Origin of the sequence: Pseudarthrobacter sp. R1, assembly GCF_024494415.1 — a bacterium.
Classification (GTDB): domain Bacteria; phylum Actinomycetota; class Actinomycetes; order Actinomycetales; family Micrococcaceae; genus Arthrobacter.
In genome coordinates this window covers 86,788-144,105 of the sequence record NZ_JAMKFI010000001.1, presented here as the reverse complement: position 1 = coordinate 144,105, position 57,318 = coordinate 86,788, and the positions used below count along the sequence as shown (strand labels likewise).

General features: G+C 64.5%; 51 protein-coding genes (2 of these 51 cut by a window edge). 22 read left to right on the top strand and 29 right to left on the bottom strand.

All coding sequences use genetic code 11. The features are described 5' to 3' along the window. Positions 1 to 1,003 carry the 5' portion of an adenosine deaminase gene (locus M8J71_RS00665; RefSeq protein WP_256246087.1) on the bottom strand. Its footprint begins 59 nt before the window's first position, so 1,003 of the gene's 1,062 nt are visible here — the first part of the coding sequence; it begins with the start codon at positions 1,001 to 1,003; its stop codon lies off the left edge, out of view. 48 nt (positions 1,004 to 1,051) lie between these two features. Here M8J71_RS00665 and uvrA point away from each other — a divergent pair, with 48 nt between their 5' ends. Both uvrA and M8J71_RS00655 read left to right on the top strand, forming a co-directional pair. Further along, on the top strand, positions 1,052 to 3,628 hold the full coding sequence (gene uvrA / locus M8J71_RS00660) for an excinuclease ABC subunit UvrA (RefSeq protein ID WP_256246086.1): 2,577 nt from the start codon (positions 1,052 to 1,054) through the stop codon (positions 3,626 to 3,628). A 170-nt stretch (positions 3,629 to 3,798) separates the two neighbouring features. Continuing rightward, positions 3,799 to 4,485: a transglycosylase family protein gene (locus tag M8J71_RS00655; protein WP_256246085.1), complete on the top strand. Its 687-nt coding sequence runs from the start codon at positions 3,799 to 3,801 to the stop codon at positions 4,483 to 4,485. A gap of 147 nt (positions 4,486 to 4,632) precedes the next feature. On the opposite strand, the gene M8J71_RS00650 is transcribed toward M8J71_RS00655, so the two are convergent. Next, positions 4,633 to 5,223: a hypothetical protein gene (locus M8J71_RS00650; protein ID WP_256246084.1), complete on the bottom strand. Its 591-nt coding sequence runs from the start codon at positions 5,221 to 5,223 to the stop codon at positions 4,633 to 4,635. A gap of 156 nt (positions 5,224 to 5,379) precedes the next feature. Between M8J71_RS00650 and M8J71_RS00645 the strand changes: the two genes are divergently transcribed. From M8J71_RS00645 to M8J71_RS00615, 7 genes are all read left to right on the top strand, one after another. After that, positions 5,380 to 6,294 (top strand): MSMEG_6728 family protein, encoded by a 915-nt coding sequence (locus tag M8J71_RS00645; RefSeq protein ID WP_256246083.1) that lies wholly within the window; start codon positions 5,380 to 5,382, stop codon positions 6,292 to 6,294. A gap of 77 nt (positions 6,295 to 6,371) precedes the next feature. Then, entirely contained in the window at positions 6,372 to 7,274 is a 903-nt protein-coding gene (locus M8J71_RS00640; RefSeq protein WP_256246082.1) for a nuclease-related domain-containing protein, read from the top strand. A 51-nt stretch (positions 7,275 to 7,325) separates the two neighbouring features. Then, positions 7,326 to 8,186 (top strand): SDR family oxidoreductase, encoded by an 861-nt coding sequence (locus M8J71_RS00635; protein WP_256246081.1) that lies wholly within the window; start codon positions 7,326 to 7,328, stop codon positions 8,184 to 8,186. Between the two features lie 87 nt (positions 8,187 to 8,273). Then, entirely contained in the window at positions 8,274 to 8,666 is a 393-nt protein-coding gene (locus M8J71_RS00630; RefSeq protein ID WP_256246080.1) for a DUF1622 domain-containing protein, read from the top strand. A 406-nt stretch (positions 8,667 to 9,072) separates the two neighbouring features. Beyond that, a complete protein-coding gene (locus tag M8J71_RS00625) occupies positions 9,073 to 10,149 on the top strand; it encodes a DUF222 domain-containing protein (RefSeq protein ID WP_256246079.1) in 1,077 nt (358 codons plus the stop codon). 230 nt (positions 10,150 to 10,379) lie between these two features. Further along, positions 10,380 to 11,159, top strand: a complete 780-nt coding sequence (locus M8J71_RS00620; RefSeq protein ID WP_256246078.1) for an isocitrate lyase/PEP mutase family protein — start codon at positions 10,380 to 10,382, stop codon at positions 11,157 to 11,159. A 74-nt stretch (positions 11,160 to 11,233) separates the two neighbouring features. Next, positions 11,234 to 11,911: a YqjF family protein gene (locus M8J71_RS00615; RefSeq protein WP_256246335.1), complete on the top strand. Its 678-nt coding sequence runs from the start codon at positions 11,234 to 11,236 to the stop codon at positions 11,909 to 11,911. A gap of 21 nt (positions 11,912 to 11,932) precedes the next feature. Here the strand turns inward: M8J71_RS00615 and M8J71_RS00610 are convergent, their stop codons facing one another. Next, complete coding sequence (locus M8J71_RS00610; RefSeq protein WP_256246077.1) at positions 11,933 to 12,253, bottom strand: hypothetical protein; 321 nt, start codon at positions 12,251 to 12,253, stop codon at positions 11,933 to 11,935. A gap of 206 nt (positions 12,254 to 12,459) precedes the next feature. Continuing rightward, positions 12,460 to 14,961 (bottom strand): Tex family protein, encoded by a 2,502-nt coding sequence (locus M8J71_RS00605; RefSeq protein WP_308292935.1) that lies wholly within the window; start codon positions 14,959 to 14,961, stop codon positions 12,460 to 12,462. A gap of 142 nt (positions 14,962 to 15,103) precedes the next feature. On the opposite strand from M8J71_RS00605, the gene M8J71_RS00600 reads away from it, so the two are divergent. Next, positions 15,104 to 15,400, top strand: a complete 297-nt coding sequence (locus M8J71_RS00600; RefSeq protein ID WP_256246076.1) for a hypothetical protein — start codon at positions 15,104 to 15,106, stop codon at positions 15,398 to 15,400. A 232-nt stretch (positions 15,401 to 15,632) separates the two neighbouring features. On the opposite strand, the gene M8J71_RS00595 is transcribed toward M8J71_RS00600, so the two are convergent. The 3 genes from M8J71_RS00595 to M8J71_RS00585 all read right to left on the bottom strand — a co-directional run bounded on the left by M8J71_RS00595 (position 15,633) and on the right by M8J71_RS00585 (position 18,423). Then, positions 15,633 to 16,703, bottom strand: coding sequence for an alkene reductase (locus M8J71_RS00595; RefSeq protein ID WP_256246075.1), 1,071 nt, complete (start codon positions 16,701 to 16,703; stop codon positions 15,633 to 15,635). Between the two features lie 131 nt (positions 16,704 to 16,834). Next, on the bottom strand, positions 16,835 to 17,575 hold the full coding sequence (locus M8J71_RS00590; RefSeq protein ID WP_256246074.1) for a hypothetical protein: 741 nt from the start codon (positions 17,573 to 17,575) through the stop codon (positions 16,835 to 16,837). A 188-nt stretch (positions 17,576 to 17,763) separates the two neighbouring features. Then, positions 17,764 to 18,423 carry a DUF6318 family protein gene (locus M8J71_RS00585; RefSeq protein ID WP_256246073.1) on the bottom strand — a complete coding sequence of 220 codons (660 nt, stop codon included), beginning with the start codon at positions 18,421 to 18,423 and terminating at the stop codon, positions 17,764 to 17,766. Between the two features lie 259 nt (positions 18,424 to 18,682). Here M8J71_RS00585 and M8J71_RS00580 point away from each other — a divergent pair, with 259 nt between their 5' ends. Both M8J71_RS00580 and M8J71_RS00575 read left to right on the top strand, forming a co-directional pair. Continuing rightward, positions 18,683 to 19,117, top strand: coding sequence for a pyridoxamine 5'-phosphate oxidase family protein (locus M8J71_RS00580; protein ID WP_256246072.1), 435 nt, complete (start codon positions 18,683 to 18,685; stop codon positions 19,115 to 19,117). A 17-nt stretch (positions 19,118 to 19,134) separates the two neighbouring features. Next, positions 19,135 to 19,632 (top strand): very short patch repair endonuclease, encoded by a 498-nt coding sequence (locus M8J71_RS00575; RefSeq protein ID WP_256246071.1) that lies wholly within the window; start codon positions 19,135 to 19,137, stop codon positions 19,630 to 19,632. An 85-nt stretch (positions 19,633 to 19,717) separates the two neighbouring features. Here the strand turns inward: M8J71_RS00575 and M8J71_RS00570 are convergent, their stop codons facing one another. Continuing rightward, entirely contained in the window at positions 19,718 to 20,890 is a 1,173-nt protein-coding gene (locus M8J71_RS00570; protein ID WP_256246333.1) for a glycosyl hydrolase, read from the bottom strand. Positions 20,891 to 21,166: 276 nt separating this feature from the next. Between M8J71_RS00570 and M8J71_RS00565 the strand changes: the two genes are divergently transcribed. Continuing rightward, entirely contained in the window at positions 21,167 to 21,577 is a 411-nt protein-coding gene (locus M8J71_RS00565; RefSeq protein ID WP_256246332.1) for an Hpt domain-containing protein, read from the top strand. On the opposite strand, the gene M8J71_RS00560 is transcribed toward M8J71_RS00565, so the two are convergent. Next, positions 21,550 to 22,317 (bottom strand): response regulator transcription factor, encoded by a 768-nt coding sequence (locus tag M8J71_RS00560; protein WP_256246070.1) that lies wholly within the window; start codon positions 22,315 to 22,317, stop codon positions 21,550 to 21,552. The genes M8J71_RS00565 and M8J71_RS00560 overlap by 28 nt on opposite strands. A 94-nt stretch (positions 22,318 to 22,411) precedes the next feature. Here M8J71_RS00560 and M8J71_RS00555 point away from each other — a divergent pair, with 94 nt between their 5' ends. Next, entirely contained in the window at positions 22,412 to 24,067 is a 1,656-nt protein-coding gene (locus M8J71_RS00555) for a sensor histidine kinase (RefSeq protein WP_256246069.1), read from the top strand. Positions 24,068 to 24,167: 100 nt separating this feature from the next. On the opposite strand, the gene M8J71_RS00550 is transcribed toward M8J71_RS00555, so the two are convergent. The 11 genes from M8J71_RS00550 to M8J71_RS00500 all read right to left on the bottom strand — a co-directional run bounded on the left by M8J71_RS00550 (position 24,168) and on the right by M8J71_RS00500 (position 38,534). Continuing rightward, positions 24,168 to 25,406 (bottom strand): McrC family protein, encoded by a 1,239-nt coding sequence (locus M8J71_RS00550; RefSeq protein WP_256246068.1) that lies wholly within the window; start codon positions 25,404 to 25,406, stop codon positions 24,168 to 24,170. Next, entirely contained in the window at positions 25,393 to 27,642 is a 2,250-nt protein-coding gene (locus M8J71_RS00545) for an McrB family protein (protein ID WP_256246067.1), read from the bottom strand. The genes M8J71_RS00550 and M8J71_RS00545 overlap by 14 nt, the downstream gene beginning before the upstream one ends. Positions 27,643 to 27,677: 35 nt before the next feature. Further along, positions 27,678 to 27,944 (bottom strand): PLDc N-terminal domain-containing protein, encoded by a 267-nt coding sequence (locus tag M8J71_RS00540; protein ID WP_256246066.1) that lies wholly within the window; start codon positions 27,942 to 27,944, stop codon positions 27,678 to 27,680. Positions 27,945 to 28,049: 105 nt separating this feature from the next. After that, complete coding sequence (locus M8J71_RS00535; protein ID WP_256246331.1) at positions 28,050 to 28,466, bottom strand: acyl-CoA thioesterase; 417 nt, start codon at positions 28,464 to 28,466, stop codon at positions 28,050 to 28,052. 185 nt (positions 28,467 to 28,651) lie between these two features. Further along, a complete protein-coding gene (locus M8J71_RS00530) occupies positions 28,652 to 30,730 on the bottom strand; it encodes an ABC transporter ATP-binding protein (RefSeq protein WP_305478031.1) in 2,079 nt (692 codons plus the stop codon). Continuing rightward, positions 30,727 to 32,460: an ABC transporter ATP-binding protein gene (locus M8J71_RS00525; protein ID WP_256246065.1), complete on the bottom strand. Its 1,734-nt coding sequence runs from the start codon at positions 32,458 to 32,460 to the stop codon at positions 30,727 to 30,729. Before M8J71_RS00525 ends, M8J71_RS00530 begins: the two co-directional genes overlap by 4 nt. A 150-nt stretch (positions 32,461 to 32,610) precedes the next feature. Then, entirely contained in the window at positions 32,611 to 34,173 is a 1,563-nt protein-coding gene (locus tag M8J71_RS00520) for an MFS transporter (RefSeq protein WP_256246330.1), read from the bottom strand. An 89-nt stretch (positions 34,174 to 34,262) separates the two neighbouring features. Next, complete coding sequence (locus M8J71_RS00515; RefSeq protein WP_256246064.1) at positions 34,263 to 34,739, bottom strand: MarR family winged helix-turn-helix transcriptional regulator; 477 nt, start codon at positions 34,737 to 34,739, stop codon at positions 34,263 to 34,265. Positions 34,740 to 35,028: 289 nt separating this feature from the next. Beyond that, positions 35,029 to 36,738, bottom strand: a complete 1,710-nt coding sequence (locus tag M8J71_RS00510; RefSeq protein ID WP_256246063.1) for a thiamine pyrophosphate-binding protein — start codon at positions 36,736 to 36,738, stop codon at positions 35,029 to 35,031. Between the two features lie 4 nt (positions 36,739 to 36,742). Continuing rightward, positions 36,743 to 37,807: an agmatinase gene (speB, locus tag M8J71_RS00505; protein WP_256246062.1), complete on the bottom strand. Its 1,065-nt coding sequence runs from the start codon at positions 37,805 to 37,807 to the stop codon at positions 36,743 to 36,745. Between the two features lie 151 nt (positions 37,808 to 37,958). Then, positions 37,959 to 38,534: a helix-turn-helix domain-containing protein gene (locus M8J71_RS00500; RefSeq protein WP_256246061.1), complete on the bottom strand. Its 576-nt coding sequence runs from the start codon at positions 38,532 to 38,534 to the stop codon at positions 37,959 to 37,961. Positions 38,535 to 38,807: 273 nt separating this feature from the next. On the opposite strand from M8J71_RS00500, the gene M8J71_RS00495 reads away from it, so the two are divergent. Further along, positions 38,808 to 40,328 carry a sodium:solute symporter gene (locus M8J71_RS00495; protein WP_256246060.1) on the top strand — a complete coding sequence of 507 codons (1,521 nt, stop codon included), beginning with the start codon at positions 38,808 to 38,810 and terminating at the stop codon, positions 40,326 to 40,328. 79 nt (positions 40,329 to 40,407) lie between these two features. On the opposite strand, the gene M8J71_RS00490 is transcribed toward M8J71_RS00495, so the two are convergent. Next, positions 40,408 to 40,644: a hypothetical protein gene (locus M8J71_RS00490; protein WP_256246059.1), complete on the bottom strand. Its 237-nt coding sequence runs from the start codon at positions 40,642 to 40,644 to the stop codon at positions 40,408 to 40,410. Positions 40,645 to 40,894: 250 nt separating this feature from the next. Between M8J71_RS00490 and M8J71_RS00485 the strand changes: the two genes are divergently transcribed. After that, positions 40,895 to 42,094 (top strand): VIT1/CCC1 transporter family protein, encoded by a 1,200-nt coding sequence (locus tag M8J71_RS00485; RefSeq protein WP_256246058.1) that lies wholly within the window; start codon positions 40,895 to 40,897, stop codon positions 42,092 to 42,094. Between the two features lie 59 nt (positions 42,095 to 42,153). Further along, a complete protein-coding gene (locus M8J71_RS00480; protein WP_374114787.1) occupies positions 42,154 to 43,092 on the top strand; it encodes a matrixin family metalloprotease in 939 nt (312 codons plus the stop codon). 24 nt (positions 43,093 to 43,116) lie between these two features. Here the strand turns inward: M8J71_RS00480 and M8J71_RS00475 are convergent, their stop codons facing one another. Further along, the gene (locus M8J71_RS00475) at positions 43,117 to 44,250 is read right to left on the bottom strand and encodes an LOG family protein (protein ID WP_256246056.1); all 1,134 of its coding nucleotides are present in this window, start codon (positions 44,248 to 44,250) and stop codon (positions 43,117 to 43,119) included. A gap of 138 nt (positions 44,251 to 44,388) precedes the next feature. Beyond that, positions 44,389 to 45,792 carry a sugar porter family MFS transporter gene (locus tag M8J71_RS00470; protein ID WP_256246055.1) on the bottom strand — a complete coding sequence of 468 codons (1,404 nt, stop codon included), beginning with the start codon at positions 45,790 to 45,792 and terminating at the stop codon, positions 44,389 to 44,391. A 289-nt stretch (positions 45,793 to 46,081) separates the two neighbouring features. Here M8J71_RS00470 and M8J71_RS00465 point away from each other — a divergent pair, with 289 nt between their 5' ends. From M8J71_RS00465 to M8J71_RS00450, 4 genes are all read left to right on the top strand, one after another. Continuing rightward, complete coding sequence (locus M8J71_RS00465; protein WP_163165602.1) at positions 46,082 to 46,822, top strand: GntR family transcriptional regulator; 741 nt, start codon at positions 46,082 to 46,084, stop codon at positions 46,820 to 46,822. A gap of 17 nt (positions 46,823 to 46,839) precedes the next feature. Continuing rightward, the gene (iolB, locus tag M8J71_RS00460) at positions 46,840 to 47,733 is read left to right on the top strand and encodes a 5-deoxy-glucuronate isomerase (protein WP_256246054.1); all 894 of its coding nucleotides are present in this window, start codon (positions 46,840 to 46,842) and stop codon (positions 47,731 to 47,733) included. 32 nt (positions 47,734 to 47,765) lie between these two features. Next, the gene (locus tag M8J71_RS00455) at positions 47,766 to 48,788 is read left to right on the top strand and encodes a LacI family DNA-binding transcriptional regulator (RefSeq protein ID WP_256246053.1); all 1,023 of its coding nucleotides are present in this window, start codon (positions 47,766 to 47,768) and stop codon (positions 48,786 to 48,788) included. A gap of 110 nt (positions 48,789 to 48,898) precedes the next feature. Continuing rightward, positions 48,899 to 49,879, top strand: coding sequence for a sugar phosphate isomerase/epimerase family protein (locus M8J71_RS00450; protein WP_256246329.1), 981 nt, complete (start codon positions 48,899 to 48,901; stop codon positions 49,877 to 49,879). On the opposite strand, the gene M8J71_RS00445 is transcribed toward M8J71_RS00450, so the two are convergent. Further along, entirely contained in the window at positions 49,876 to 51,114 is a 1,239-nt protein-coding gene (locus M8J71_RS00445) for an MFS transporter (RefSeq protein ID WP_256246052.1), read from the bottom strand. The genes M8J71_RS00450 and M8J71_RS00445 overlap by 4 nt on opposite strands. 156 nt (positions 51,115 to 51,270) lie before the next feature. Between M8J71_RS00445 and M8J71_RS00440 the strand changes: the two genes are divergently transcribed. Continuing rightward, positions 51,271 to 51,720, top strand: a complete 450-nt coding sequence (locus tag M8J71_RS00440) for a MarR family winged helix-turn-helix transcriptional regulator (RefSeq protein ID WP_256246051.1) — start codon at positions 51,271 to 51,273, stop codon at positions 51,718 to 51,720. Between the two features lie 70 nt (positions 51,721 to 51,790). Here the strand turns inward: M8J71_RS00440 and M8J71_RS00435 are convergent, their stop codons facing one another. The 5 genes in view from M8J71_RS00435 to M8J71_RS00415 are tightly spaced (at most 48 nt apart) and all read right to left on the bottom strand, a layout consistent with a single transcriptional unit that may run on beyond the window. Continuing rightward, positions 51,791 to 53,227: a sugar porter family MFS transporter gene (locus M8J71_RS00435; protein ID WP_256246050.1), complete on the bottom strand. Its 1,437-nt coding sequence runs from the start codon at positions 53,225 to 53,227 to the stop codon at positions 51,791 to 51,793. Beyond that, positions 53,224 to 54,099 carry a sugar phosphate isomerase/epimerase family protein gene (locus tag M8J71_RS00430; RefSeq protein WP_256246049.1) on the bottom strand — a complete coding sequence of 292 codons (876 nt, stop codon included), beginning with the start codon at positions 54,097 to 54,099 and terminating at the stop codon, positions 53,224 to 53,226. Before M8J71_RS00430 ends, M8J71_RS00435 begins: the two co-directional genes overlap by 4 nt. Before the next feature lie 48 nt (positions 54,100 to 54,147). Then, positions 54,148 to 55,161, bottom strand: coding sequence for a Gfo/Idh/MocA family protein (locus tag M8J71_RS00425; protein ID WP_256246048.1), 1,014 nt, complete (start codon positions 55,159 to 55,161; stop codon positions 54,148 to 54,150). A gap of 33 nt (positions 55,162 to 55,194) precedes the next feature. After that, complete coding sequence (locus tag M8J71_RS00420) at positions 55,195 to 56,106, bottom strand: sugar phosphate isomerase/epimerase family protein (RefSeq protein ID WP_256246047.1); 912 nt, start codon at positions 56,104 to 56,106, stop codon at positions 55,195 to 55,197. A gap of 30 nt (positions 56,107 to 56,136) precedes the next feature. Beyond that, positions 56,137 to 57,318, bottom strand: partial view of a CoA-acylating methylmalonate-semialdehyde dehydrogenase gene (locus M8J71_RS00415; RefSeq protein WP_256246046.1) — the 3' portion only. Its footprint extends 348 nt past the window's final position; the window shows 1,182 of its 1,530 coding nt (coding positions 349-1,530); the start codon falls outside the window, past its right edge — the gene reads right to left on this strand; its stop codon occupies positions 56,137 to 56,139.

The following is a 57,318-nucleotide window of genomic DNA, read 5'->3' as shown; positions in this document are numbered from 1 at the left end:
AAGCGAAGGACGAATGGATAGAGTTTGCGGCCAGCCGGGCCTTGTCGAAATCAGAGAGCTCAAACACTGTTTCCAGCTGGGCGAAGTTGTCGTCCACGTAGCCGCCGAAGTAGGCGGGATCGTCGGAGTTCACCGAAACATTGAGCCCCGCCGCGAGCATTGCGGGCAGCGGGTGGTCGGCAAGGGTGTCCACGGCGCGCAGCCGTACGTTGGAGAGCGGGCACACGGTCAGCGGGATCCGGGCGTCCACGAGGCGCTCCACGAGGTCCGGATCGTCCATGCAGCGGATGCCGTGGTCAATCCGCTCCACTCCGAGGATGTCCAGGGCTTCAATGATGTACGACGCCGGTCCCTCCTCGCCCGCGTGGGCGGTCAGCCGCAGGCCCGCTTCGCGCGCCTTGTCGTAGAGCCGCTCAAATTTCGACGGCGGATTGCCCACCTCCGCGGAGTCCAAACCGATCGCACCAATGGGGGCATTCATGGCCAGCAGTTCGCCCAGGACTTCCAGCGCTGACTCCTCCGGGAGATCCCGCAGGAACGCCGCGATCAGCATGGTGGAAATTCCGAAGTCCTCCTCGGAAGTCGCCAGCACCGATGCGACACCGTTGACGCAGGTTTTTAGCGGGACACCGCGGGAGAGGTGGGCCTGGGGGTCCATCATGATTTCGGCATGCCGCACACCGGCAGCGGCGGCCCGCTCAAGGTAGGCGTACGTCATGTCCGCGAAGTCTTCCTCCGTCTGCAAAACGGCCATATTGGCGTAGTACAGGTCAAGGAACGACTGCAGGTCCGTGAACTCGTACTTTTCGCGAAGTTCGTCCAGGCCGCTGTACGGCAACGCGATGCCATTCCGCTCCGCCAGCGCAAAGATCAACTCCGGCTGGAGTGTCCCCTCAATGTGGAGGTGCAGTTCCGCCACCGGCAGGAGCCTGCCAGGGACCTCGGGCTCAACTGCAACGGGTTCGGTTTCAGGCGCGGCAGCACCGGCCGCAAAGTTATCCATCCGGTCAGGATAATGCCCACCGCCGGAATCACCACTAGAGTCGAACCAATGCAGAACACCAAGCAAGCTGATGACCTGCAGTATTCATCTCCCACCCACGCAACCGTTGGTTTTGTCCGGGTGCGCGGAGCCCGCGAGAACAATCTCCGCAACGTGGACGTTGATGTTCCGCGCGACGCAATCGTGGCGTTCACCGGAGTATCCGGCTCCGGGAAGTCATCACTTGCTTTCGGCACGATCTACGCGGAGGCCCAGCGCCGCTACTTCGAATCCGTAGCCCCGTACGCCCGCCGCCTCATCCAGCAGGGGCACAATCCCAAGGTGGAGCTGATCAGCGGCCTGCCGCCCGCCGTCGCGCTTCAACAGCGGCGCGGCGCACCCAGCAGCCGGTCCACGGTGGGTACGGTCACCACGCTCTCCAATTCCCTGCGGATGCTCTTTTCCCGCGCGGGCAGGTACCCGGCCGGCAGCAGGCAACTGGACTCGGACGCTTTCTCTCCCAATACAGCCGCCGGGGCGTGCCGGGAATGCCACGGCCTGGGGATAGCCCACACCGTCACTGAATCTTCGCTGGTCCCGGACCCGTCATTGAGCATCCGTGATGGCGCCATCGCTGCCTGGCCTGGCGCGTGGCAGGGAAAGAACCTGCGGGACATCCTTGCCCACCTGGGCTACGACGTCGACGTCCCGTGGCGCAAGCTGCCGAAGAAACACCGCGACTGGATCCTCTTCACCGAGGAACAGCCCGTGGTGGAGGTGACTCCCCAGCGCGACCGCGTGGCCAAACCGTACAAGGGGCGGTTCTGGAGTGCCAGGAGCTACGTGCTCCATACGCTGGCCGATTCGCAGAGCGCCGCCATGCGGGAGCGGGTGCTGGCGTTTATGGAGTCCGGGCCGTGCCCGCTCTGTTCAGGTACGGGGCTGACACCGGAGGCCTTGGCTGTGACATTTGCCGGCAGGACAATCGCGGAACTCAACCGCCTCCCCATGGCGGACCTTGCGGAAATCGTCCGCCCCACGTCGGAGTTGCACGACGCCGGCACGGCCTCACGCACGCACGTTTCCGGCGAGTCGAACGAGGTGGCGGTAGCGATTACCAGGGACCTGCTCCAACGCATAACTGTCCTGCTGGACCTGGGTCTCGGCTACCTGGCCCTGGGCCGGGCCACCCCCACCCTGTCACCGGGAGAGATGCAGCGGCTGCGCATCGCCACTCAATTGCGCTCCGGCCTCTTCGGCGTGATCTACGTGCTGGACGAACCGTCAGCCGGACTCCATCCGGCCGACGCCGAACCCCTCCTGGACGTCCTGGAGCAACTGAAGACATCCGGCAACTCGGTGTTCGTGGTGGAGCACAACATGGACGTGGTCCGCCGGGCCGACTGGCTGGTGGACGTGGGCCCGCGGGCCGGTGAAGGCGGCGGCGAGGTGCTCTACAGCGGGCCCGTGGACGGGTTGGCCGGCATCGAGGCGTCCGTCACCAGGCCATTCCTGTTCGGCGACGCAATGCCACAAGTGCCCGGTGCTGTTACCAAGGGCCACACACGGGAGCCGGCGGGATGGCTGGAGCTGACGGACGTCAGCCGGCACAACCTGCGCGGGCTGGATGCCCGTTTTCCCCTTGGCGTCCTCACTGCTGTGACCGGTGTTTCGGGTTCGGGAAAGTCCACCCTCGTCAGCCGGGTGCTTGGCGAGGTGGTTGGTGCCGGACTCAGGTCGCCTGTTGAGCCCGAGGAGTCCGCGGAGCCCCTGGCGCTGGGATACGTCACGGGAAGCGACCACATCGACCGCCTGGTGACCGTGGACCAGAAACCCATCGGGCGGACGCCGCGCTCCAACCTGGCTACCTACACAGGACTTTTTGACGCTGTCCGCAAGGATTTTGCGGCCACCGAACAAGCCAAGCTCCGGGGCTTCGGTGCGGGCAGGTTTTCGTTCAATGTGGCAGGCGGGCGTTGTGAGACCTGCCAGGGTGAGGGCTTTGTGGCAGTGGAACTGCTCTTCCTGCCCGGCAGTTACGGGCCCTGCCCGGAATGCGCCGGGTCCCGCTACAACCCTGACACGCTCGAAGTGGAGTACCGGGGCAAGAACGTGGCGGACGTGCTGGCCATGACGGTGGACCTCGCCGCGGAGTTCCTGGCCCACGTCCCTGCGGCCGCCCGGAGTTTGAAGAGCTTGCGGGACGTGGGGCTTGGCTACCTCCGGCTCGGGCAGCCGGCCACGGAGCTCTCCGGCGGAGAGGCGCAGCGCATCAAACTGGCCACTGAGCTTCAGCGGGCGCAGCGGGGGCACACCCTGTACCTCCTGGATGAGCCCACCACCGGCCTGCACCCCGCCGACGTGGAATTGCTGATGGCTCAGCTCCACGGACTGGTGGACGCCGGAAACTCGGTGGTGGTAGTTGAGCACGAAATGGCAGTGGTGGCCGGTGCGGACTGGGTAATCGATCTTGGACCGTCAGGCGGGGACAAAGGTGGGCAGGTCATGGCAACCGGGACACCCGTCGTCGTCGCGCAATCTCAAAAAAGCCGCACAGCCCCGTATCTGGCTGCGGCCCTCGGTCAGGAAAGCACCAGCCAACGTCCAGAAAAATCTCGATTTGATAACGGCCGGTTGATGTCCTAGCGTGAAGTGCAAGCCCGCGAACGTGGGCGCATGAATGCCCGGTGCTGCCTCCACCAGAACTGCCCAGCTGGCAGCCACCGAACTTGACCTCTATTTGTCAGGGGTGGGCAGTGGCGCGATGATCTCCGGGGACGGAACCAGCGCAGGTGGCCTTCAGGAGCATCACCATCATGAAAAACACCACTTTCCGTACTGCCGCGCGCCGCGGAGCAACCGTTGCCGCCATTTCGGCCGCCGGCATCGCGCTTTCCGCCACCGGGGCCAACGCCGCCACCAGCACGTCCACCTGGGATGCCCTCGCCCAGTGCGAGAGCGGCGGCAACTGGGCCATCAACACAGGCAACGGCTACAGCGGTGGCCTGCAGTTCAGCCCGAGTACCTGGGCAGCATACGGCGGCACGGGATCAGCCGCTGACGCCAGCCGCGAACAGCAGATCGCCGTGGCCGAGCAGGTTCAGGCGTCGCAGGGTTGGGGCGCCTGGCCATCCTGCGCTGCGCAGCTCGGCCTGAGCGGAGGCGCCACCGGCGTTGCACCGCAGAGCGTTCCGGTCCAGAGCGCGCCGGTCCAGGCTCCCGTCCAGAGCGCGCCGGCGCAGGCAGCTCCCGTCCAGGCCGCGCCCGTCACCTCGGCGCCGGCTGTCCAGGCGCCTGTTGTCCAGGCGCCCGCTGCCAAGCACGTCACGGCGGTTGCCCTGAGCGGCGAGACTTACACGCTGCAGGCCGGCGACACGTTGAGCATCGTGGCAGAGAAGCTGGGCATCCAGGGCGGCTGGCAGCACCTTGCCGACGCGAACCTGGACACCATCTCCGACCCGAACCTCGTCTTCGAGGGACAGGTCATCCAGCTTCCCGCGTAAGCGACGGCACCTTAGTTTGTGCCTGAGTCCCGCACGGGCTCCCTAATCGGTCGGCGATAGACAAATTCCGTTGACCACAGAACGACGCCGGCACGCCCCCAAAGGGGCGGGCCGGCGTCGTACTTTTATGTGGTGTAGCCGAAAGCCTTAGCTGGCCCCAGGCAGTTCGCGGACGATCCGGACCTTCCAGGCAGAGTCGTCGGTGGTGTCCAGGAGCGCAACGGTGCCGTGGGCCAGGTTGAGGGCGACGCGCTTGGCGGCCAGGAGCTCCAGGTAGAGGTGCTCATTCATGCGGCTGGGGGTATCGATCATGTACTTCACGGCGTCGCGGACTTTGCGGTAGTTTGCGCTGCGTTCGCGGTGCAGGTGCAGCTCCAGCGCCGACTGCTGCTTGAGCCGGGGCTCGTGGCGGTTCAGCCAGGTGACCGCGGCGTGAACGCCGACGACGAGGGTGAGCGAGACGGCATAAATCCACCATCCGCTGGAGAGCAGGAAGAGCGGCAGATTGGCGATGGCTACGATCGCGATGACAACGCGCGCGGCCGCGATGCGGCGCATGGTGGTGGCGACTGCGGCCATGCCGGCGCGGAAGCCGTGCTGCTCCTTGCGCGCGGCCTCAGGGTCAAGGGTAAATTCGTCAAGGACCAGGATGCCCTTTAGTTCCGGACTCAGCATCTGCCCGTAGCGGGGCACGAAGGAGTGGGCGTTTCCGGCGGTTTTTTCAACTGAAGATGTCATGAGAAGGCTTCCAAAAGGCTGGGGTGGTTGCGGTGATCTTAGTGGTTCCGCCCACCCGATGTATGCATAGGTCCACGATGTGAACACTTTAGGGTCGGGTCTGTGGCGCCGGGCACTGCAATTGGCACATTCGCCCGCTGCCGTCAGACTGAAGGGATGCAAACTTTCCTCCCGTACCCCGATTTCCGGCAGAGCGCCGCCGCCTTGGACACCGCCCGGCTCGGCAAGCAGCGCGTCGAGGCGCTGCAAACGCTCCGGTCCCTGGTGATTCCCGGATACGGCTGGCAGACCCACCCGGCGATCCGGATGTGGATGGGCTACGTGCCGGCACTGACCATGTATGGGCTGGCGATGGTGGACGAGTGGACCAAGCGCGGGCACCCCGACAAGACCCGCGAAAACATTACCGAGTTCGCCCCGCAGGCCGCCCACCCGGACTACGCCTCGAAGATTCCGATGCCGCCGTGGCTTGGGGATCCGGACTTCCACCTCAGCCACCGCTCCAAGCTGGTGCGCAAGGAACCCAAGTTTTACAGCTCCGTCTTCACCGATGCGGTACCGGACATGGATTACCTCTGGCCTGAACCCAAGCACGAGTTCCTGCCGCATGAACCCGAGGGTGACATTCTCTGGATCCTCCGTTCGCCGCATGCCGACGTCGATCCCCAGACGCTGGACACCGTGGCCCTGCCGCCCGTGCACGGGTTTACCGCTGCCGCGGCTGCTGATTCAGACGACGACTACACCCCGGTGTACATCGAGGACGGATCCCGCCGCCCCTCGAAGCAGCCCCGGAAAGCCCCGCCGAAGCAGCTGGTGAAGAAGCCCACCCGCAAGCGCCTGGCGCAGGAGGAGGCCTTCTCCACGCTGCCCGGAAAGACGCCCGTGGCTGTCCCCTTCGAACACGGTGCCAAGTTTGCCGTAGGACAGGTGGTGGGCCGGCCCATCACGCTCGATGACGGCAGGTTCGGGCGGAACTTCACTGTCACTGAGATCATTGACCGGTCCGCCTTTGCCTACCCGGCACTCCTGCAGGACCCGCGCGTGTTCTTCCCGGTAGAGGCACCGTAAAGGACCCTTCCTGCAGCAGCTGATCGCATACAGTAGTGCCCAAGTGCGTGTAACCGCACCAGCATTGGGGGCAAAATATGGGTGCAGGCGGCGGGGCTGCTGAGCAGGCGAGAATAGCGGCTGAACGCGCAGCTAAGCTTCGGCGGCAGCTGGAATATGCGGAACGGTCCGAGCGGGCTTGGGCGGCTGGTGCCGCTGGCGAAGCCAGGGTTGCCGTCATCCTTGAGACGCTTCAGTCACAAGGCTGGATGATCCTGCACGACGTGCACTGGCCCGGGCGGCCCAAAGCGAACCTGGACCATGTCCTGATCGGACCCGGCGGCGTCATTGTGGTCGATGCGAAGAATTGGTCGGGGAACGTGCAACTTCTCAACGGCGTCCTCCGCCAAAACGGCTACTCACGGGAGCGGGAAGTTGGCGGCGTGCTGCAGCAGGGAGCAGCAGTTGCCGCGCTCCTTGAGCCGCAACACCGCCGATATGTCCAGGCCTGGCTGTGCATGGTCGGGCAGCCGGTTCTTCAAGGGGCAACCGCCAGCGGTGCACGGATCCAGGGCATTGATACTTTGCATGACGCCGTAGCCGCACTCCCGCCAGTGCTAGATTCGAACACAATCGGCGCGATCCACCATTACCTCACCAACCTGCTCGCCGGCAGTAGTAGTCCCTCGCTGCTAACCACTGGAAACGTACCTACTGGGTCAGCCGATTTCGCCCACTCCTCCGGACCAGCAGCGTCCTTGGCGCAGTGGCGCACGGCTCGTGACCCCGCAGACGACCCGCGCACCGTTCGCCCTCCGGTTACAACCCGGAGCAGGACTGTAAGCAGGAAGAAATTGGGCTGCCTTGGGGTGTTCTTCCGGCTGGCACTGATCATCTTTGCCCTCGGAGTTCTACTTAATGTGCTCTCGCACCTTTCACCCCAGCCGCCGAGGACCCCGGTTCCGGCACCCGCGATAGTCTCGACCCTTCCAGCGCCCTGAGCTGACTCGGCGAATACGAGTCGAGGCTGTGGGAATGGCAGACTGTCAGCCATGACAATCCTCCTGGCCGGCTGTGGCGATCTCGGAACCGAAGCGGGACTGCGGTTCGCGGCCCAAGGACATCGTGTGGTTGGTTGGCGCCGCTCGCCCCAGAAGCTGCCGGCCGCGATCGAAGGTGTGGCGGCTGACCTGAGCGCAGCCGACCTGCCGCCGGTCCCGGGCGACACCACCGCCGTCGTGATAGCCGTAGCTGCCGACTCACCAACGGAGGAGGCCTACCGGTCCGCGTACGTGCAGGGCCTCGCCAATGTCCTTGACGCGTTGGAGCGCGACGGCGTGACGCCCTGGCGGGTGCTCTTCGTCTCCTCCACCGCTGTTTATGGCGACGCCGGCGGCGACTGGGTTGATGAGGGCACGGCGGCGGTTCCCGGCGGCTTCTCCGGGCGGGTCCTTCTGGAGAGCGAGGAACTCCTGCAGGCAAGGTTTGCTGGGACAGGAACCGAGGCCGTCGCGCTGCGTCTGGGCGGCATTTACGGCCCCGGCAGGACCCGGTTGATCGACCAGGTACGCAGCGGTTCAGCCATCATCCCGGAAGATCTCCGCTACACAAACCGCATCCATCGCGACGACGCTGCTGCTGCCATCGTCCATCTGGCCACTCTGCCTTCAGCGCCGGAACCCGTGTACATCGGCGTGGACGACGACCCCGCCGACCTCGGCTCCGTGCTCCGCTTCCTGGCGGCAGAGATGGGTTCGGTTGAGCCCGCTGTGGGAGATGCAGGCCCGGCCCGCGGGGGCAACAAGCGCTGCCGGAATGCTCTCCTGCACAGCACTGGTTTCGAGTTCGTTTTTCCGTCGTTCCGCGAGGGTTATCGGGACATTCTCGCCGGCAACGGGGTCCGCCACCCATAGCTCAAAGGACACTACCCGGCGTGCCGGCGCTTAGGCTGTCCCCTGGACGGCAGCGACTTTGACCCGACGCGCGTGAGGAAGGCAGCCTTGGATTTTCGGCACATCATTGAGACAGTCGGAGAGTTCGTCGACTTTGCCGGGGTGGCTGTTATGGTCATCGGTGCCCTGGTTTCCATTCCTCTGGCACTCCGCGGGCACCAGCCTCGTAACCTTCCCGCGGGGGCTGAAAGCCTCAGCGTTTACCGTCTCTACCGGCAGCTGCTGGGCAGGTCCATCCTGCTGGGCCTCGAACTCCTGGTCGCCGCCGACATCATTCGCACCGTGGCTGTCACTCCTACCTTCGAAAGCGTCGGGGTTCTGGCCATCATCGTGCTGATCCGGACCTTCCTCAGCTTCTCGTTGGAGCTGGAAATTACGGGCCGGTGGCCGTGGCAAAAGGAGCCACGCAGCCCGGATGCCGCGGAAGCCCCGGGGCGCTGATTCCTTCAACGCGGCCTCAATGTAGGTTTTCCACATAGCTGCTTTGGCCGGCCCTTTTGTCAGTGGTCTTTGGCAGAGTAGGGCTATGGAAGCCAGTGGGGAGCAGCTTGCGGAGTACGGCGGTTCTACCGCTGTGCTGACGCGGGCTGGCAGCGTTTCCTCCCGTGGTTCTAAGGCGTCCGACGGCGACGCCGGCCGAGGTTTTGCGGGCCGGCTCCGTGCCGTTCCCGGCTTGCCCCTGGCTGACGTGGCTGAGCCCCTTCCTGTGGCGCCCCTCCCGGCTGGCAAACCGTCCGGTCCGGATCGGCCGCCTGCTGCGGTGCCCCACCCGTCGGACAGCCCTTCCAGTTCAGATCAACCGCCTGCTACGGCGCCCCTCCCGACTGACAACCCGTACTGTCAGCAAGTGCCGCTTGGCCTGGGTGAGATCGGCAGACTCCTGGCTGCTGCCGCGGCTGCTGCCCCCAGGATTCTCGCGGCCGCTAACTATGTCGAGGCCGCCGATTATGCCGGGAAGGTCGAGGACCTCTCCCGGTCCGTGGAGTACCTGCAGGTCCTGGCCGCCGGGACGGTGGACCGCACCCGCACGCAGGCCATTTCCGCGGCGGACGCCGCCCGGGCAGGCCGCTCCCGGACGGGCAAGGGCTGGGTCACCGGCTGGGACAACGGCGTGGAAACCCTGAACGAAACCGATGCCGCCTGGCCCGGAGACTCAGGGGAAAGCGGTTCTGTGGCAAGCGTGTCAGCGGCCAACGGTCCACTGGCCAGCGAGTCAACGGCAAGAGGCGCGCGGGCGCAGATCGAGACGGACAGCCCCGCCCGGGTGATCACCTCGCCGGCTGATGACGGGTGCGCGAACACTGCAGAGTTCCTGCGGCTCCGGCTGCGGATCGGCAAGAGCGAGGCCCACCGCAGGCTCGCCCTCGCAGCGGACATCCTCCCCAGCAACACCATCACCGGCGACAGCATCCCGGCCACCCGCGGACACCTCGCCGCCGCCCTCGCACCCGCACCCGCAGCCGCCGGGAACGTCGAGGACGACGCGGACACCGAGGACGGGGGCGAAGACCCGGCCATCACCAGCCAGGCCACGACCAGCCCGGTGGTCTCCTCCCGGGCCGGGACCATCATCGCGCTGACCCTGAACCGGCTCGGCCACCTCGTTACACCGGAGCGGTTGGAGCTGATCGAGGAAAACCTCACCACCACAGCCGCCACCGCCGACCCGGACTTCCTCGCCCGCGTCGCCCGCCGCTGGGCCGACACCATCGACGCCGACGGCACCGAACCCAGCCCCACCAACACAGACAACGGCGCCCTCCTCTGCTCCGGCCACCACCACCTCATCCACAAAGAACAATGGACCATCACCACCATCAACAACACCCCCTGGTACACACCCCCAAAACACCTCGACCCACACCAAAAACCCCAACAAAACACCTACTTCAAACCACCACCCCCACCAACACCCCGGGAATGAAAGCGCGAAATGTGCGCTTACCCCCAAATCGTGAACAGTTGATAAGGCGGCTTGTGCCGGCTGAGTTTTATTGCTGATGAGGAATTGTTTTGGGGTTAACGCGAAATGGGGTTGACCCGAGAAAGGGCAGACACAGGAGAGGCGCGAGTGGCTAACACCCTGCGTCTAAAAAGCCGTCCTTCAGCGGAGTGGTCTGCTGCTTTCCGCAAGGCTCCGTTAGGCTTCACAGCATGACGGAAACCAACAATGCCAAGGCCGCTGAGCTTCTCCGACTTCACCAATCAGATGAGATCCTCCAGGTGATCAATGTCTGGGATGCCATCACAGCGAGAGTTATCACCGCAGTCCCTGGCACCGTGGCCCTGGCTACGGCAAGCCATTCCATTGCGGCTTCGCTGGGTTACCCTGATGGCGAGAACATCCCCGTGAACGAAATGATTGGCGCGGTGGGCCGCATCGCCGCGGCTACTCACTTGCCGGTGAGCGCCGACCTGGAATCCGGCTACGGGGACCCGGGCGAAACAACGCGCAAGGCTATCGGCGTTGGCATTGTCGGTGGGAACATCGAAGACCAGATGCGCCCGCTGAAAGATGCTGTGGAACAGATGTCAGCGGTAATTAAGGCTGGAGCATCCGAAGGAATCGACTTCGTGCTGAACGCCCGGACGGATGCCTTCCTCAAAGGCAAAGACCGCGATCCCGCCCACGTTCTGGTCGACGCCATCGAACGCGGCAGGGCATTCCTGGATGTTGGTGCCACCACCGTCTTTGTACCCGGCCTGCTCGATGAAGCCTCGGTGGTTGCGCTGGTGGACGGTATCGGCTGGAACAAGGTTTCCGTCATCAATGTCCCGGGCTCCCTGCCTCCGGCCAGACTGCAGGAACTGGGAGTCGCACGAATCTCTTATGGCCCCTGGACGCAACGGGTTGCGCTGACAGCACTGGCGGACGCCGCGGCCACCCTTCTAGGCGGCGGAGAGCTTCCCGCCGGTACCCGCGCCCTGAATTAGCAGAAGCGGTGAATCAGCACCAGGACAGGTCGGCACGATGGCCGCTGCCAGAGGAACTGCCTGTGCCTGTCATCATGGATCAGCGCTGGATGGACGCCGTTTTCCTCCATTGGCGCATTCCGGAATCTGTTGCTGTCCGCTTTATGCCCCGGGGCGTACTGCCAGACACCTTCGACGGAAGCTCATGGGTTGGCCTCATCGGCTTCCGCATGAAGGAGGCAGGGATTGGACGCGGACCAGGCATTCCCTATCTGGGCAGCTTCAATGAGGTTAACGTCCGCCTTTACTCCAGGGAACCTGACGGAACCCGTGGTGTCGTATTTCTGAGCCTGGATTCAAACCGGCTGCCCGTGGTCCTGGCCGCCCGGGCGGCTGGCATTCCCTACGTCTGGTCGCGCACGGGTTACGCGCCGCCCTCAGCCCGGACCCCGGTCACCAGCTACTCCGTCCGCAGGTTCCGGCGGGGCGCCCACAGCACCTTTCGTGCTGCGGCGGATCTTGGCAGGCCGGTTGAGGATCCCCTGTCAACGCACCTGACTGCCCGATTCGGGCTACACAGCGTTTTCAGGGGCCAAACCATCTACATCCCCAACACGCACGAACCGTGGCCCCTTTACGCGGCAGACCTGCTCGAACTGGACGACGGATTGATGGGAGCCGCGGGGATCACAGTGGATGGCCCGCCTGAGTCCGTGTTGTACTCCCCCGGTGTCCGGACTCAATTTGGCCGGCCCCGTTTTCTCGGGCACTAACTGGACCTGATGCGATATGTCCTAAACGTCCTGCCAGCCGCGGCCCTCGTTGAAAGTGGCAACGAGGGTTCCGACTCCAGCGTTGAGGGAGTTGGACGGGTCGAAGTACAGGGACGCCTCAGAGGCACGGCTGTGGGTGATCAGCTGCTCTGCTTCCAGTTTTGCCTCGGGAACGGTAGCGCCAATGATGCCCGTGCGCGCCGGGAGCTCAGGGGTATGCACAACATCGGCATCCGTCTGGGTCAGCGGGATGGTAGTACCGGAGTTGATCTCGTCATGCGGAAACTCAAACTCGGCATCGTTGGCTGCGGGAGGGATCGTGTACTCCAGGAAATAGGTCATGGATCCACCTTTGCAGAAACCCATCGCCATCGAAAGTGCGCCCAGAGGTGTGGGCATGACGTATTCCCGTCAAGGGCGCACTCCTATACTTGCCGCATGATGATGTCGCTGTGGTTCGGCGTCATAGCATCCAGCGTCGTGCTGTCGCTGGCGTAGGCCATACCCGCCGCCGCGCCGCACCTACGCCATCGAGCCGCCCCAATGGGCTACTTACCCAGGCCCGCCTTCCGCAGCGCCTCAGCCATGGCGGTGTTCACCGGGGCGGCGTGGGGAGCAGAGGTGCGGCCGGACACTGGCGCATTACGCGTCGGCTTTCCGCCCGATCGCCCCTGTTCCTGCTTCCCGCCACGCTCCGAACCCTGGGAGCCGCCTCGTCCGCTACTGGGGCCTGCGCCCCGCCCGCCGCTTTGGTTCCTCCCCCGCTCCTGGTTCTGTGGCTGACCGCCGGACTTCCCGGCCGATGCGGCACCCGAACCCGAGCCGCCCGAGGAGGGCTCGTCGTCGAGCCGCAGCGTCAATGAGATCCGCTTCCGCTCGGGGTCCGCCTCCAGGACCTTCACCCGGACCACTTGCCCCGGCTTCACCACCTCGCGCGGATCGGAAACGAAGCGGTTGGCCAAGGCAGAGACATGGACCAGTCCGTCCTGGTGTACGCCCACATCCACGAATGCGCCGAACGCCGCGACGTTGGTCACAGTCCCCTCCAGGACCATCCCCGGCTTGAGGTCGGAAATCTTCTCGATCCCCTCCGAGAAGGTGGCAGCTGCGAAGGCGGGGCGTGGATCCCGGCCCGGTTTGTCCAGCTCTACCAGGATGTCCTGCACCGTGGGCAGCCCGAAGGTGTCATCCACAAAGGCACGCGGGTCCAGCGAGGAGGCAGGCGCAGAACCAGCGGCAACGAGGATCTTGCGTGCCACGGCGTAGGATTCCGGGTGCACGCTCGAGGCGTCCAGGGGTTCCGCACCCCCGGTGATGCGGAGGAAGCCCGCGCACTGTTCGAACGCCTTGGCACCGAGCCGCGGCACTTTCTTGAGGTCCGCGCGCTTGGCAAAAGGCCCGTGCTCGTTGCGGTACGCAACAATGTTTTCACTGAGCAGAGGCCCGACGCCGGCCACCCGGCTGAGCAGCGCGGGCGAAGCCGTGTTGACGTCCACTCCCACGGCGTTAACGCAGTCCTCCACCACGGCGTCCAGGCTGCGGTCGAGTTTCGAGGCCGTCACATCGTGCTGGTACTGGCCCACACCGATGGACTTCGGATCGATCTTCACCAGCTCCGCAAGCGGGTCCTGCAGCCTGCGGGCGATCGATACAGCCCCGCGGAGGGACACATCCATACCGGGCAGTTCAGCTGCAGCGAGAGCGGAAGCAGAGTAGACGGATGCCCCGGCTTCTGACACCACGAGCTTTTGCGGTTTCCGTTCCACGTCCGGCAGCCGCTTGATCAGCTCGGCGGCGAGCTTGTCAGTTTCGCGGGATGCTGTTCCGTTGCCAATGGCCACGAGCTCGACGGCGTGCTGCCGCGCCAGCCGAACCAGCGTCGCCAGCGCTTCGTCCCATTTGCGGGCCGGGGCATGCGGGTAGACGGTGTCCGTGGCCACGACTTTGCCGGTGCCATCCACTACAGCTACCTTCACGCCGGTTCGAAGTCCGGGGTCCAGGCCCAGCGTGGCCTTGTTCCCGGCTGGCGCGGCCAGCAGCACGTCGCGAAGGTTCGCAGCGAAAACGCGGACCGCCTCATCCTCGGCGGCTGCGAACATCTTGCCGCGGAGGTCGGCCGTCAGCCGGGCCAGCACGCGGGACCGCCACGCCAACTGGGCTGTTTCCATCAACCAGCCATCGGCGGGACGCCCACGGTCGGCAACCCCGAGGCACCTGGCCACCGCCGACTCATAGCGTGAGCGCGCGGCCGCAAGGGCGCCGTCGTCCGTGGGGTCTGATTCGGCAAGGTCGAGCTCAAGGACACCGTCCTTTTCCCCCCGCAGCAAAGCGAGCACGCGGTGCGACGGCATGCCGGCCGGCGCCTGGGCAAACTCGAAGTAGTCAGCGAACTTCTGGCCTTCTGCCTCCTTCCCCTTCTTGACGCGTGACACCATGCGGCCCTGCGTCCAGAGGCGCTCGCGCAGGGTGGCAGCTAGATCGGGGTCCTGGGCGACGCGCTCAACGAGAATGGCGCGGGCACCCGCGAGCGCGGCGGCGGCGTCACCAACGGCATGTTCAGGGTTGAGGTACTTCGTAGCCTCGCGCTCCGGGCTTAGCTCGGGGCGTTTCAGCAAAGCCTCAGCCAGCGGCTCCAGGCCGGCTTCGCGCGCTATCTGCGCTTTGGTTCGCCGCTTTGACTTGAACGGCAGATAAATGTCCTCAAGCCGCGACTTCGTGTCAGCAGCGAGGATCGCTTTCTGCAACTCGGGCGTTAGCTGGCCTTGCGACGCAACAGCGTCGAGAACCGTACGACGGCGGTCCTCCAGTTCACGGAGGTAGCGCAGGCGTTCGTCGAGGTCGCGGAGCTGAGTGTCGTCCAGCGTCCCGGTAGCTTCCTTGCGGTATCGGGCGATGAACGGGACGGTGGACCCGCCGTCGAGCAGCTCCACTGCTGCCTTCACCTGCCAGGCTTTGACGCCCAGTTCGGTGGCGATCTGGCTGTAGATTCCGTCCTCCCTTTTCGTGGGCGTGGACGGAGCAGGGGAAGGGGCGTGCGGCAGTTGAGTCACCAGAACATCTTGCCCTAAGCGGTTGCCCGGCTCCACTGCCGTGGCAGTCAAGGACGTTGGGCAAGGGTATTCCGCTGCCGCCCGCAAAGTGCTGTAGTTGAAATGCCGTCACAGGCACCGAACGCTCGAGGAAGAGGGCATCATGCGGGAACTGCTTATTATTTTCCGGGAGGGGTTCGAGGAAGCAAATATCACCGTGACGGTGAACGGCAAGCAAGCGCGGCGGGACCTGGACGTTTCCACCAATCCGATCCTCGGCATCGCATCCGAAGTATCCGTAGAGCTGCCGGCGAAGGGCGCGCAAGTGGGAGTCGAGGTTACCAACCGGGGCCTGAAAGCGATCAAGAAGGTCAGCGGCAAGCCCAAAAGCGTGCTCGTATCCATCGAGGACGGCAAGCTGGTCATGACGGAAGGAACCGGCCGGGAGGCGCTTCTCTAGCCCACCCGGAAGGTGCCGAAACGGACTCTAGTAAAACTCCATTTGATGGAGTAGCATCTGATCACCGCTGGACCCCAGAGGAGCCCGGTGGGCCAACTTCACCAGCCGAAGGCCGTCGGATGGCCTGAGGCTTCCGCTGCCGGGACAGCACACCGAGCAGCAAACGACGGCGGCACCCAAAGCCGGGTGCCGCCGTCGTCGCTGTTTCGTAGTTGCTGTTTGGAAGGGGCTGTTAGCCGGCGTAGGCCGGGTAGTCCGTGTAGCCCTCGGCTCCATCGGCGTAGAAGGTGGAGGGGTCCGCTTCGTTCAGCGGCAGGCTCTCGTTCCAGCGCCGCGCCAGGTCCGGATTGGCGATGGCGGGACGGCCCACCACTACGGCGTCAGCATGGCCGTCGGCCACCAGGGCAACAGCTTCCTCGCGGGTGGTGACGACGCTGAATCCGGTATTGACCAAGAAGGTGCCACCGAAACGGGCGCGCAGATCCTGGACCAGTTCTCCACCGGGTTCGTGGTGCAGGATGCTGAGGTAGGCAAGGTTAAGCGGGGCGATGCTGTCCACCAGAACCTCGTACGTGGCACGAACATCAGCTGCATCAGTCTCGGCAATGCCCTGGACGTTGTGCTCCGGGGAGATGCGGATACCCACCCGGTTGGCTCCGACCGCCGCCACTACCGCATTGACCGTCTCGATCACGAAACGTGCCCGGTTCTCCGGCGAACCGCCGTAGCTGTCCGTGCGGACGTTGGCGTTTGGCGCCAGGAACTCGTGGAGAAGGTAGCCGTTGGCTGAGTGAAGTTCGACGCCGTCGAAACCGGCTTCGATGGCATTCAGCGAGGCGGCGACGAATTCCTGGATCACCAGAGGCAGTTCGTCAGTGGTCAGTGCGTGCGGCACGGGGTACGGCTGCTTGCCGGACGGGGTGCGGACTTCGCCCTCGATGGCTACGGCGCTGGGGGCGACGATGGTGTTGCCGCCCGTGATGTCCGGGTGTGAGACCCTGCCGCCATGCATGATCTGGGCGAACATGCGGCCGCCTTCGGCGTGCACTGCGTCGGTGACCTTCTTCCATCCGGCCACCTGCTCTTCCGTGACGATGCCAGGCTGGCCGGGGTAGGAACGACCAGCAGGGCTGGGGTAGGTTCCTTCGCTGACGATGAGGCCGAGGGAAGCACGCTGCCGGTAATGCTCAACAAGGAGTGGACCAGGGATGCCTTCTTCGCCGGCGCGGAGCCGGGTCAGGGGTGCCATCACCAGTCGGTTGGGGAGCTCGAGTTCGCCAAGGGCCAGAGGGGAAAACAGCATGCGCGTCCTTTCGAAGTTTCAACGTTCTGTCTGGCCCAACTGGGAGGCGCGTGCAACTATTCCGAATGCGGCGCGAATCACATCACTTTTGACGGCTGGCGCTCTCCTATTTGGGCTTACATCACGACTGTTTAGCGCATTGCCCCAACTCCCGGACAGCCCTGCCCCTGGGGGTTTGTGTTGCAGTCGTCGGCATAGTTGCGGGTGAGGGACCGCCAGACACTTATGGTTTGTGGCGGCGCGTTGAATTGGCCCTGGCCAGGGATGGGCAGAGGTGGCCCGGCATTGACGGAGTACGTTCCTTGGAAGGATGTGGTCAGGACGACCTGGAAGTCACCCGTGGCTCCGTAGGCGTGGCTTGTCCTCGTCTTTTCACCCCAACGGTCCTGCGGTAGCGGCCCTCCCATTGACGGCTGGGGACCGAAAACAGTTCCATCGCCGTAGTTCCAGGTGTACTGAACCGGCGTCGCGACAATGTGCACCTGCTGGCCGAACATGGTGACATCGAACTGCTGTTCCACGGCCTCCGCGTAGAAGTTGGTTTCAGCGCCCCGGAGCGTGTGGGGGCTGGGCTGGGCCACGACTGTTCCCGCGTTCACCGGCAGGCTTTGGAACTGCCGCTGGATGTCGGCAGCGATGCGGGGCAGCAAGTCCTCGGGCCGAGCGTCGTAGAGGCAGGTCGGGCCCGAATGGTGGGCCCAGACTGCGCCGGGAACTCCCCGGGGCCTTGATAGCCAAGTGACAGGGATGCCCTCTTCACCGTCAGGGCCGTCCTTGCATTCGATTTGCCGGGCAAGGCATGGAGTATCGAAGTCGCCCCCGCCAAGGTGGCACTGAAGCTCGTACTTGTACTCGTTGGGATCGGTGAACACGGCCCCTGGCGCTGCTGGCCCTACTTCGCCAGTTGCCGGATCGACAACCCAGACAGCAACGTCAATACCAGCATTGCCGAATCCAGAATCCGCACCGCTTTCGGCAAAGGCAGGGTTTGCAGAAACGAGTCCGACAGACACCAGCAGTATGACGGTAAGTAACGCTCCGTGCAGGCCCTTCATGAGGTTTACCGAAGCGGGTGAAGGGCATTGACGCGCCATGCGTTGTCCTCGAATCCGACGAGCAAAACGTTTCCTGTATTGGACGGCTTTGTTGCTGCTCTGAATTCGGACCCACCGGGCGCATAGTAGGTTATCGTTTCCTGCTGAACTTGGACGATCACCTGATAATTCCCGTCGGCCGCACGCTCAAAAGTCGTGGTTGCGGCGGGAACTGTTATCTTCCCACCCGCAAGCCATCTGCCCTCTTGATAGTTCGTGGTCAAAGAGGATGTGATGTTGGAGCAGAAGTCACAATTCGGAGACGTAACACTCTGAACACCAGCGATGTCACCGGTTTCGTATGCGTAGTTGACCTGCTGAAACCAATAGGCCGTAAACGCCTCCGCGCCCTCCTTCGTCTCCGTCTTCGCCACGTCGGGCAGCACGGGGACGGGAACGTTTTGGGCGGGGCCGGATGCGTCGGCCGGTTTGTAGGCCGCGCTGGTCGTCGGCGTAGGGGTGGCGGAAGGACTAGGGGACATCGACTCTGTAGCTGTCGGGGATGCCGTTCCTGGATCTGCAGGTGCTCCACCTGCGCAGCCAGCCAACATCACCGTGGCAGCAACAAGGATGGATACAGCGCCGGAGCGCATGAGGCGGGACGTGAATACGTTGTGCGATGTCATGGGCCGCTAATCCCCCAGTAGTTTCAAGACGGCATGTTCCGGACAGTGACTTAAGGGTAGCCCAGGTCACATTTCAGCGATCAAACTTATCCACAGGCATCCCGTCCTTGGTTTCATCACCGAGGCCGAGGATTAGAAAGTAATAAAGCAGGCCAGCAACTAAGAGCACGCCGCCCCCATCGCACCTAACCAAGAACGCAGGGCGGGCACCAACAAACTGCCCCTAGCGCATTTCTACGTAACGTAGAAGAATGATGGCATGATGTTTGAGCACACAGATGGAAATCCGGTCCTGGAACTCAGTGACGAGCAGTCCTGGCGCCTGCTGGAGGGGACCAAGCACGGACGGCTGGTAGTTTCGGTTGCCGGGGAACCGGATATCTTTCCCGTCAACTACGTCAGCTCGAACGGCAAGCTGTATCTGAAGACTGCCCCGGGCAACAAGCTCGCCCAGCTGACCATCAATTCGGCGGTGCTCTTCGAGGCTGACGGCATCCTCTCTGACGAGGCGTGGTCCGTGGTCCTTCGGGGAAGAGCCCGGGTGCTGAGCAACTCGGCCGAACTGGCAGAGGTGGAGGAACTGGGCCTGAAGTCGTGGGTGCCAACGCTCAAGGACTTCTACGTCGAGATCGAGCCCGTCGCCATTACCGGGCGCCATTTCCAGCTCGGGTACCAGCCGGAGCTCGATTTCTAGGAATCTAGACTGAAAGCATGGCGGATAAGCTGAGCCCGGAACAGCGCAGCTGGAACATGTCACGAATTCGAGGGAAGGACACCAAGCCCGAGCTGTTAGTGCGCAGGCTCCTCCACGCCAAAGGGTACCGCTACCGTCTGCACGGTAGGACCGGGGGCACGCGGCTTCCGGGCAATCCGGACTTGGTCTTCGCCGGCCGCCGCAAGGTCATTTTCGTCAACGGCTGCTTCTGGCATTTCCATGACTGCCGGGTGGGCCAGCACGCCCCCAAAGCGAACGCGGAATTTTGGGAGGCGAAGCGCTCCCGTACCAAGGAACGCGACGCCGGCCAGCGACGCTTGCTGGAGGACGCCGGCTGGGAGGTGCTCACCGTGTGGGAATGCGAACTCAAGGATGCATCGGCCCTTGAGTCGCACCTGGTGCAGTTTCTGGAAAAAGAACCCCACGCTTCCAATGGGGCCCCGGACAGACACATTCTTGAGCGAATCTTTAGCCTCTCCCGCAGCAACCCTTGATGTGGGTCCGGAAGGATGACTGCGTTGTCCCGTTTGGAGGACTGCAGCACCAAGAGTCCGGAGCACCAGCATCCCCTTTCGCCAGCTAACTGCGCCGCGCCAAGAGCGCCGCATTCAAGGCAGACGCCGAGGAAGGACTGCTGTTGATGCGCCAGTCGGCCTCCTTCTGCAAGTGGAACCAGACGAACCCCAGAACGTCGGGCTGGGCGGCAAGGTAGGACACCAGGCTGGAGTTCCATTCGGCTTTCGAACCGCCGGCCTCGCTGGACGCCGTCTCGGCAATCAGGATTGGTTTACCCGGCGCGAGGGTTCGGAGCGCCGCAATGCCCGGGGCAAAAAGATCCTGGGGCGAAGCCCAGCTGCTCCACGCTGTGGACGTGCCCCAGTTGTACCCGTCGAGGGCCACAACGTCCACGTAGCCCGCGCCGGGATAAAGCCCCGCCAGATCCGTAGAGCCCCAGTAGGGAACGTTTGGAGACCACACCCATTGGACGTTGCTGGCTCCGGTAGAGGCGACGACGTCGTAGACGTGCTGCCAGGCCTGGACGTAGTCGCCCGGCTGATTTCCGTTCGCCGATTCCGCCCACGGATACCAGTTGCCATTCATCTCATGGGCAAGGCGGAGCATCACCGGCTGGCCCCAGGCAGCAAGGGACTGGCCCCACTCACGAATGCGCTCATCAAAGTCGCCGGCGGTGATTCGGTTAAGGGCATACGCAGGCTGCTCAACGCCGCCGCCCCAAACCCACGGCTCCCACGTCACAAGGGGAACGGCACCGCGGGCGCGCACGGCGTTCAGCTCCGTCAGTGGAGGCGACTGAAGAAAGTCTTTGTAAATGAGGACCATGGAGGGGCTCTCTCCCGCCAAAGCAGATACTTCGTCGAGTTCTGCGGCAGCCAGTGCTCCGCCAGGAGTGGCCACTCCAAAGCGCAAAGAGTCCGTGCTGACGGTAGGCGGCTGGGGCGCCGGGGCTGCCTCCACAACGAACGGTGCGGAAGCCTTGATGGACGACGTCTTGGCTGTGACTATGACGGTGCCGCTGGACTCAACAGGAATGGTGATGCCGGTACTGAATGCGCCCGTAGCTGTGGTTTTGAAGGGAAAGGTAGTGGAACCCACAATTACCGTTCCGGTTGTTGATGCCTTAAATCCCGTGCCGGAAACGGTAACAGGAGAGCCCGCCGGCCCGGATGAAGGACTCAAGACGACCTGGCCAGCGGGGGCAGCATGTGCAGGCTGGACAAAGGCCAAGGCCATTCCGGCTGCCACCACAAAGGCTACGACAAAAGTTCTCAGCGACCTCAACACAACAACTACTCTCCACGTCTCGATGCGGCCCGCTGCCGCTGATCTTTTGTACGGAATGCACTGGCTCAAGTATTGGACCTAAAAATCCGCAGCCTCATCAAGAAACACACAATTCTGTTCGGAAACCACTCCCGAGTATGAGCAGCAGCCCTAACCTGAAGGGGCGTTGATGCCCCACCTACCCCCCGGTTTACGGAGTGGAAGACCACAGCCGAAAGGACCATGATGACCCCGTCCATTGATGCCGGTCGCCCACTGGTGGACCAGGCCGTCCTGGACCGGCTGCGTGAGGAACTCGAGGAGGACGAAGGGTATTGCAGGGTCTTCGTGGGGAACTTCATTGACTACCTCCCGCATCGCATCGGGCGCCTGCGGTTGGCCCTGACCAGCGGAGACCTGGACGGGTCGGTGGACGCCGTCCTCAGCCTGAAGACATCCAGCCAGATGGTGGGCGCCCAGCGGCTCGCCAGTCTGGCAATGGCCCTGGAAGGCGAAATCAGGACCGGAGGGCCGGACGCTGACGCCGCCGTCGTCCTTCCCAGGCTCGCGGCCTCGTTCCTGAGGCGGATCAGCCAGTGCAGCCGGCAAACGATGAGCAGGCTGCAGGATCAGTGCTCGCCCGGGGCGAGCCTGTAGCCTACGCCGCGAACCGTCTGGAGCCAGCGCGGCTTCTGCGGAGAATCACCAAGTTTCTTGCGCAGGTTTCCCATGTGTACCTCGACGGACCGCTCGTCGGCTTCGCTGATGTAACCCCCGACGTCGTAATCCTCGTCCCGTAGCCGGCGCACCAGGTCCGATTTGGTACGGACAGTCCTGCCTGCCTCCAGCAGGGCGTGCAGGAGTTCGAACTCGGTGCGGGTCAGGTTCATCTCGGCGCCGTCCACGGTTACAGTGCGGGAGGCATAGCTCAGCTCCAGGCCGTTATGGCTGTAATTTCCCCGCTCGGGATGCGCTTGGCCATCCGTGGACGCCTCCACCCCGGCAGCTTCCGCGGCGTCCGGGACGGTACGGGGGCGTCGCATCATCGCAGCGATGCGGGCGCGCAGCTCCCTGGGGCGGAAGGGTTTTGTAAGGTAATCGTCCGCGCCGGACTCAAGGCCGATGAGGGTATCCAGCTCTTCAGTCCGGGCCGTCAGCATCACGATATATGCGTCCGAAAACTCGCGGATCTGCCGGGAGACCTCAAAACCGTCGATGTCCGGCAAGCCAAGGTCCAGGGTGATGACATCCGGATTGAGGGTCTTCGCGGTAAGGACACCTTCGGCACCGCTGCTTGCCACGGTCACGTCAAAGCCTGCCTGGGTCAGCACAGTGCGAACCAGTTCCCGAATGTCGTGGTCATCCTCGATGACCAGTCCGACACGTGCATCACTCATAGTGCCCCCTCAGCAGCCAACGTCAGAAGTATAGCTGGCTGCGGATATCCTGCTGATATGGCCTCGCACACCTTGTCCCGTAAGTTTCTGCGCCATGACTAACCCTGATGCGTGGTCCTCCGGCCGGATAAGGTTCTTTCGGCGTCCTTTCCATGAGTACCGGCTAACGGACCGGGTGGCGCTCAGTCAGATGCCCCTGTTTGTGACGACGATCCTGACAGCCTTCCTGATGTGGGCGTTCTTCCCGGCCACAATGAACAATCCGCTTTTTGTTGCGTTCCTGGTGTCGCAGGCCGCCATCATGGCCCTGTGCTATCTGGTTCCCTGGGAGCGGTTGCCCTACACGAGCTTCCTGATTCTTCCGCTGCTGGATTTCGTCTCCATTGCCCTCGGCAGGGAAGGCGGGCAGGAAAGCCTGACGGGTATCAGCCTGCTTGCCGTGTTCCCGGTGATCTGGCTGTGCGCCTCCGGCTACTACCCGAGGGCTGCTTTGTGGCTGTCTTTCCTGGCACCGCTGGCAATCATCTGGGTTCCGCTGCTGATCAAAGGAAGCTTTACGGCGCAGGACTTTGCGCGGTCACTGCTCCTGCCCGTCATGATGCTCGGCATCGGTGTTTCCGTAAGTGTCCTGACGCTCAGCATGATGCGGCAGCAGCGTGAGCTGGAGGATAAGGACGCGCAATTGCAGGCCAACCTGCGCACCAGCCAGCGCCAGGAAGCACTGTTGAACACCGTCCTGGACACTGTCCATCTGGGCGTCCTCGCCGTGGACGCGGACGGGCATGACGTGCTGATGAACCGGAAGCAGCGGACCAACCACGAACTGGCGCGGCCCAAGGAGATAGCTGACCCGAACGAGTCCCAGCTGCTCGTGTTCGGGCCGGACCGGAAGACTTTGGTTCCAGTGCAGGAACGCCCGGTCCGCCGTGCCGTCCTCGGGGAAACCTTCACGGATTACCTTGTGTGGCTGGGCTCGGGCAAGGAGCAGCGGGCTTTCGTGACCACCGCCCGGGCCATGAAGGACGCCGAGGGGAAGTTCTCCGGCTCCGTAATTGCCTTCAGCGACGTCACGGACCTCGTCAATGCCCTGGCGGCAAAGGACGACTTCGTCTCGAGCGTCTCGCATGAATTCCGGACACCCCTGACGTCAATTCTTGGGTACGTGGAAATCCTGCTCGAAGATGAGCCGGCGGAGTCGCAGCGGGCCATGCTCGAGATCATCCGCAGGAACTCGGAGCGGCTATTGACGTTGGTCAGCGACCTGCTTGCCAGCCGCCACGGACAGCTGGTTGTTACGCCCCACTCCGTGGACGTGGCCGACCTGGTCCGCAGCAGCGTTTCCTCCGCGATGCCCAAGGCGGCCGCGTCAGGAGTGGTGCTGGCCGCTGATACGCCGGAGCGGCTGGAGGCCCACGTGGACGGGCCGCGGATTTCCCAAGTGCTGGACAACCTGGTGTCCAACGCCATCAAGTACTCCCCCGACGGCGGCAACGTGCTGGTCACGCTGGCGCAGGAGGACGGCCACCTTACGTGCAGGGTCAGCGATACCGGTATGGGCATGAGCGCCGAAGACGCCTCAGAAGTGTTTGCCAAGTTCTTCCGCACCAGCAACGTCCGCAGGACAGCCATCCCTGGTGTTGGTTTGGGCCTGCCGATCAGCAAGGCCATCGTTGAGGCCCATGGCGGGAACATTGAAGTGGCAAGCGCGCTGGGCCGGGGAACCACGTTCACGTTCCGGGTTCCGGTGTAACAAGGCCAGCGCGTACGACGACGGCAGGCAGTCCGAGCGTTAGGCGCCGGTGCGGGCCTGGCTTGGCCAGCGCGTACGACGGCGGCAGGCAGTCCCAGCGTTAGCCCGCGTTCCGGGCCTGCCGAATCACCTCGCCCCAGGACTGGCGGGCGAGTTCCGCAATCGAGGCGAGGATTTCCGACGGCGGCCCGGACAGGTCCAGCGGGAACTCCACAATGTCGATGTCTGTGTTCAGGATGCGGCGCAGCTTGACCTCACCGGATCCTGCGTAGACCACCCAGGCCGTGGGCACCGCCAAAGCGGTGCAGTGGGCGAGCATTTGGTAATGGTCGGTTGTGAGGGAGGCGCCGAGATCGGACGCGGCCTTGTACTTGGCGTTGTAGACCACCACGGGCCGTCCGCCCAGCAGGTGCACGGCATCCGGCCGCACGGACAACCGGTCCGCATCCCGCACCGCCTCGCTCAGGAGAGCGTTGTACTGGAGCCGGAGCTCTCCCGGGAAGGCAGCCATCGCCGCCCGCAATGCCGTGCCGACAAAATCCTCGAACACCTGGGCCATGTCCACCACGAACGCAGCCGTCTGCTGCTTGCCCTGGCCCGCTTCAGCCGAGGCGTTCCGGAGAATGAGTTCCGCCAGGCGCAGGACAGCGTGGTAGCGATGGTTCATCCGGCTGGCCGTCCACGGCGGGAGCGGTGCACCGGCGGGAAGGCGGGTGACGGCGTCGAGCTTTCCCTTGAGCTGGCGCAGCCGGCTCAGCACCTCGGGGCGGACCCGCGGCACCTGGCCCATCCGCTCCAGCGCGGCACGCAGGATACGGTTTTCAGCGATGTCCTCGCTGAACTCGTCGTAGGACACTTCCAGGGGCACCAGCATGCCGGGCCGCCGGGAAATCTGGTCCGAGATGCGGATGCGTCCTTTGACCGTGCGGAGCGACTCGTCCACGCTGCGGTACCCCTGCAGCACACCGCGTCCCAGGGCCCGTTCGGCAAGCTGCGCCAACGACTCAGCCAGCGCACTCCAGAGTTCCCGGTCCTCCACGGCGGCCACGGAGTCGGGACGGAATCCCTGTTCACCTGCGTAGCTGAGCAGGAACAGGAGCCGGCTGAGTCCCAGCCGGTCCTTGGGCCGGACGTCCAGCTGCACTGTGGGAGTCCGCACAGAGCCCACCTTGCCCACTGGCTCGATCCGGTACAGGCCAAGGCCCATGGGCGACGCCTTGGCGAGGCCACTGGCGTTCAGGAACGAGGCACTGGCCGAATCCAGCCGTTCCACCATCCCGCGGGACAGTTCGTCCAGCACCAGGTGCCGGACAGATGCACCGGGGTCAACGGCCTGCAAGGCGTTCCAGCAGCCGGTCCAGTCCGAAGCGTTCCTCAAGCTGGGCCCGGGTCAGCTGGCCATGGTAGGGGTCCGGGCGCAGGGGCATCAGCTCGTACTTCCAGATCCGCCGCAGCCCGGCAGGGGTTTGGGCTGCCGGTTTCATAAAGTACGACGGGCCGATCATGAGGTCCCGGTCCCACTCGTCAATGGCGGCGTTGAGGGCATCCAGCAGCAGAGCCGGGGTGGTGTCCAGCTGCCGGGCTTCGAGGAACCGGAGCAGCGAGCCCTTCACCGGTTCGGTCTGCGGGTGCAGCTCAATGAAGGCAAAACGGCGGCGGATGGCGGCATCCATCATGGCGATGGACCGGTCAGCAGTGTTCATGGTGCCGATGATGTAGAGGTTGTCAGGCAGCGTGAACGGCTCATTCGGGCTGTATTGCAGGTAAATCCGGTCGTCGCGGTACTCCAGCAGGAAGTACAGCTCGCCGAACACCTTGGCGAGGTTGGCCCGGTTCATCTCGTCGATGATGAGGAAGTACGGTTTCTTCTCGTTGCCGGGCTTGGCCGCTTCTTCGGCGAGGCGGCGGAGCGGACCGGCAACAAGTTTGAAGGACACCTGCCCTTCGTCCGTCTTGTCCGGTCGGTAGCCCTCAAAGAAGTCCTCGTAGGCATACGAAGGGTGGAACTGGACCAGTTTGACCCGCTCGTCCGTGGTGTCGTCCGCAAGTTCCGCCGCGAGGTGCTTCGCCAGGTAGGTCTTGCCGGTGCCCGGCGGACCGTACAGCACCAGCTGCCGGTTCTCCTCCAGCAGTTCGGCGATCTCCTGGAGCGGCTCCAGCTCCATGTGCAGGGAACCCGCGAACTCGCGCGTCAGCGGACGGAATCCCTCCTGGACGGGAGGGACGACGGCGGCCGCTTCAGCATCGCCGTCGGGCTCTGTTTCCGCTTCTGCGGGCAGCAGGCCCTGCAGGGCCTGCACCACCTTGGTGAGATCAACAACGATTCCGGGGGTGGCCAGCTGCCGCTGCACGTGGCGGGGAAGGCTGGTGGTGGCGTGGCCTTCGTCGAACCAGCGGACCTTCCGGCGCAGCCGCCGGTTGTCCTCGTTGGGTTCGGGCTCCCCCAGTACGACGCCGAGCCGCACCTTTCCGGCGTGCTGGTACAGCGCCAGGTCCCCGGGCTTCATCACGGTCAGGAACGCAAAAACAGCGGTCTTGGTGTCCTCGCGCTCCACATAGCCAAGGTGCTTATAGTCCTCGTCCACGGCATGCTGGACCAGTCCCGCCGTGACGCCGGGGCCCAGCAGGCGGAGATGTTCGACGTCGAGCGTCACCTTTTCCTCGCCCTGCCAGGCGGTGAGCAGCTCGGTGTTGTCGCTGTGCGTGCGCAGCAGCCATGCCCGGCGCCCGGGGTCGCCTACCTTGCGCCACTGGCTGACCAACTGGCGGGCATACCAGTCAATGCGTTGCCCGGCCTGCTCATCAAGGTGGAGGCGGATGCGGTGGATGTCTGCGGTGATGTCCTCTTCCGCGTCGCCTTTTGCGCCGCCCACCAGCGAGGCGAAGGCATCGCGGATTTCCTGCCGCTCCACGTCCGCCACCACGGGCTCGAAGTAACTGGGCCAGGTGAGGAACTCGATGCTGCGGCGGATCGCGGGTTGGTCCTGTGGAGTGGCAGCGGCGAGGCGGTGGAACTTCAGCGGGTCCTGCAGGGCTTCGGCAATGTCTGCCGTCGTCTTCTGGTCCACCTGCTGGACAAAACGGCAGAGCCAGCTGAGGTGGTCCCAGATGGTCCAGTTGAATTCGGCGGTCCGGTCGCGGATGACGCCATGGTCGGTGAGGCCCTGGTACAGCTCCTCGGGCAGCTCCAGGGGAGGTTCGAGCCAGGAGGCAGCCTCGGCCACACGGGCGCGCTTGACCTTCAGCGACTTCACCTCGTGGGCCAGGGGCAGCGACTGCAGGAACAGCAGTTCCACGGCCAGTTGCTTCGCTTCCCGGGACGCGCCCTCGAGGTTCTGCCGAAGGTTGGTCATCATGGGTGCCTTCGGATCCGGGGTACCCCGTTCCAGCCTGTCCAGGAGCTCCGCTGCCGCCTCCGACGTCCAGGTCATGGTGCGTCCATCCAGCGCAGACGGCTTCCCGAGGAGCCCGGGGCCAAGCACGAACCACGCAGCCTCCTCAATTTCCCGGGAGACACCGAGGGCACGGGAGGCACCGAGGGCACGGGGCATGGCAGCAGTGGAGGCGGGGGTCATGAATTCAAATTTACAGGGTGAAGCTGGATGGGCGCTCAGAGCCGCTGTGCGCCCCGTGATTCTGGGTGGCTACCAGCCGCTCCCGGCTTCTTCCGGCCGAACGTAAAGTAGCCCACCGGTCCAATGAAGTTGATGAACGATGCCGCCCGCCAGGCAGCCTTGGGACCGTTGATCATCGCCGCCGGGCGCTTTGAAATGTCCCGCTGCGCCGCCACCAACAGGGACACCTGTGCGATGGCCACCAGTATAATGCCGGCCTTTCCGGACGGGGACATTTCCTTCCAGGTCTTTTTCTTCGCCATGCCTATTCCTCCTTGGTTGGGGTTCTTAGTTTCCGATGCCGGCCGCTCCTGCGCAACGGGCGCACCTGCCAAAGCGCCTGCACAGTCCGATCACACACATTCCGCTCACGCAGTGAATGGGGCCAGCCGTTCCTTTTGTTCAGGCGTGAGCCGCTGCACCCGCCCGGTGGCTTCGTGCACGAACGCCAAATGGCTGCTGGCCTTGACGCAGTCCTCCCGGGTGACAGGGTCCTGGAGCAGGTAGTGGATATCGAAGCTGGCTCCCTTGACGGCGCCGATCCACACCTGCACCACGGCAGGGACGTTCCGGTACTCCAGTGTCCTGACGTAGCGGATCTTGTGGTCCACCACCAACGCCATGGTTCCCTCCGGGACGTCATTGAACAGGGAGACGTGCGGCTCGACGCCGGGCAGCCCTGCTCCCCGCGGCGGTCCGAAAGCGGCAATCCGCGCTTCCTCGAGCATCCGGACGATCTGCACGTTGTTGATGTGCCCGTACGCGTCCATGTCGCCCCACCGCATGGGAACCAGGACCTCGATCCGCCGGCCGCCCTCGCTTAGCGGCTTCGATTGCGGATCCTGCTGCGCTGTGCCGTCCTCCTGCGCCCCGCCGTCCTGCCGCGCCGCGCCGTCCTGCTGCGCTGTGCCGTCCTCCTGCGCCCCGCCGTCCTGCGAGGCGTTCTCCTGCACGGGGGCCTCCTGCGCGTTCAGCTGTGCACCGCCGTCGAATCATCCACCGGCAGTTCCCCGGCGTCCGCACCGGCGAACTGGGACATGTACAGCCGGTAGTAGGCGCCTTCCGCAGCGAGGAGGACCTTGTGGTTCCCCTGCTCCACGATCCTGCCGTTCTCCATGACCAGGATGGTGTCGGCGTCGCGGATGGTGGAGAGCCGGTGCGCGATTACAAAGCTGGTGCGGTCCGTCCGCAGCGCCGCCATCGCCTTCTGCACCAGCAGCTCAGTACGGGTGTCAACGGAGCTGGTGGCTTCATCGAGGATCAGCAGCGACGGATTGGCCACGAAGGCGCGGGCGATGGTGATGAGCTGCTTTTCGCCGGCGCTGACGTTGTTCCCTTCCTCATCGATCACGGTGTCGTATCCCTCGGGCAGGGCGCGGACAAAGCGGTCCACGAAGGTGGCTTTGGCCGCGGCCATGACCTGCTCCTCGGTGGCGTCCAGGTTGCCGTAGCGGATGTTGTCGTAGATGGAGCCGCCGAACAGCCAGGCGTCCTGGAGCACCATGCCCACCTTGGAGCGGAGTTCGGACCGGCTGAGGTGGGTGATGTCCACTCCGTCCAGCGTGATGGATCCGGAGTTGAGCTCGTAGAAGCGCATCACCAGGTTGACCAGGGTGGTCTTCCCGGCTCCGGTGGGCCCAACAATGGCCACCGTATTTCCCGGTTCCGCGGTGAAGGACAGGTCTTCGATCAGCTTCTTGTCTTCGGTGTAGCTGAACGTGACGTTCTTGAACTCGACGTGCCCGTCCGTCTTGGCCGGAAGGTGTTCCGTGGCCGTCTCGACGTCCTGTTCTTCGGCATCCAGGAATTCGAACACCCGCTCGGAGGATGCCACGCCGGACTGGAGCATGTTGGCCATGCCCGCCATCTGGCCAAGCGGCTGCGTGAACTCGCGGGAGTACTGGATGAAGGCTGTGGCATCGCCCAGGGACATGGAACCCGAGGCCACCCGGAGCCCGCCCACCACGGCAATGCCCACGTAGCTGAGGTAGGAGACGAACTGCATCACCGGGAAGATGATGCCCGAAACAAACTGCGCCCCGAAGCTGGCCTTGTACAGGGCCTCGTTGCGTTCCTCGAACCGTTCCAGCATGTCTGCATCCCGGCCGAAGACCCGCACCAGGTCATGGCCGGAGAACGACTCCTCAATCTGTCCGTTCAAAGCACCGGTGTTTTTCCACTGCGCTGCAAAGAGCTTCTGGCTGCGCGAGCCGATGATCCCGGCAGCGACGCCGGACAGCGGAAGCGCCACCAGGGCAATGAGGGCCAGCTGCCAGGAGACGATGAACATCATGATCACAATGCCGATGACCGTCAGCAGCGAGTTGATCAGCTGGGCGAACGCCTGCTGCAGCGCCTGCTGGATGTTGTCGACGTCGTTTGTCACCCGGGAGAGGACGTCGCCGCGCTGCCGGGTGTCGAAGTAGTTCAGCGGAAGCCTGTTGAGCTTCTTTTCGGTGTCATCGCGAAGCCTGCGGATAACCTTCATCACGATGCGGTTCAGGACGTAGCCCTGCAGCCACAGGAAGATGTTGGCAACGAAGTACATCAGCAGCACCACGGCAATGAGGAAGGACAGCTTCTGGAAGTCGATGCCGCTGCCGGGCACCAGTTCCATTTTGGAGATCATGTCTGCGAAGTTGTCCTGCCCCTGCTGGCGCAGTCCCGCCACGAACTCTTCCTTGCTGGCGCCTGCCGGGAGTTGCTTGCCAACCACACCGCCGAAGATCACGTCCATCGCCTGGCCCAGGATCTTGGGGGCAATAACGTTCAGGACCACCGCCACCACCACCATCGCAACCACGGCGTAGATGCCCGCAGCCTCCGGCTTCAGCAGTCCCATCAGCCGCTTGGCGGACGGCCAGAAGTGTTCGGCCTTCTTCGCCGGCATGCCGCCGAACATGTCGCCGTCGGCTTCGGACGGCTTGTATTCCTCTTCGAAGAATTCCTCGTCCTCCACCGCGCCGTCCTCCGCCAGGCCCGGGTCCGCCTGGTCCTGGGAGCCTGTTGTCTCTTTTATGTCGGTGGAGTCTCTCTTGCGGGGGCTCATGCCATTTCCTCCACGCTCAGCTGGGATTCAACAATTTCCTGGTAGGTGGGTGAGGTTTCCAGGAGTTCCTCATGCGTTCCGCGGTCCACGATGCGGCCGTTGTCCAGGACCAGGATCTGGTCCGCTTCGGTGATGGTGGAAATGCGCTGGGCCACGATGATGACCGTGGCGTTCGCAGTGGTGCGCTTGAGCGCCGCCCGGAGGCGGGCGTCAGTGGCGACGTCAAGGGCGGAGAAGGAGTCATCAAAGAGGTAGACGCGGGGCGTGGTGACCAGTGCGCGGGCGATGCAGAGGCGCTGCCGCTGGCCGCCGGAGACGTTGGTCCCGCCCTGCGAAATCCGGGAGTTCAGCCCGTTCTTCTTGTCCCGGACAAAGTCGGCGCCCTGTGCCACCTCGAGTGCGTCCCAGAGCTCCTGGTCCGTAGCTTCGGTCTTTCCAAACCGGAGGTTGTGTTCGATGGTGCCGGAGAAGAGGTAAGGCCGCTGCGGGACCAGTGCCACGCGCCTGGTGATCTCCGCCCGGTCCAGGTTGTTGACCGATACGCCGTCCAGGAGCACCTCGCCCTCGGCGATGTCGTAGAGGCGCGGCAGCAGGGACAGCAGGGACGTCTTCCCTGCACCCGTGGAACCGATGATCGCGATGGTCTGGCCCGGCTTGGCGGTGAAGCTGATGTTGCTCAGCACCGGCGACTCGGCGCCCGGGTATGCGAACGTGACGTTCCGGTACTCCACCACGCCGGCCAGTGCAGCAGGGGTCTCCGGCCGTTCGGGATCGTGGATGGAGGGTTCGACGTCGAGCACCTCGCCGATGCGGTCCGCGCAGACGGAAGCGCGCGGAATCATCATGGCCATAAAGGTGCCCATCATGACGGCCACCAGGATCTGCAGCAGGTATTGGAGGAACGCTGTCAGCGCCCCCACCTGCATCTCGCCCGAATCCACGCGCTGCCCACCGAACCACAGCACGGCGGCGGTGGACAGGTGCAGGATCATGCCGATGGCCGGGAACATCAGCACAAACAGGGCGCCGATCTTCAGGGACACGTCGGTAAGGTCCTTGTTGGCTTCGCCGAACCGCTCAGTTTCAAAGGGTTCGCGGACAAAGGCCCGCACCACCCTGATTCCGATGATCTGTTCGCGCAGGACGCCGTTGATGCGGTCGATCTTCTTCTGCATGGCACGGAAGAGCGGCATCAGGCGGACCACCAGGTAACCCACCACCACCACCAGGACGGGGACGGAGACCCAGACCAGCCAGGACAGGTTGATGTCCTCACGCAGGGCCATGATGATGCCGCCGATGCACATGATGGGAGTGGCCACCATGAAGTTCAGCCCCATCAGCACCAGCATCTGGACCTGCTGGACGTCATTGGTGCCGCGCGTGATCAGGGTGGGCGCACCGAAGGTGTTGACGTCCTTGGCTGAGAAGCTGGTGACTTTGCGGAAGACCCCGCGCCGAAGGTCGCGCCCCACGGCCATGGCGGTCTTGGAGCCGTAGTAGACGCCGGCGATCGCCGTTCCAACCTGGATGAAGGCGACGAGGAGCATCACCCCGCCAGTGCGCCAGATGAAGTCGGTGTCCCCGCGGGATACCCCCTCGTCAATGATCTGGGCGTTCAGGCTGGGAAGGTACAGCGCAGCGATGGTTGACGCCAGCTGGAAGACGATGACGGCCACGATGTATGGCATGTACGGCCTGGAAAACCGCCGTATGAGGGTGAGGAGCATGCCCACGTGTCCTTAGAAGAGTTCGCGAAGTGGTGAGGGTTAAGTAGTACCAGCCGGGGCTGACATCCTTAGCCTTCCCACTCTACGAAACTCCTTCCGGGGGTGAAACAGCCCGGCGAAAGATCATCCGGGAGGAGTAGTGCCCACGGCTTACCGGGCAGCGGAGGCGGGTTTCGCCGCGGCGCCTTCCTTCTGGTGGGCCGGCTCCTGCGCAGGCTGGATGTCAACGGTGCGCCGCAACGGCTTTTCCTTGATGAACAACACCGAGACCAGCGCGATGACGGTCACCGCCGCGGAGATCAGGAAGACCTCCGCGGTGGCATCTCCGTAGGCGGCCCGCATGATGTCCCGCACCGGTTCCGGCATGTGGGCCAGGTCCATGCTGGAGCCGGCTGCGCCGCCCTGCACCGGGATGCCGGCCGCTGCGAGGCCCTTGGTGGCAAGCTCGCTGACCCGGTTGGCCAGGATGGCGCCCAGCACGGCGACTCCGATGGCGCCACCCACGGACCGGAAGAACGCCACCGAAGCGCTGGCCGTTCCAATGTCCGCGGCCCGGACCGTGTTTTGCACGGCCAGGACGAGGTTCTGCATCAGCATGCCCAGTCCCAGGCCGAGCACCGCTGTGAAGACGCCGGCGTGCCACAGCTCGGTTGTGTGGTCCATGGTTCCGGCCAGTCCCAGTCCGCCGATCAGCAGGATGGAGCCGGCGATGAGGTAGCCCTTCCATTTGCCTGTCCGGCTGATCAGCAGGCCGGATGCCACCGAGCCGGTCAGGTTTCCGGCGATCATTGGCAGCGTGAGGAGCCCTGCCTCGGTGGGGGTCGCTCCGCGGGCCACCTGGAAGTACTGGCCCAGGAACGTGGACGAGCCGAACATCGCAATGCCCACCGCCACCGAAGCGATGATGGCCAGTGCCGTGGTGCGCTCAGAGATGATCTTCAGCGGGATGATGGGCTGCTCAACCTTGGATTCCACCAGGACCAGCAGCGCAAGCAGGACGATGCCGCCACCCACCATCAAAGCGGACTGCCAGGAAACCCACTCGTAGTAGGCGGGGTTGCCGGCGAACGAGACCCAGATCAGGAGCAGGCTCACACCGGACGTGAGCAGGATGGAACCGAGCCAGTCGATCCTGGCGGGCCGGCGGACGTGGCTGATTTTGAGGGTGACCTGCAGCAGGATCAGTGCGACGACGGCGAGCGGCACGCAGACGAAGAAGGTCCAGCGCCAGCCCAGCGGGCTGTCTACGATGAAGCCGCCCAGCAGGGGGCCGCCGGCGGTGCCGACTGCCATCACGGCACCCATGTAGCCGGAGTACTTTCCGCGGTCGCGCGGCGGGATCATGGTGCCGATGATGGCTTGGGCAAGGGCGGTGAGGCCGCCCATGGCGACGCCCTGGATCACCCGGGCCCCAAGGAGCAGGGGGATGGTTTCGGACAGGCCGGCCATCACGGAGCCGGCCACGAAGATGACGATGCTCAGCTGGACCAGGACCTTTTTGTTGAAGAGGTCCGCGAGCTTGCCCCAGATCGGCGTGGTGGCTGCGTTGGCCAGCAGCGCAGCGGTGATGACCCAGGCGAAGTCTGTCTGGGTGCCGCGCAGGTCGGACATGATGGTGGGCAGCGCGTTGGCCACGATGGTGCTGCTGAGGATCGCCGTAAAGAACGCGGCGAGGAGCCCGGTGAGGGCTTCCATGATCTGGCGGTGGGACATCTCGGGCGGTGCCCCCGCCGGTGCGGTGGATATTTTGGCCGGGGCGGCGGTTTGGCTTGCCGCAGTGTGGGTTGCCACTGGTTCAGCTCCTAGGAGGTGTGGGTTGTGATGGTGCCGGCCGCCTTTGCCCGGGCTGATTGCTTAAGTGAGTCGGTGAGCTTGTGCAGGATTTTTGCCGTAGTGCCGGCGTCTTCCTCGCTCCAGTCGCGCAGGTAGTCCTGCAGGGCCGCCGCTCGCTGCTCCTCGATGGAGCGGAGCTTCTCCGCTCCCAAGGGTGTGAGGGCAACCAACTGGGCCCGGCCGTCGTCGGGATCCTGCCTGCGGATCACCAGGCCATGCTCTTCCAGGTCCGCAATGTGCCGGCTGAGGACCGGGGCGCTGACGCCCAGCCGCTCGGCGAGCCTGGTGGCCCGGGACTCCCCCTCCCCCACGAAGCGCAGGACACCCTGGAGTGCTACTCCGGTGTCCTGCCCACGAACGCTGGCAGTGGCGATGCACCGCACTGCGCGCTGAAGATCGAAGATCTGGTACACGAGATCCGCTGCCGTATCCGGTGCTACTGCCATGGCTTCAGGCACTCCTTACTTGTTTGCCTGAAGCAACTATATCCCAAGTTGGTTGCTTTGGGAAACTAAGTGCACGTGCGGGGCCAAGGCTCGCAGAATGGGGCGCAACTCCCCGCGAACAGAACCGGTCGCGGCCGCAGCTTGAAACGTAAGCATGCTTTCTATTACTCTGGTTTCAGCTACTCCGCTTGTCCCCCATCAGGCGGAGCGGTTGCCAAAAAGGCCCCGCAACACGGACTCGTGCTGCGGGGCCTTTTGCTGTCCCGGTTCCGGTGCAAGACCGGAGCAGTTATGCGGGCAAGTGGGTGGGCGCGAACATCTTCAGGAGCGTTTCCACCACGACGACGTTGGGCCCGTCGGTTGCGAAGCCCGCCTCCAGCGCCTCCCCCACATCCTCGGGTGTCACTTTTGTGGCAGGCACGCCGAACGCTTCGGCGAGCTTGACGAAATCCGGCCGGGCGAGTTCGGTGGCGGTGGCCTTGCCGAACGCACCCACCATGTATTCGCGCAGGATGCCGTAGCCGCCGTCGTCCACAATCAGCCAGGTGACCGGGACGTTGTGCTGCTTGGCGGTGGCGAGTTCGGAGATGGAGTACATCGATGAGCCGTCGCCGGATACGGCAAGTACCCGGCCGGGCCTGCCCACCGTTTCCAGTCCCACTGCCGCGCCGATTGCTGCCGGGAAGCCGTAACCCAGCCCGCCGGCACCCTGCGCGGAATGGAACTGGCCCTCCCGGGCATCCCAGCAGCTCCAGCCCCAATATGCGGAAATCGTCATGTCCCAGAAGGTTTGCATGTCCGCGGGGACGGCTTCGCGGATGTCGGCCATGAACTTCAGTTCCTTGCCCAGATCCTGGGATTCCAGGCGTTCCCGGACCTTCGCCAGCGATTCCTTCACCAGGTCCTCCGGCGACGTGCCGTGCCAGTTCGGCCTGGTTTCGGCATGCCCAACCACCAGCGCTTCGTCCAGGGCGGCCAGCGCCTGGCCGGCGTCGGCACGGATGCCCAGCCCAGGCCGGTTGGATTCCAGGACCCGCGGTTCGGCGTCGATCTGGATGATCCTGCCGCGCGGCTCAAAGGTGAAGTAGTTGGAGGTGACCTCACCCAGGGATGAACCAATCACCACCAGGACGTCCGCGTCCTCCAGCACATCGGTCATGTGGCGGTCCTCGATCCAGGACTGCAGTGACAGCTCATGGCTCCAGGGGAACGCACCGTTGCCGCCCGGGGTGCAGATCACGGGGGCGCGAAGCTTTTCCGCGATGGAGAGCAGGGACTTCTCTGCCCGGCCCCGCCGGGTGCCGCCGCCGGCAATGATGGCCGGACGTTCCGCGGCCTGCAGCCATTTGACCGCTTCGCGGACCAGCTCCACCCGCGGGGGGTTGTCCGCCGCTTCTGCCAGCGCGTCCTCAACGGGAGGCACCATGATCGGGTCCAGCAGGACGTTCTGCGGGATCTCGATCCACACCGGCCCCTGGGGAGACGAGATGGCTTCGGTCCAGGCGTCCTGGATGGCTGACGGGATGCCCGATGCGTGCTGGATCAGCCGCTGGCTCTTGGTGACGTTGGCGGCCGACGCCTTCTGGTCGTCCAGTTGGTGCAGCATGCCCTTGCGCCTGGCGCCCAGCCCCTCAAGCGGGATCTGGCTCGCCACCACCACCATGGGAACGCCAGTGGCGTACGCTTCCTGCAGCCCGGCCAGGGACGTCAGGGCGCCGGGGCCCGTGGACAGGAAAAGGACACCCACCTCACCGGTTGCCCGTGAATAGCCGTCAGCAGCGAACGCGGAATTGTTCTCCACCCGCGATGACACGAACTGCAGGTTGCCGCGCCCCATCGCGTCAAAGAGCCCCAGTGCATGCTGGCCCGGAATGCCAAAGACGGTTTTCGCGCCCAGGGCTTCCAGCGTTTCGACGACGAGGTCCCCGCCATTGCGGGCACCCGTGCCTGCACCGTCCCCTACGGGCGCGGCGGCCGATCCCGGGTCGAAATCGATCATCCTGCTACTCCTTGCCGGCCGCGGCGAAGCCTGCCGGGCGGCGGATTTCCTGGCCGAGGGCCTGGGCTGCGTAGCCCGTGGCTGCTCCGAAGCGGTCCCCCGCCACGGCATTGTCTGCCATGAGGGTGACGAGTTCGAAGGCCACGTGGCTTGCGGCCACGCCGGTTATTTCGGCGTGGTCGTAGGCGGGGGCAACCTCCACGACGTCGGCGCCCACCAGGTTCATGCCGCGGAAGCCGCGGATGATTTCCAGCAGCTCGCGGCTGGTGATGCCGCCGGCTTCGGGTGTGCCGGTGCCCGGGGCGTGTGCCGGATCCAGGACGTCGATGTCCACCGAGATGTACAGCGGGCGGTTTCCGATCCGGTCCCTGACCTTGGCCACCGTCTCCAGGACGCCCTGGTAGTAGACGTCCGCGGAGGTGACGATGCCGAACCCAAAGCGATGGTCGTCGTCGAGATCCTTTTTGCCGTAAAGGGGACCGCGGGTGCCGATGTGGCTGATGGCCTCCGTGTCCAGGATGCCTTCCTCGACAGCACGGCGGAACGGCGTGCCGTGGGTGTACTCGGCGCCGAAGTAGGTGTCCCAGGTGTCCAGGTGCGCGTCGAAGTGCAGCATCGCGATGGGCTCGCCGGCACGCTCGGCGGCGGCGCGGAGCAGGGGCAGCGCGATGGTGTGGTCACCGCCCAGCGTCACCAGCTTGCTGCCGCCGGCGGTGAGGTCGAGCGCGTTCTGCTGCACGGTCTCGATAGCCTCGTTGATGTTGAAGGGGTTGACCGCCATGTCACCGGCGTCGGCCACCTGGATGTTTTCGAAGGGGCTGACGTCCCAGGCAGGGTTGTACGGGCGCAGCAGCCGGCTGGCTTCCCTGACATGGTTGGCACCGAAGCGGGCGCCGGGGCGGTAGGAGACGCCGGAGTCGAAGGGAACACCCACCACCGTGACGTCCGCTTTCTCCACCTGGTCCAGGCGCGGAAGGCGGGCATAGGTGGCAGCGCCGGCGTAACGGGGAATACGGGATGAATCGATGGGGCCAAGGTTGCCGTTGGCTTCGATGCGCAGCTCTTCCAATGGAGGCCTCTCCTTCGAGGAGTTGAGGGACTGATGTGACTGCCATCATACAGCTTGTTTCCCTGTGTGCACCAGCTGTTTACTTTCAGATCCTTGCAAGGGCGCGGCCCAGCCGGGCAGGAGCGGGATTAGGGGCAAGGCCGGCTTGGAGTCAGCGGCTGGCAGCCGGGACCAGGACCCAGAGGACTTCCACCGGCTCGTCGGTGGGGTTGATCCACGTGTGCGGCTCCCGGCCGGGGAAGGTCACGGTATCCCCGGCGCTGAGATCGTACTCCTCGTTGGTGAGGATCAGCCTGATATTGCCCTTAATGACATGGAGGACGTCCACGTCGCAGTCCACGGCATAGAGCTCGGTCTCGCCGCGGCCGTGCGGTTCGATGCAGGCCTGGATGATCTGGATGCGCCGCTCTGAACGGGCGGTGAGCAGGCGCTCCACGATGCCCTGGCCGCCGAGCGAGATCCGCGGCCCGTCATTGCGCTTGGTCAGGTGGGTCTCCGGAGCAGCAAAGAGTTCCCCGATGGAGATCGAGAGAACCTGGCAAAGCGTCACAAGGGAAGCCACGGAGGGGGACGTCAGGTCGCGCTCCACGCGGCTAAGGAATCCCTTGGTTAACCCGGTGGCGCCAGCCACCTGTTCAATAGTGAGCCGCTGGGACTGCCGCGCGGCCCGGATCCTGGAACCGATGGCAACAGGTACATTGCTCGGCTCAACTGGCAGTGCCTTCATCTGCGTACCTTTCATGGCCGGCCGCCCGGCCCCACTCTGGAGCAATACTAATGGCCAGCCGCGTCTATGACGCCTGCGTGGCGCGCGTGGCCGTCCGCAGCAGCACCCCCTTGACTGTTACCACGGTCACAGCCTACTCTTTGGAAAACACTTGTTGCCTATAAGGCAATATCTGAGAACTTACTCTCATCCCGCCCCTCGTGCAGCGGCTTCCGGCTTCCCCACCACTTCCCGGAGACCACCCCGGCTGCCAACAGCTCCAAGGAGTCCAACGTGGACGCAAATGTCATCAACATCGCCATCGTGGTGGTGTATCTTCTCGCCATGCTGGCATTCGGCTGGTGGGGCAAGTCCCGCACCAAGAACAACAGCGACTTCCTTGTCGCCGGCCGCCGCCTTGGCCCCTTCCTCTACACCGGCACTATGGCCGCCGTCGTCCTGGGCGGCGCCTCCACAGTGGGCGGCGTAGGACTCGGCTACAAGTTCGGCATCTCAGGCATGTGGCTGGTCGTCGCCATCGGCGCGGGCGTCCTGCTCCTCAGCCTGCTGTTCGCCGGAACCATCCAGAAGCTGAAGATCTACACCGTCTCGCAGATGCTCACCCTGCGCTACGGCAGCAGGGCCACCGAGGCATCGGGCATCGTGATGCTCGCCTACACGCTGATGCTCTGCGCCACGTCCACCGGCGCCTATGCCACTATCTTCGTGGTGCTCTTCGACTGGGACCGCGCACTGGCCATCGCAGTCGGCGGCGCCATCGTGCTGGTCTACTCCACGGTCGGCGGCATGTGGTCCATCACCCTGGCGGACCAGGTGCAGTTCATCATCAAGACTGTTGGCATCTTCTTCCTGATGCTCCCCTTCACCCTCAACGCCGCGGGCGGCATCGACGGCATCCGCAGCCGGGTTGACGAGAGCTTCTTCCAGATCGACGGCATCGGCCTGCAGACCATCATCACCTACTTCGTGGTGTACACCCTCGGCCTGCTGATCGGCCAGGACATCTGGCAGCGCGTCTTCACGGCCAAGACAGCCAAGGTGGCCCGGTGGGGCGGCGCCACCGCCGGCATCTACTGCATCCTTTACGGTGTTGCCGGCGCACTGATCGGCATGGGCGCCAGTGTGGCCCTGTCCAACATGGAGATTGCAGCCAAGGACGACGTCTATGCCGAAGTGGCCCAGACCCTGCTGCCCGTCGGCATCGGCGGACTGGTCCTGGCGGCCGCTGTTGCTGCCATGATGTCCACAGCTTCGGGCGCCCTCATTGCCGCCGCAACCGTTGCCCGCGCCGACGTCCTGCCGTTTGTGGCCAGCTGGTTCGGCAAGACCATCAACACGGAGGACACGGACAACCCCGAGCACGACGTCAAGGCCAACCGCATCTGGGTCCTGTCCCTGGGCATCATCGCCATCCTGATCGCGATCATCACCAAGGACGTGGTCGCAGCCCTGACCATCGCGTACGACATCCTGGTGGGCGGCCTCCTTGTGGCCATCCTCGGCGGCCTGGTCTGGAAGCGCGGCACCGGTGCGGCCGCGGCCGCCTCCATGGCTGTGGGCTCGGTAGTCACGCTCGGCACCATGATCATCCTGGAGATCAACGCCAAGGCGCCGTTGGACGGCATCTATGCGAATGAGCCCATTTACTACGGCCTGCTCGCCTCTGCCGTGGTGTACGTCGCTGTCTCCCTGCTGACCAAGCCCACCGACCCCCAGGTGATGCGCAACTGGCAGCGCCGGGTCGCCGGGCAGGAAGCGCCGGAGGCTCCGGCGGAACCGGTGTCCGCCCCGTAGGGGCAGCTACTGCGTCACGCACGACGGCGGCACCTCCCCTTCGCATTCCATCGAAGGGGAGGTGCCGCCGTCGTCCGTCCTATTCCGTGTCGCGTTCCGTCTCGCGGACCTCGTCCGGGTCCAGCGGGACGGGGCGGTCCTCGGCGTCAATAACTATTGGGGCCGGCTGCACCACCGGCTCCTCTTCGTCCAGGAGATCATCCTCGGTGTCCCAGTCGTCCTCATCGACGGGTGCATCCTCTGCGTAGTCGTAAGCAGGGTCCGCTTCGACGGCTTCCAGGTGCGGCATGTCCGCGTGCGGTCCGGTGGTGCCCATGATCCAACCTCCGTTTGTTCGCCTGACGTGCTCTTACAGGGCGCTGGCGTGCGCCACAGTTTCATCACAGCACCGCCGCGAGCCGCGGTCAAGGGTTCGCTGCTTGCCCCAAATACCTCCGGAAGCCCGCTGGTTTTAAGGGTCGCCGAAACTCCGGAGTGAGGGAAGCCAGCCGAAAATCCGCGGATTTCCTCGGTAAGCTGGCCGTGCAATGGGGCCGAACCATGCCCCGTCCAGCCCAGGAGTTTCCGTGTCCCAGCACGCCAATCCAGACCACCACCGCGACTCCCCTGCGGGGTCCCTCCCCTCACATTCCGTCCCGTCGGTTCCCGCTCCGTCCCTGCCTGACGCGGCAGCCCGGCCCGGAGCCCAGCCCACGTCCGCGGACATCCGCCGCTGGCGCCAGTATCTGGCGGACGAGCGCGCCGAGGCCGCCGTCTACCGGGACCTGGCGCAAAACCGGCAGGGCGAAGAACGTGACATCCTGCTCGCCCTGGCCGAAGCGGAGGGACGGCACGAGGCCCACTGGTTGGGCCTCCTCGGCGACCACGCCGGCAAGGCCCGCCCGGCGTCAATCCGGAGCCAGCTGCTCGGTTTCCTGGCGCGCCACTTCGGCTCCGTCTTTGTCCTGGCGCTGGCCCAGCGCGCAGAAGGCCGCTCCCCCTACGCCAAGGATCCCAACGCCACCGACGCCATGGCTGCCGATGAGCAGATCCACGAGGAAGTAGTACGGGGGCTCGCCACCCGCGGCCGCAACCGGCTGGCGGGCACCTTCCGCGCCGCCGTCTTCGGCGCAAACGACGGCCTTGTCAGCAACCTTTCCCTGGTGATGGGCATGGCAGCATCGGGCGTAGCCAGCAGTGTGGTGCTGCTCAGCGGCATTGCCGGGCTGCTGGCCGGTGCGATGTCCATGGGAGCCGGCGAATTTATCTCGGTCCGCTCCCAGCGTGAGCTCCTGGCAGCCACCCGCCCCACCCAGGTCACGCTGGCAGCCGCCCCGAAGCTGGACCTCGAGCACAACGAACTGCTGCTCGTCTACCTGGCCAGGGGAATGTCCCAGGAAGCGGCGCAGCACAGGGTCGCCGAACGCATGGGCCTCCTGTCCTGCGACTGCGACCCCAGCCTGTCCCTGCAGCCGGAGCTTCCCGAGGCCGAGGACCAGCACGAGGCCGTGGGCACCGCGTGGGGCGCAGCGCTGTCCAGCTTCTGCTTCTTTGCTTCAGGCGCCATCGTCCCCATCCTCCCGTTCCTGTTCGGACTGACCGGAGTGGCTGCCCTGGTGGTGGCGGGAGTACTCGTGGGCCTCGCCCTGCTGGTGACAGGCGGCATCGTGGGCCTGCTCTCGGGCACTTCGCCGCTGACCCGCGGCCTGCGGCAACTCGCCATTGGCCTGGGCGCCGCCGCCGTCACGTACCTGTTGGGGCTGGTCTTCGGCACTGTCGTCCACTAGCAGTAGGGTTTCACTGGCAGTAGTGGATAAGCGGGGGACAAAATAATGGGGATGCAGTAGTGGAGGGCCAGCCGCCGCGCCATGCCGGAAGGCGGGCACGCACTGGAAGTGCCGGCAAGGCCCTTCGTTTCGTGCTCACAGGCGCCCTGTTCTCCGCAGCGTTGGTGGGGGCAGCGCTGGTGCTTGACGATCCGCGGTTCAAGGATCTCCTCGATGTCCGCCTTGGGCCGGGGCCTTTTGGGCAGGGCAGCGGCGGGCAAGGAGGCGGCGGGCCCCAAGCCGGGACTGCCGGGGAGGCCGGAGGGCAATCCCCAGCAGAGGCGCGGACGGGAGCGCCGCCGGTGGGAGTTGGGGAAAAGGATGCTCCCCTCGGCCAGCCCACGCCACCTACAGTGGGCAGTGACGCGTACCGGTTCCTGGCAGTCAACGGCGACGGCAGCCCAGTAGGTTACTCCCCGTGCCGGCCACTGCATTATGTCGTTAACGACGCCTTGGCGCCGGCGGGGGCGCAGCAGCTGGTCGCGGACGCCATCACTGCTATTTCCGCCGCCACAGGCATTGCTTTCATTGACGATGGCACCACCACCGAACAGCCGTCGCCCCAACGGCCCCCGTACCAGCCTGATGCCTACGGCGAGCGCTGGGCTCCGCTGCTCATTGCATGGACAACACCGGAGGTGGCGCCCCAGCTGAAGGGCAAAGTAATCGGCACCGGCGGCAGCACCCACTACAGCTACGGCGACGGCCCCAAGACCTTTGTTACCGGCGGCCTGGACCTGGACGCACCGCAAATTGCGGACGAACTGCTGAACCCCGATGGCCACCTCTATGCCACGGCAGTGATCCTGCACGAACTCAGCCATGTGATGGGCCTTGACCATGTGGCGGACCCCACCCAGCTGATGTACCCGGAGATCGGGACTCCTGAGGGGTTGTCCGCAGGGGACCTCAACGGTTTGTTCGAACTCAGCAAGGCCCAGTGCCGGAAGGACCTTTGAATCGCCCTACCGGCGCCGGCCTGGCTAGCCCTGCAGGACGGCCACCGCCTCGTCCACAGTGTCCACCAGGAAGATCCGTTCGGCCATGGGCCTGCCCTCAGCCAGGCTGCGGAGCATGGGCCACGCCGGATACTGGTGTTCCCAATGGTGCCTGCCCACCAGCACCATGGGCGTAATTTTTTCGCGGGCGCCGTAGTAGTTCTCGCAGGCGTCCTGGAAAATCTCCTGGACCGTCCCTGCGGCTCCGGGCAGGAAGATGATGCCCCCTTGGCAGAGCTCAAGCAGGATGGCTTCGCGGATTGCGTTGGCGAAGTACTTGGCGATGTGGGTGGCGAAGTAGTTGGGCGGCTCGTGTCCATAGAACCAGGTGGGGATGCCAAGCGACGGCGTTCCGCCCGGAAAACGTTCGACGACGGCAGCGGCCGCCCGCGCCCACGCGGACACCGAGGGACGGAACCCCGGGACGGAGGCGAGGCCGGCCAGCGCAGCATGCAGCCCGCCGTCGTCCGCGTCGCTCAGGTAAGCGCCCAGGTTGGCTGCCTCCATGGCCCCCGGTCCCCCACCGGTCGCCACCACGTGCCCGTTTCGGGCGAGCAGCCGGCCGAGCCGTGCGGCCTGGGTATAGTCCGCACTCCCCCGTTGGGCAGCATGTCCGCCCATCACACCCACCACGGACCGGGCCGCGAACGGCCCGGAATGGATTGCCTCCTCGAGGGCATCGCCGACGGCGTGGTCGTGCAGCGCTGAGGCGAGGGTGGCATCAAGCCGGTGCCGTTGCCCCGGTTGGATGCTCCATTGGTAGATGCGGGCGTCGGGCAGTTGTTCATACGGGGCATCGGCGAGCCCGGCGTAAAGCTCTGCGGGCGAATACAAACTGCCCCGGTAGGGGTTGAACGGAACGGACTCGAGGCGCGGGAAAATCAAGGCGCCGCGGCGGCGGAGGGTATCCTCCGTCCCATCGTCAAAGGTGCAGCCAAGGAAGATGGCGCCTTCAACGTTCACCTGCTCCAGGACAGCGGAGCGCCCGCGGAGATCAAGCGACTGCGCGTGCCAGCCTTCCAGGTCCGAGCTGCCCGCCCTGACCAGGCTGTCGAAGGTGGCGAGGTCGTCCACGTCAAGGCTCCGCGGGCTGGGGCCGAGGTTTCCGGAGAAATTCATGGGTACCTTCCTCTCACGCTGCTCATCCACCCAGCGTAGGGCACCATCCAAAAGCAACGCGGGGTCAGATCCTGCCTATCCGGAACTCCGGAGAGGGCTGGGTCTGACCCCGCGTTGCTTGGAGGGGTGGAGCGCCGCCTACACGCGGACCGGTGCTACGCCTTCCCGGAAGTGCGCTTCCAAATCCTCGAGTGAGTGGCCCTTGGTTTCGGGGACGAATTTGGCCACGAAGGCGAGGGAAGCAACGTTGACCAGGACGAAGAGTCCGAACGTGCCGGTGGATCCCAGGGCTTCGACGACGATGGGGAACAGGAAGGAAATAGCGGCGTTGACCGTCCACAGCGCGAAGACGGCGACCCCCATCGCGAAGCCGCGGATGGCCAGCGGGAACATTTCCGAAAGGAGCAGCCACACGCAGGTTCCGATGAAGCACTGGACGAAGGCAACGAACAGCATCATTGCGGCGAGAATGGTGTAGCTGGCAAGGTCAGACTGGGGAAGCAGGAAGACGACTGCCAGCAGGGCCTGCGAACCCACCACCCCGGAGAAGCCAATGATCAGCATCTTCCGGCGGCCGATAAAGCCCAGCAGCCAGATTCCGAGGATGGTCATCAGGACCGAAGTGACACCGACGCCGATGGTGGCAACGAGGGACGCGCTCACACCCAGGCCGCTCTTTTCGAGGATGGTGGGGGCGTAGTAGTTCACGGTATTGATACCGGTGGCCTGCTGGACTGTGGCAAGGCCAATGCCGATCCACAGCAGCCGGCGCATCCACGGGTTGTCCCGCAGGTCCCGCCAGATGTGGCCGCGTTCCTTCTTTGCGGTTTGTGCGGTCAGGGCGATTTCTTCGAATTCGGCGGCTGCTTCCTCCGGGGTCCGGCTCAGGTTCAGAACGCGGCGGCTGTCCTCGAAGCGGCCGCGGATGGCGTACCAGCGGGGCGACTCCGGCAGGAGCAGCATGCCTGCCAGCAGTGCGAGGGCGGGCAGCGAGGCGATGCCGAGCATGGTGCGCCAGACTTCCGTGTCCTGGATCAGTGCATCCAGGAGGGCGTTGATGGCGAAGGCCAGCATCTGGCCGGTCACAATCATGAGCTCATTGATGGTCACCATGCGGCCCCGAAGGTGGGCCGGAGCCATCTCGGCGAGGTAGAGCGGGCAGGTGACGGCGGCGGCGCCCACGCCGAGGCCCAGCAGGATACGGGCCGCGATCATGAAGGTAACAGTGGGGGCGATGGCGCAGCCAATGGCGCCAAACAGGAACAGGAGCGCGCAAACCAGCAGGGAGCCTCGGCGTCCGAGTTTATCGGCCATGCGGCCGCCGGCCAGGGCGCCAACCGCCGCGCCAGGAAAGAGAAGCGCACTCACCACTGTTGCTTCCTCAACGGAGTTCATGTTCAGCGAGTCGTTCATGTACAGGAGCGCGCCGGAGATAACGCCTGTGTCGTAGCCGAAGAGCAGGCCGCCGAGGGTGGAAATCACTGTCAGCCGCGCGAGGTAGCCGCGGCTCCTGGTGCCAGGGGATTGGTTCTGCAACAGCATTGTTGCCTCTCAGATTCTCTTAGGGACGGTTGACCGATCCGGAATGTGATGCGTGCCACTGATTTTAGAGCGCTCTAATGACATTCGTCAAGGAAAAGTCTTAATGTCAGAACAATTGGCTCGCCGCACCGGGGCGCCTTGAGGCCCAGCCCCACCTCTTGACCCGCCCCGCGCGCCTGCTACGATCAAAGGCGAAAGTATGTCCTATCAAGAGAACATATGATGGCAAAGCCGCCGCTTCGGCCTTACAGGGCCGGGCTGGGCCGCAACCAGGAACAGGAAACAAGACGTGGCGAACAACCTGGGTCTCAGCATCGACCGATCCTCTCCCGTCCCCCTGTACCACCAGGTGGTACAAGGCATAGAAGCAGCGATCTACAGCGGCGTCCTGGAACCCGGCAGCCGGCTGGATAATGAAATCGACCTCGCGGCCCAGCTGAACCTTTCCCGTCCCACGATGCGCAAGGCCATGGATGAGCTGGTCAGGTCAGGGCTCCTGGTGCGCAAAAGGGGTGTGGGAACGCAGGTGGTGTCGAGCCAGGTGCGCCGTCCGCTGGAGCTCTCCAGCCTCTATGACGACCTCACCAACAACGGCAAAAAGCCCACTACGGAGGTCCTGAGCTTTTCCCATGTGGAAGCCGATGACGCCATCCTCGCTACCCTGCAGCTTCCTGCCGGCTCCAAGGTGTACCACTTCACCCGGCTGCGGAAAGTTGGCGGCAAACCACTGGCACTCATGGAGAACTGGGTGCGGGATGACATTGCCGCCATGGACGAGGCAATGCTCGCGGCCGAGGGTCTTTATGCAATCCTCCGCAGGGGCGGGGTTAACTTCCGGCTGGCCAACCAGCGCATCGGCGCCATGATCGCCAACGATTACCAGGCGTCCATGCTCGACACCGCGGCCGGGTCCGCCCTGGTCACCATGGAACGCACGGCCGTGGACGATACCGGCCGCCGCGTGGAAACCGGGCACCACGTGTACCGGGCGGATTCCTACAGCTTTGAAATGACACTCGTACAGCGCTAACACAAGGAGCCACCTCTATGACCAACTGGGTCTACCCGCTCGGCACCGCCACTGACGGCACATGGGATGTCTCGATCGGAACCTCCGACTCTTCCCTCACCGTGGACGGGTGGGCACACACGGGCCTGAAGGTCGCCACCCTTACGGCAGGGGCCGACGTCGTACTCCCGGCGGCCACTGAGGAACGCATCGTTGTGCCGCTCAGCGGCTCCTTCACCGTCACCGTGGCTGACGTGGAGTACAAGCTGAACGGCCGCCGCTCCGTGTTCCACGGACCCAGCGACGTCCTCTATTCAGGAACAGAACGCGACGTCACCATCAGCTCTGCCGACGGCGGCCGGGTTGCCGTTGCCACCGCTCCAGCGGGCGTTTCCTACCCCACACGGTTGGTGACGGCGGCAGAAACGCCGGTGGAACTGCGCGGGGCCGGCAACTGCTCCCGCCAGGTCCACAACTTCGGCACCCCGGCTGCACTCGAAGCCGACCGTTTCATTGTGTGCGAGGTCCTCACCCCGGCCGGCAACTGGTCTTCCTACCCTCCGCATAAGCACGACGAGGAAAAGGACGGCGAAACCCATCTCGAGGAAATCTACTACTTCGAGACGAGGGTTGCCGACGGGTCTGCTGCGCCTGCTGACGCCGACGCCATCGGCTACCAGCGCGTTTACGCGTCCGATGAGCGCCCCATCGACGTCTCTGCCGAGGTCCGCACAGGTGACGTGGTCCTGGTCCCCTACGGCTGGCACGGCCCGGCCATGGCGGCGCCGGGCTATGACCTCTACTACCTGAACGTGATGGCCGGCCCGGGTCCGGTCCGCGAATGGCTGATCAGCGACGACCCGCACCACGGTTGGGTGCGTCAGAGCTGGGACGCCCAGGACATTGATCGGCGGTTGCCGTTCGGATCCTAGGTACCCCGCTTTCACTGGCATGATGGAGTCTTGTGAAGCAGACTCCCGCCGCCAACCGGCCCGTCACCATGGAGGACGTCGCCCGTGAAGCAGGCGTAAGCCGGGCACTGGTGTCGCTGGTCATGCGTGACTCGCCAAAGGTCTCGCCGGGCAAGCGCGCCGCCGTCCTCGAAACGGCCGACGCCCTGGGCTATTCCCCCAACCGGTTGGCGAGCCGGCTGGCCAGCCACCGCACCAAAACTTTGGGCGTCCTCTTCCTCGATCTTCACAACCCCGTTTTTGCTGACATCTACGACGGCATCGCTGAAGGCATCGAGGGCAGCGGCAACCAAATGATGGTCGCCGTTGGCTCGGCAGATCCCGGGACAGAACTGGAGGCGGTCCGCTCATTCGTGGACCTGCGGGCGGACGGCGTACTCCTTGCCGGCTACACCGGTTCCGAGGCAGATCTGGCATCGGCCCTCCGGGGGACTCCCGCCGTGGTCATCACACGGGAGCTGGATGCCGACGGCGTTGATTCTGTCCTCACTGACGACTTCCAGTCCGGGGTACTCGCCGTGGAGCACCTCTATGAACTGGGACACCGACGCATCGCCCACGTAGACATTTCCGACTGGCTTCCCTACACCGCCCGCAGGGAGGGCTACCTTCACGCGATGGAGCAGTTCGGTTTGGAGCCAATGCTGGTCCACAGTGATATGACCGAGCGCGGCTCACGGGAGGTGATGGAGAATTTCCTGGCTACCGGCACCCCGTTGCCCACAGCGATTTTTACCCACAACGACCTCACCGCAATGGGCGTCATGGAAGCCCTGTACGCGCACGGTCTGGCGGTTCCGGACGACGTGGCCATTGTCGGCTGCGACAACATCGAAGTGGCGGCCTCGCCCCTGATTGGGCTCACGTCCATCGACCAGCACGCCCGGGAGCTCGGACGCTCTGCAGCAGAAGTCATGCTGGATCGGATTGCCAAGCCAGGTGGGCCCGCTATCACCCGCAAACTTGAACCAGCCTTGATGGTCCGCAATTCCACCGCCGGGAGCGCCAAGCAATAACTGCCCGGCGAAACGCCTTCAACTCATTGACACGGAAATTAGAGCGCTCTAATCTGAGGGATAACCTCCCGCACTTCAGAAAGCCGAGCCATCCCATGCCTGAAAACCACATCAAGCTAGGCGTCTACACCGCCGTCCTGCACCAGTACGGGTTGCCCGAAGCCCTGAAGACCATCAAGGACCTTGGGCTTGACGGCGCGGAGATCAATGCCGGCGGCTTCATCGGCACCCCGCACCTGCCGGTTGAAGACATCCTCTCGTCCGACGCCGCCGTCGACGACTACCTCGGGACGTTCGCTGAAGCTGGCATCGCCCTCACCGGACTGAACGTCAACGGCAACCCACTCCACCCGGACACGGAAGTCCGCGAAAAGCACAGTGCGGACCTGCAGCGCTCCATCGAAATTGCTGCCCGCCTCGGCGTGAAGCGCATCGTCGCCATGTCAGGGCTCCCGGGCGGCCACCCGGGCGCGACAGCGCCCAACTGGGCGGTAAACCCTTGGGACAGCGCCTACCTGGACATCCTGGACTACCAATGGGACATCGCCGTGGACTACTGGAAGGACATCAACGCCCGCGCCGCCGGCCATGACGTCAAGGTGGCCATCGAAATGCACCCCCAAAACCTCGTCTTCAATCCGGCCACGATGATCCGCCTCGTAGAGCGGACCGGAGCGACGCATGTTGGCGCTGAGATGGACCCAAGCCACCTTTTTTGGCAGGGCATCGACCCGGTCGCCGCCATCAAGCACTTGGGCCCACTCGTGTTCCATGCGGCCGCGAAGGACACCCGGATAAACGAAGCCTGCAAGATTAACGGGGTTCTGGATGACCGATTCCGGCGCCTCTCCCCCGACGAGGAGCGCCTCAACATCGGCGGCCGCTACTTCGTCAACGAGTGGCCCAGGAACTCGAGCTGGGACTTCGTCGCTGTCGGCCGCGGACACGACGTCGAGTTTTGGCGGGACTTCCTGGCCGCCCTTGCCGACGTGGACCCGGGCATGGCCGTGAATATCGAACATGAAGATCTGGAACTGGGCCGCGTTGAGGGCCTCCAGGTCGCCGCGGCCACCTTGAAGGCAGCACTCTAGAGGCCGGCGTGCACCTCCCGCACTGCAGGCTTGGCTGGGTCGGCGGGGGAATCTGCAGCATTGCCTAACCCGCCGGCTACTACACCTGACCGGCGGGCCTTGGCTGCCGCCAATGCCATGACCACCAATCCCGCCAGTGTGATGCCGGCACCTGCCCAGATGGGTGAGGTGTAGCCGAGCCCTGCTGTGATGGTGACACCGCCCAGCCAGGCACCCAGGGCATTGCCCACGTTGAACGCGCCGATGTTGGCACCCGAGGCCAGGGTGGGCGCGGTGCTGGCGTACTTCATCACCCGCATCTGCAGGCCGGGAACAGTGGCGAAGCCGAAGCCGCCCATCAGGACCAGCGATGCTACGGTCACCGCCTGATTGGCGGCAGTGAGCGCGAAAACCACAAGGATTGCAGAAAGTGCAGCCAGCACCACCAGCAGGGTCCGGTCCACGTTGCGGTCAGCTGCCCTGCCGCCCAGGGTGTTGCCGGCGAAGAGGCCCACGCCAAAGATAATCAGCAGCCACGGAACGGTGGTGGAGGCGAAACCGGAGACTTCGGTGAGGGTGTAGGCAATGTAGGTGAAGGCGCCGAACATGCCGCCGAACCCAAGGATGGTCACCACGATGGAGAGCCATACCTGCCCCGAACGGAAGGCCTGCAGCTCGCGGCGCAGCCCACCGGCGTCGCCCTTTCTCCCGGCAGTGCCGGGGACCAGCGCCAGGATCCCGGCGAGCGCCACCACACCGATTACCGTGATGGCCCAGAACGTGGCGCGCCACCCCGCAGCCTGGCCCAGCAAGGTTCCGAACGGAACACCCAGGACGTTTGCCGCCGTCAGCCCGGTGAACATCAGGGCGATGGCGCCCGCCTTCTTTGTCGGGGCCACCATGTCCGCGGCCACGACTGCACCAATGCCAAAAAATGCTCCATGGGCGAGTGCCGCGATAACCCGCCCCAGCATCATGGGCCAGTAGTCTGCGGCTGTGGCGGACAGCAGGTTGCCCACGATGAAGAGGACCAGCAGGCCGGCCAGCACGGGTTTACGGTCAAGGCGCGTTACCGCTGCCGTCAGCCCCAGTGCTCCCACCACCACAGCCAGCGCATAACCGGAAATGAGCCATCCTGCCGATGCTTCAGTGACGCCGAAATCAGCCGCCACTTCAGGGAGCAGCCCCATAATGACGAACTCCGTCAATCCAATTCCAAACCCGCCGAGGGCAAGGGCAATGAGGCCGATAGGCATGGGGGTGCTCCTTTGAGCTGTACTCCACAGGGAAAGGCGCCTAGAATAGTTGCAGACGCGCTGTATTTATTGTTGCACATGCAAATATCCCGCGCAAGCAACTACTTATCGCTGCAACAGGTGTACCTTGTGGGGCCGCCTCTGAGGAGTAATGTCATGGGCATTAAGGACGATGCTGTTGAGGTCCGCGCGCAGGGGTGGCGGACCTTGGCGGCCCTTCACGGCCTGATCGAGAACCAGCTGGAGCGTGCCCTTCAGGCTGGCTCGAAACTGTCAGTTGTGGAGTACACAGTCCTGGACGCCCTCAGCCGGCAGGACGGCTGGCACATGCGGATGCAGCAGCTGGCCCGGGCCAGCGCCCTCAGCCCCAGCGCTACCACGCGCCTGGTCAACCGGCTGGAGGACAGGGGGCTCCTGACCCGCGTTCTTTGCGACGACGACCGGCGCGGCATCTACACGGAACTGACGCCGAGCGGCATCAGCCTCCTGGAGGAAGCGCGGCCCGTACATGACGCCACACTGGAGCATGCCCTGGACGAGGCCCAGGGCATCCCCGAACTGGCCGCTCTCGTGAACGCGCTGCCAAAGCTGCACGCCCGGAGGTAGCCAAAAAATAATGCCCCCTTGAGACAGGCTCAAAGGGGCATCATTCGAAGTGTTCCGCGGTGGAGGTTGACTAAACGCTCGGGCCGGCGGCGGCGCCAGCTTTCGTTCCCGCCACATTCTTGAAGTAGTGTTCCAAGTCCTCAAGGCTCTTGTCCTTGGTTTCCGGAACGTACTTTGCGGCGAAGGCAATGGCGCCCACTCCCAGTACGGCAAACACGAAGAACGTGCTGGACAGCCCGATGCCGGCCAGGAGCTGCGGGAAGCCGAAGCCCACCAGGAAATTCACGATCCACAGCACGAAGGCGGAAGCGCCCATTCCCAGGCCGCGCATCTTCAGCGGGAAGATTTCTGACAGCATCAGCCAGGTCACTGGTGAGATGGCCCCCTGCTGGAACGCGAGGAAGGTGACCGTCAGCGCCAGGATGACGAAGCCGCGGGCGGCGCCCTCGGGCAGGATCAGCGAGAACAGGCCGATCAGCAGCAGGGCCGACGTCGTTCCCACCTGCCCTGTGATCAGCATCCGCCGGCGCCCTACTTTGCCCAGCAGCCAGATGCCCACAAACGTGGCGAGCACTGAGATCACCCCGTTGGCGATGTTGGCCGTCAGCGCTGCTTCCCGGCCGAAACCTGACTGCGAGAGGATCTGCGTGCCGTAGTACATGATGGAGTTCACGCCGGTGATCTGCTGGATCACGGCAAGGCCGAGGCCTACCATAAAGATGCGGCGGAGCCACGGGATGTTCAGGTCCTTCCACGAGCCCATCTTGGACTTATAGTCCTCCACGGCCATCGCCTTGACCTCTTCGAACTCCGTCCGTGCCTCGGCGTGTGACCGGATGCGCTGCAGCACGGAGAGCGTTTCGCCGAAGCTGCCCATCGACGCCAGCCAGCGCGGGCTCTCCGGCATGAAGTTCATGCCGATCCACAGGGCGATGGCCGGAAGCGTAGCGATCACCAGCATCCAGCGCCAGATGCCGCCAGCTTCTCCGAAGGTATTGCCGAGGTAAGCGTTGAAGATGAACGCCAACAGCTGCCCGGTGACGATCATCAATTCGTTCTGGGTGACGATCCTTCCGCGGCGTGCGCTGGGCGAGACCTCGGCGAGGTACACGGGCACAGTCACGGAAGCGCCACCAACAGCCAGGCCCAGCACGAACCTGGCGGCGATCATCACCTCGGTGTTCGGTGCGAAAGTGCAGGCGAGCGTGCCCACGAGGAAGATGACCGCAAGGACCATGATCATCTTGCGCCGGCCGTTACGGTCCGCGAGGCGGCCGCCAAAAAGGGCGCCGAACGCTGCGCCGAACAGCAGGGAGGACGTCACCAACCCCTCCGTCAGCGGCGTTAGCCCCAGGTCCTCCTGCATGTAGGGCAGGGCACCGTTGATCACGCCGGTGTCGTAACCGAAGAGAAGGCCGCCGAAGGTGGAGATGATGGTGACGGTACGGAGTGCCTTTTGATGGTTGCCCGGCTTCGCCCCGGTTTTCCCAGGAACAGGGGCACTCATACGCTGACCTTTTGCACGTACTGCTTCATCGTCTCCAGCTGGTACCGGGAGACGTCCTCGGCGTGCTCGTCCTCCGCAAAGACGCTGGACACCATAACGGTATCGTCCCGGTCCAGGAAGCCGATCTCCTTCAGGCCGCCGAAAAACTCGTCCCAGTTGACGTCGCCGTCGCCGATCTTCAAGTGCTGGTGGACGCGCACCGGATTCCCCGGCGGGTTGGTGATGTAGCGGAGCCCGTGCGAGGCATGGTGGTTCATGGTGTCGGCCACGTGAACCAGGCGCAGCCTGTCCCCCGCCGCCCGCATGATGTCCAGCGGCTGGTTCTTCATGTGGAAGCTGTGCGACGCCACGTACACCAGGCCCACGTTCTTCGAGTTGAGCCCGCGGATGACGCGGACGGCGGCGAGGCCTTCCTCCACGAAGTCGTCCGGGTGCGGGTCAATCAGCAGGTCGATGCCCTCACGCTCGATGATCGGGAGCAGTTCCTCCATGGACCGGTAGAAGGCGCGCTCGGACTCCTCGGCCTTTTCCGGCCGTCCGCTGAACTCGGTGTTGATGGTGCCGACTCCGAGGTCAACCGTAATCTGGATGGCACGCTTCCAGTAGCGGACCGCCGCTTCGCGGGCGTCCTCGTCCGGGCCGGACCAGCGAAGGACCGGCAGGACAGAGGCGATTTCGATTCCCGCATCCCTGCAGGCCTTGTTCAGCTGGCCCACCAGCTCATCGTCCGCTTTGGGGTGGTTATAGAACGGGATGAAGTCCGCGTGCGGAGTCATCTGCATGTACTTGTAGCCGAGGTCCGCGACCACTTTGGGAAACTCAAGCAGGCTGTGCGTGTGATGAAACGGGGTGGGATCAAGTGCGATTTTCACGTAGAACACTCCATTGTGGATCAGTAAGGCTGGAGGGTGGCTGGCCGGCTACTTGTAAAGGTCGGGCTTTGGCGCGAGCTTTACGGCCACCTTTTCGCCGTTCTTCTGCGCCTCGACGCCGGCCTCGCAGCAAGCCGCTGTAGCGTAACCGTCCCAGGCAGTGGGACCACCAATTTCGCCCTTGAGCGCCGCATCCACCCATGACTGGATTTCGACGTCGTACGCCGCCCCGAAGCGTTCTTCGAAGCCGGGGGTGACGTTGCCGCCCCAGCGGCCAGCGCTGCGGGTGTAGGGACCCCTATCGCCGCCGATGTTGACGATGCCTTCTTCGAAGGAGGCCTGGGTGGCCACTTCATAGCCAAATTTTGCATTGACGTAGATCTCGACGTCGGCCAGGACGCCGGACTCGGTCTCGAGCAGGACGTGCTGGGGATCGTGCTGGCCGGAGGGCGCGTTTTTGGTGGCCTTGCCCAGGCGGACCTGGACGCTGGTAATCTCCTCGCCGGTGAAGAAGCGGATGGCGTCAAACTCGTGAACTACCGAGTCATTGATCAGCATCTCGTTCGTGAAGCCTGCTGGGGTGGTGGGGTTGCGGTGCTGGTGGTGCAGCATGAGCAGCTCGCCCAGTTCATGGTCGCGAATGATCTTGCCCAGCGAGGCGTACTCCGCGTCGAAGCGGCGCATGAAGCCCACCTGGATGCGCTTGCGGCCCAGGTCAACCTCGGCCTGCACGATCTTCCAGGAGGACTCGGCATCCGGCGTGAGGGGCTTTTCGCAGAGGATCGGGATGTCCTTGGCGATCGCCTTGAGCAGGATGTCCTCGTGCAGGAAGCCGGGGGTGGCGATAAGCACGGCGTTGACATCGCCGTTGTTGAGGGCTTCCTCGGCGTCGGCGAGTGCGACGGCACCCGGGATTCCTTCGATAGCGGCCTGTGCACGCGAGAGGTCAACGTCCACGACGGCGGCAACTTCGGCTCCATGAATCCGGGTGTGAAGGCGCTGGATGTGGTCGGCGCCCATACGTCCGGCACCGATGACGGCTACGCGGAGGGTTTCAGTCATTGTTTTGTCCTTCGATGTCTGGAATTGATGGGGTTAGCTGACGGCGGTACGGGAGCCGCAGGACAGCAGGTAGTTGCGGGTCCGTTTGGCGATGGGCATGGGCACGTCGAAGGCGACGGGGTACATGTCCTGCTCAACGATTCCGAAGATGGGGCGGTCCAGCGCTTCCACGGCTTCGATGACGGCGCGGAGGTCCGGCAGTCCGTTCGGCGGCTCGGTCATAACGCCGGCCAGGTTGGCGGCGGCCCAGGTCATGTTCTCTTCATTGACCTTTTTGAGGATCTCCGGGTTGATCTGTTTCAGGTGCAGGTAGCCGATCCGATCCGGGTAGTTCTTGATGAGGTCCAGGCTTGAGGCGCCGCAGTATTCCGCGTGGCCGGTATCGAGGCACAGGTTCAGGTACTGCGGATCCGTGGCGCCGAGCAGCGTTTCAATGTCCGCCTGCGCCCCCACGTGGGAGTCGGCGTGAGAGTGGAACTGCTGCTTCAGGCCGAAGTCCTCCAACAGGGTTTTGCCCAGGCGGTTGTGCCCGGCGAACAGGTCGCTCCAGGCCTTGTCGCTGAGCGTGCCGCTTTCCACGGCTTCGCCGGTGACGTCGTCGCGCCACATGGCCGGTATGACCACGATGTGCTCGCCGCCCATGGCCGCCGTCAGTTCAGCCACCTTGCGGGCCGGCTCCCAGGCGGCTTCCCACTGGTCCAGGCCGCGGTGGAAGGCGGTGAACACGGTGCCGGCGGTGACCTTGAGGTCGCGCTGCTTCAGTTCCTCCGCCAGGCGCGTGGGGTCGGTGGGAAGGTAGCCGTAGGGTCCCAGCTCTATCCACTTGTAACCGGACTCGGCCACTTCGTCGAGGAACCGTTCCCAAGGGGTCTGCTTCGGATCGTCCGCGAACCACACACCCCAGGAGTCCGGAGCGGTGCCGATAATCAGTTTGTTCTGAGTCATGACAGCGTTGTCTTTCTTCTGTGCCTGAAGTTAGTTGGAGGGGAAGTTGTAGGAGGCGCCGGAGGCGTGGTGGGTTTCGGGCCAGCGGGAGGTGATGACCTTGCCGCGGGTGTAGAAGGAGACGCCTTCGGGGCCGTAGATGTGCTTGTCGCCGAAGAGTGAGGCTTTCCAGCCACCGAAGGAGTGGTGGGCTACCGGGACGGGCAGGGGGACGTTGATGCCGATCATGCCGACGGTCACGGAGCGCTGGAACTTCCGGGCTGCTGCGCCGGAGGAGGTGAAGATGGCGGTGCCGTTGCCGTAGGGGTTGGCATTGATGAGGTTGATGCCATCCTCGAGGGTGTCGACGCGGACCACAACGAGGACGGGGCCGAAGATTTCCTCGGTGTAGGCGGTCATTCCGGTCTTGACGTGGTCGATGACGGTGGGGCCTACCCAGAAGCCGTCTTCGTGGCCGGGGACCACGAGGTCGCGGCCGTCCACAATCATTGCCGCGCCTGCGGTTTCGGCTTCGGTGACGATCCTGACGATGCGTTCCTTGGAGGCCGGGGTGATGACCGGGCCCATTTCGGCGTCGGGGGCTGTGCCGTTGTTGACCTTGACGGCAAGGGCGCGTTCTTCGACCTTCTTGACGATCAGGTCCGCTGCGTCCCCGACGGCGACGGCGACGGAGATGGCCATGCAGCGTTCGCCGGCGGAGCCGAAGGCGGCGGCGGCGAGGTGGTCGGCGGCGTTGTCAAGGTCGGCGTCGGGCATGATGATGGCGTGGTTCTTCGCCCCGCCCAGGGCCTGGACGCGCTTGCCGTGCTTGGTGGCGGTTTCGTGGACGTACTGCGCAATCGGGGTGGAGCCGACGAAGGAGATGCCGTCCACGTCCTGGTGGGTGAGCAGCCCGTCGACGGTTTCCTTGTCGCCGTGCAGGACCTGGAACACGCCGTCGGGCAGTCCTGCCTGCTTCCACAGCTTGGCCAGCAGCATGGACGCGGAGGGGTCCCGTTCGGAGGGCTTGAGGATGAACGTGTTGCCCGTGGCGATCGCCATCGGGGCCATCCACAGCGGCACCATGACGGGGAAGTTGAACGGGGTGATGCCGGCGACGACGCCGAGGGGTTCGCGGAAGGAGAAGACGTCGATGCCGGTGGAGACCTGGTCCGAGTAATCGCCCTTGAGCAGGGTGGGGATGCCGCAGGCGTATTCGATGACTTCCAGGCC

Bases quoted from the DNA above. Each gene is read 5' to 3' on its own strand.
- uvrA (WP_256246086.1), top strand. From the start codon at position 1,052: ATGCAGAACACCAAGCAAGCTGATGACCTGCAGTATTCATCTCCCACC.
- M8J71_RS00655 (WP_256246085.1), top strand. From the start codon at position 3,799: ATGAAAAACACCACTTTCCGTACTGCCGCGCGCCGCGGAGCAACCGTT.
- M8J71_RS00650 (WP_256246084.1), bottom strand. From the start codon at position 5,223: ATGACATCTTCAGTTGAAAAAACCGCCGGAAACGCCCACTCCTTCGTG.
- M8J71_RS00645 (WP_256246083.1), top strand. From the start codon at position 5,380: ATGCAAACTTTCCTCCCGTACCCCGATTTCCGGCAGAGCGCCGCCGCC.
- M8J71_RS00640 (WP_256246082.1), top strand. From the start codon at position 6,372: ATGGGTGCAGGCGGCGGGGCTGCTGAGCAGGCGAGAATAGCGGCTGAA.
- M8J71_RS00635 (WP_256246081.1), top strand. From the start codon at position 7,326: ATGACAATCCTCCTGGCCGGCTGTGGCGATCTCGGAACCGAAGCGGGA.
- M8J71_RS00620 (WP_256246078.1), top strand. From the start codon at position 10,380: ATGACGGAAACCAACAATGCCAAGGCCGCTGAGCTTCTCCGACTTCAC.
- M8J71_RS00615 (WP_256246335.1), top strand. From the start codon at position 11,234: ATGGATCAGCGCTGGATGGACGCCGTTTTCCTCCATTGGCGCATTCCG.
- M8J71_RS00610 (WP_256246077.1), bottom strand. From the start codon at position 12,253: ATGACCTATTTCCTGGAGTACACGATCCCTCCCGCAGCCAACGATGCC.
- M8J71_RS00600 (WP_256246076.1), top strand. From the start codon at position 15,104: ATGCGGGAACTGCTTATTATTTTCCGGGAGGGGTTCGAGGAAGCAAAT.
- M8J71_RS00595 (WP_256246075.1), bottom strand. From the start codon at position 16,703: ATGCTGTTTTCCCCTCTGGCCCTTGGCGAACTCGAGCTCCCCAACCGA.
- M8J71_RS00585 (WP_256246073.1), bottom strand. From the start codon at position 18,423: ATGACATCGCACAACGTATTCACGTCCCGCCTCATGCGCTCCGGCGCT.
- M8J71_RS00580 (WP_256246072.1), top strand. From the start codon at position 18,683: ATGATGTTTGAGCACACAGATGGAAATCCGGTCCTGGAACTCAGTGAC.
- M8J71_RS00575 (WP_256246071.1), top strand. From the start codon at position 19,135: ATGGCGGATAAGCTGAGCCCGGAACAGCGCAGCTGGAACATGTCACGA.
- M8J71_RS00570 (WP_256246333.1), bottom strand. From the start codon at position 20,890: ATGGCCTTGGCCTTTGTCCAGCCTGCACATGCTGCCCCCGCTGGCCAG.
- M8J71_RS00565 (WP_256246332.1), top strand. From the start codon at position 21,167: ATGACCCCGTCCATTGATGCCGGTCGCCCACTGGTGGACCAGGCCGTC.
- M8J71_RS00560 (WP_256246070.1), bottom strand. From the start codon at position 22,317: ATGAGTGATGCACGTGTCGGACTGGTCATCGAGGATGACCACGACATT.
- M8J71_RS00555 (WP_256246069.1), top strand. From the start codon at position 22,412: ATGACTAACCCTGATGCGTGGTCCTCCGGCCGGATAAGGTTCTTTCGG.
- M8J71_RS00545 (WP_256246067.1), bottom strand. From the start codon at position 27,642: ATGACCCCCGCCTCCACTGCTGCCATGCCCCGTGCCCTCGGTGCCTCC.
- M8J71_RS00540 (WP_256246066.1), bottom strand. From the start codon at position 27,944: ATGGCGAAGAAAAAGACCTGGAAGGAAATGTCCCCGTCCGGAAAGGCC.
- M8J71_RS00535 (WP_256246331.1), bottom strand. From the start codon at position 28,466: ATGCGGTGGGGCGACATGGACGCGTACGGGCACATCAACAACGTGCAG.
- M8J71_RS00530 (WP_305478031.1), bottom strand. From the start codon at position 30,730: ATGAGCCCCCGCAAGAGAGACTCCACCGACATAAAAGAGACAACAGGC.
- M8J71_RS00525 (WP_256246065.1), bottom strand. From the start codon at position 32,460: ATGCTCCTCACCCTCATACGGCGGTTTTCCAGGCCGTACATGCCATAC.
- M8J71_RS00520 (WP_256246330.1), bottom strand. From the start codon at position 34,173: ATGTCCCACCGCCAGATCATGGAAGCCCTCACCGGGCTCCTCGCCGCG.
- M8J71_RS00515 (WP_256246064.1), bottom strand. From the start codon at position 34,739: ATGGCAGTAGCACCGGATACGGCAGCGGATCTCGTGTACCAGATCTTC.
- M8J71_RS00510 (WP_256246063.1), bottom strand. From the start codon at position 36,738: ATGATCGATTTCGACCCGGGATCGGCCGCCGCGCCCGTAGGGGACGGT.
- M8J71_RS00500 (WP_256246061.1), bottom strand. From the start codon at position 38,534: ATGAAGGCACTGCCAGTTGAGCCGAGCAATGTACCTGTTGCCATCGGT.
- M8J71_RS00490 (WP_256246059.1), bottom strand. From the start codon at position 40,644: ATGGGCACCACCGGACCGCACGCGGACATGCCGCACCTGGAAGCCGTC.
- M8J71_RS00475 (WP_256246056.1), bottom strand. From the start codon at position 44,250: ATGAATTTCTCCGGAAACCTCGGCCCCAGCCCGCGGAGCCTTGACGTG.
- M8J71_RS00470 (WP_256246055.1), bottom strand. From the start codon at position 45,792: ATGCTGTTGCAGAACCAATCCCCTGGCACCAGGAGCCGCGGCTACCTC.
- iolB (WP_256246054.1), top strand. From the start codon at position 46,840: ATGACCAACTGGGTCTACCCGCTCGGCACCGCCACTGACGGCACATGG.
- M8J71_RS00445 (WP_256246052.1), bottom strand. From the start codon at position 51,114: ATGCCTATCGGCCTCATTGCCCTTGCCCTCGGCGGGTTTGGAATTGGA.
- M8J71_RS00440 (WP_256246051.1), top strand. From the start codon at position 51,271: ATGGGCATTAAGGACGATGCTGTTGAGGTCCGCGCGCAGGGGTGGCGG.
- M8J71_RS00435 (WP_256246050.1), bottom strand. From the start codon at position 53,227: ATGAGTGCCCCTGTTCCTGGGAAAACCGGGGCGAAGCCGGGCAACCAT.
- M8J71_RS00425 (WP_256246048.1), bottom strand. From the start codon at position 55,161: ATGACTGAAACCCTCCGCGTAGCCGTCATCGGTGCCGGACGTATGGGC.
- M8J71_RS00420 (WP_256246047.1), bottom strand. From the start codon at position 56,106: ATGACTCAGAACAAACTGATTATCGGCACCGCTCCGGACTCCTGGGGT.